Annotated in this window: 47 protein-coding genes and 1 pseudogene; 19 read left to right on the forward strand and 29 right to left on the reverse strand. The window is 72.3% G+C overall.

The window, feature by feature from the left end:
• A pseudogene (locus ACLQ2U_RS26145) lies at window positions 1–235 on the reverse strand (RNA-guided endonuclease TnpB family protein); the annotation flags it as partial.
• On the opposite strand from ACLQ2U_RS26145, the gene ACLQ2U_RS26150 reads away from it, so the two are divergent.
• Window positions 189–353 (forward strand): transposase, encoded by a 165-nt coding sequence (locus ACLQ2U_RS26150; protein WP_425753661.1) that lies wholly within the window; start codon window positions 189–191, stop codon window positions 351–353. The pseudogene ACLQ2U_RS26145 and the gene ACLQ2U_RS26150 sit on opposite strands and share 47 nt — an antisense overlap.
• A gap of 211 nt (window positions 354–564) precedes the next feature.
• Here the strand turns inward: ACLQ2U_RS26150 and ACLQ2U_RS26155 are convergent, their stop codons facing one another.
• The 3 genes from ACLQ2U_RS26155 to ACLQ2U_RS26165 form a co-directional block, all read right to left on the reverse strand.
• Complete coding sequence (locus ACLQ2U_RS26155) at window positions 565–1,431, reverse strand: SPFH domain-containing protein (RefSeq protein ID WP_425753569.1); 867 nt, start codon at window positions 1,429–1,431, stop codon at window positions 565–567.
• 103 nt (window positions 1,432–1,534) lie between these two features.
• Window positions 1,535–1,987, reverse strand: a complete 453-nt coding sequence (locus ACLQ2U_RS26160; RefSeq protein ID WP_425753662.1) for an adenylate kinase family protein — start codon at window positions 1,985–1,987, stop codon at window positions 1,535–1,537.
• Between the two features lie 49 nt (window positions 1,988–2,036).
• Window positions 2,037–2,552: a MarR family winged helix-turn-helix transcriptional regulator gene (locus ACLQ2U_RS26165; RefSeq protein WP_425753571.1), complete on the reverse strand. Its 516-nt coding sequence runs from the start codon at window positions 2,550–2,552 to the stop codon at window positions 2,037–2,039.
• A gap of 48 nt (window positions 2,553–2,600) precedes the next feature.
• On the opposite strand from ACLQ2U_RS26165, the gene pip reads away from it, so the two are divergent.
• The 5 genes from pip to ACLQ2U_RS26190 all read left to right on the forward strand — a co-directional run bounded on the left by pip (window position 2,601) and on the right by ACLQ2U_RS26190 (window position 6,374).
• Window positions 2,601–3,575 carry a prolyl aminopeptidase gene (gene pip / locus ACLQ2U_RS26170; RefSeq protein WP_425753573.1) on the forward strand — a complete coding sequence of 325 codons (975 nt, stop codon included), beginning with the start codon at window positions 2,601–2,603 and terminating at the stop codon, window positions 3,573–3,575.
• A 270-nt stretch (window positions 3,576–3,845) separates the two neighbouring features.
• On the forward strand, window positions 3,846–4,490 hold the full coding sequence (locus ACLQ2U_RS26175; RefSeq protein ID WP_425753575.1) for a flavin reductase family protein: 645 nt from the start codon (window positions 3,846–3,848) through the stop codon (window positions 4,488–4,490).
• Window positions 4,491–4,759: 269 nt separating this feature from the next.
• The gene (locus ACLQ2U_RS26180; RefSeq protein WP_425753577.1) at window positions 4,760–4,933 is read left to right on the forward strand and encodes a hypothetical protein; all 174 of its coding nucleotides are present in this window, start codon (window positions 4,760–4,762) and stop codon (window positions 4,931–4,933) included.
• Window positions 4,934–5,079: 146 nt separating this feature from the next.
• The gene (locus ACLQ2U_RS26185) at window positions 5,080–6,213 is read left to right on the forward strand and encodes a peptidoglycan recognition protein family protein (protein WP_425753578.1); all 1,134 of its coding nucleotides are present in this window, start codon (window positions 5,080–5,082) and stop codon (window positions 6,211–6,213) included.
• A gap of 38 nt (window positions 6,214–6,251) precedes the next feature.
• Window positions 6,252–6,374, forward strand: a complete 123-nt coding sequence (locus tag ACLQ2U_RS26190; RefSeq protein ID WP_425753580.1) for a hypothetical protein — start codon at window positions 6,252–6,254, stop codon at window positions 6,372–6,374.
• 53 nt (window positions 6,375–6,427) lie between these two features.
• Here ACLQ2U_RS26190 and ACLQ2U_RS26195 read toward each other — a convergent pair whose 3' ends face one another.
• Window positions 6,428–6,790 carry a hypothetical protein gene (locus ACLQ2U_RS26195; RefSeq protein WP_425753581.1) on the reverse strand — a complete coding sequence of 121 codons (363 nt, stop codon included), beginning with the start codon at window positions 6,788–6,790 and terminating at the stop codon, window positions 6,428–6,430.
• 170 nt (window positions 6,791–6,960) lie between these two features.
• Here ACLQ2U_RS26195 and ACLQ2U_RS26200 point away from each other — a divergent pair, with 170 nt between their 5' ends.
• From ACLQ2U_RS26200 to ACLQ2U_RS26210, 3 genes are all read left to right on the forward strand, one after another.
• Window positions 6,961–7,086 (forward strand): hypothetical protein, encoded by a 126-nt coding sequence (locus tag ACLQ2U_RS26200; protein ID WP_425753582.1) that lies wholly within the window; start codon window positions 6,961–6,963, stop codon window positions 7,084–7,086.
• 63 nt (window positions 7,087–7,149) lie between these two features.
• Entirely contained in the window at window positions 7,150–7,563 is a 414-nt protein-coding gene (locus tag ACLQ2U_RS26205; protein WP_425753583.1) for a VOC family protein, read from the forward strand.
• A gap of 39 nt (window positions 7,564–7,602) precedes the next feature.
• Window positions 7,603–9,177, forward strand: coding sequence for a glutamate synthase-related protein (locus ACLQ2U_RS26210; protein ID WP_425753584.1), 1,575 nt, complete (start codon window positions 7,603–7,605; stop codon window positions 9,175–9,177).
• A 25-nt stretch (window positions 9,178–9,202) separates the two neighbouring features.
• Here ACLQ2U_RS26210 and ACLQ2U_RS26215 read toward each other — a convergent pair whose 3' ends face one another.
• On the reverse strand, window positions 9,203–10,510 hold the full coding sequence (locus ACLQ2U_RS26215; protein ID WP_425753585.1) for an FUSC family protein: 1,308 nt from the start codon (window positions 10,508–10,510) through the stop codon (window positions 9,203–9,205).
• 113 nt (window positions 10,511–10,623) lie between these two features.
• Here ACLQ2U_RS26215 and ACLQ2U_RS26220 point away from each other — a divergent pair, with 113 nt between their 5' ends.
• From ACLQ2U_RS26220 to ACLQ2U_RS26240, 5 genes are all read left to right on the forward strand, one after another.
• The gene (locus ACLQ2U_RS26220; protein ID WP_425753586.1) at window positions 10,624–11,061 is read left to right on the forward strand and encodes an SRPBCC family protein; all 438 of its coding nucleotides are present in this window, start codon (window positions 10,624–10,626) and stop codon (window positions 11,059–11,061) included.
• Window positions 11,062–11,133: 72 nt separating this feature from the next.
• The gene (dinB, locus tag ACLQ2U_RS26225) at window positions 11,134–12,321 is read left to right on the forward strand and encodes a DNA polymerase IV (RefSeq protein WP_425753587.1); all 1,188 of its coding nucleotides are present in this window, start codon (window positions 11,134–11,136) and stop codon (window positions 12,319–12,321) included.
• A 58-nt stretch (window positions 12,322–12,379) separates the two neighbouring features.
• The gene (locus ACLQ2U_RS26230; protein ID WP_425753588.1) at window positions 12,380–12,742 is read left to right on the forward strand and encodes a hypothetical protein; all 363 of its coding nucleotides are present in this window, start codon (window positions 12,380–12,382) and stop codon (window positions 12,740–12,742) included.
• A gap of 11 nt (window positions 12,743–12,753) precedes the next feature.
• Window positions 12,754–13,218, forward strand: a complete 465-nt coding sequence (locus ACLQ2U_RS26235; RefSeq protein WP_425753589.1) for a DUF2809 domain-containing protein — start codon at window positions 12,754–12,756, stop codon at window positions 13,216–13,218.
• Between the two features lie 96 nt (window positions 13,219–13,314).
• A complete protein-coding gene (locus tag ACLQ2U_RS26240; RefSeq protein WP_425753590.1) occupies window positions 13,315–14,103 on the forward strand; it encodes an enoyl-CoA hydratase/isomerase family protein in 789 nt (262 codons plus the stop codon).
• A gap of 14 nt (window positions 14,104–14,117) precedes the next feature.
• Here the strand turns inward: ACLQ2U_RS26240 and ACLQ2U_RS26245 are convergent, their stop codons facing one another.
• Complete coding sequence (locus tag ACLQ2U_RS26245; RefSeq protein ID WP_425753591.1) at window positions 14,118–14,453, reverse strand: TcmI family type II polyketide cyclase; 336 nt, start codon at window positions 14,451–14,453, stop codon at window positions 14,118–14,120.
• Between the two features lie 173 nt (window positions 14,454–14,626).
• On the opposite strand from ACLQ2U_RS26245, the gene ACLQ2U_RS26250 reads away from it, so the two are divergent.
• Window positions 14,627–16,591, forward strand: coding sequence for a YncE family protein (locus tag ACLQ2U_RS26250; RefSeq protein ID WP_425753592.1), 1,965 nt, complete (start codon window positions 14,627–14,629; stop codon window positions 16,589–16,591).
• Between the two features lie 124 nt (window positions 16,592–16,715).
• Here ACLQ2U_RS26250 and ACLQ2U_RS26255 read toward each other — a convergent pair whose 3' ends face one another.
• Genes ACLQ2U_RS26255 through ACLQ2U_RS26270 form a run of 4 tightly spaced genes read right to left on the reverse strand, consistent with a single transcriptional unit; the run spans window position 16,716 to window position 20,342 of the window.
• Window positions 16,716–17,450 (reverse strand): amidohydrolase family protein, encoded by a 735-nt coding sequence (locus ACLQ2U_RS26255; protein ID WP_425753593.1) that lies wholly within the window; start codon window positions 17,448–17,450, stop codon window positions 16,716–16,718.
• A complete protein-coding gene (locus ACLQ2U_RS26260) occupies window positions 17,447–18,211 on the reverse strand; it encodes an amidohydrolase family protein (protein WP_425753594.1) in 765 nt (254 codons plus the stop codon). The genes ACLQ2U_RS26255 and ACLQ2U_RS26260 overlap by 4 nt, the downstream gene beginning before the upstream one ends.
• Window positions 18,208–19,188 (reverse strand): dihydrodipicolinate synthase family protein, encoded by a 981-nt coding sequence (locus ACLQ2U_RS26265; protein ID WP_425753595.1) that lies wholly within the window; start codon window positions 19,186–19,188, stop codon window positions 18,208–18,210. The genes ACLQ2U_RS26260 and ACLQ2U_RS26265 overlap by 4 nt, the downstream gene beginning before the upstream one ends.
• Window positions 19,185–20,342 (reverse strand): DegT/DnrJ/EryC1/StrS family aminotransferase, encoded by a 1,158-nt coding sequence (locus ACLQ2U_RS26270; RefSeq protein WP_425753596.1) that lies wholly within the window; start codon window positions 20,340–20,342, stop codon window positions 19,185–19,187. Before ACLQ2U_RS26270 ends, ACLQ2U_RS26265 begins: the two co-directional genes overlap by 4 nt.
• 95 nt (window positions 20,343–20,437) lie before the next feature.
• On the opposite strand from ACLQ2U_RS26270, the gene ACLQ2U_RS26275 reads away from it, so the two are divergent.
• Window positions 20,438–21,658, forward strand: a complete 1,221-nt coding sequence (locus ACLQ2U_RS26275) for a hypothetical protein (protein ID WP_425753597.1) — start codon at window positions 20,438–20,440, stop codon at window positions 21,656–21,658.
• 131 nt (window positions 21,659–21,789) lie between these two features.
• Here ACLQ2U_RS26275 and ACLQ2U_RS26280 read toward each other — a convergent pair whose 3' ends face one another.
• The 7 genes from ACLQ2U_RS26280 to ACLQ2U_RS26310 all read right to left on the reverse strand — a co-directional run bounded on the left by ACLQ2U_RS26280 (window position 21,790) and on the right by ACLQ2U_RS26310 (window position 29,063).
• Window positions 21,790–22,845, reverse strand: coding sequence for a dihydrodipicolinate synthase family protein (locus ACLQ2U_RS26280; protein WP_425753598.1), 1,056 nt, complete (start codon window positions 22,843–22,845; stop codon window positions 21,790–21,792).
• Window positions 22,846–22,853: 8 nt separating this feature from the next.
• On the reverse strand, window positions 22,854–23,861 hold the full coding sequence (locus ACLQ2U_RS26285) for an NAD-dependent epimerase/dehydratase family protein (RefSeq protein WP_425753599.1): 1,008 nt from the start codon (window positions 23,859–23,861) through the stop codon (window positions 22,854–22,856).
• A gap of 123 nt (window positions 23,862–23,984) precedes the next feature.
• Window positions 23,985–24,866: a Gfo/Idh/MocA family protein gene (locus tag ACLQ2U_RS26290; protein ID WP_425753600.1), complete on the reverse strand. Its 882-nt coding sequence runs from the start codon at window positions 24,864–24,866 to the stop codon at window positions 23,985–23,987.
• Between the two features lie 55 nt (window positions 24,867–24,921).
• Window positions 24,922–25,926: a hydroxyacid dehydrogenase gene (locus tag ACLQ2U_RS26295; protein WP_425753601.1), complete on the reverse strand. Its 1,005-nt coding sequence runs from the start codon at window positions 25,924–25,926 to the stop codon at window positions 24,922–24,924.
• A 40-nt stretch (window positions 25,927–25,966) separates the two neighbouring features.
• On the reverse strand, window positions 25,967–26,863 hold the full coding sequence (locus ACLQ2U_RS26300) for a carbohydrate ABC transporter permease (RefSeq protein WP_425753602.1): 897 nt from the start codon (window positions 26,861–26,863) through the stop codon (window positions 25,967–25,969).
• Window positions 26,860–27,759: a carbohydrate ABC transporter permease gene (locus ACLQ2U_RS26305; protein ID WP_425753603.1), complete on the reverse strand. Its 900-nt coding sequence runs from the start codon at window positions 27,757–27,759 to the stop codon at window positions 26,860–26,862. Before ACLQ2U_RS26305 ends, ACLQ2U_RS26300 begins: the two co-directional genes overlap by 4 nt.
• A 62-nt stretch (window positions 27,760–27,821) precedes the next feature.
• Window positions 27,822–29,063 carry an ABC transporter substrate-binding protein gene (locus tag ACLQ2U_RS26310; RefSeq protein WP_425753604.1) on the reverse strand — a complete coding sequence of 414 codons (1,242 nt, stop codon included), beginning with the start codon at window positions 29,061–29,063 and terminating at the stop codon, window positions 27,822–27,824.
• Window positions 29,064–29,212: 149 nt separating this feature from the next.
• Here ACLQ2U_RS26310 and ACLQ2U_RS26315 point away from each other — a divergent pair, with 149 nt between their 5' ends.
• A complete protein-coding gene (locus ACLQ2U_RS26315; protein WP_425753605.1) occupies window positions 29,213–30,502 on the forward strand; it encodes a Gfo/Idh/MocA family protein in 1,290 nt (429 codons plus the stop codon).
• Between the two features lie 60 nt (window positions 30,503–30,562).
• Here the strand turns inward: ACLQ2U_RS26315 and ACLQ2U_RS26320 are convergent, their stop codons facing one another.
• Window positions 30,563–32,833 carry a hypothetical protein gene (locus ACLQ2U_RS26320; protein WP_425753606.1) on the reverse strand — a complete coding sequence of 757 codons (2,271 nt, stop codon included), beginning with the start codon at window positions 32,831–32,833 and terminating at the stop codon, window positions 30,563–30,565.
• A 309-nt stretch (window positions 32,834–33,142) separates the two neighbouring features.
• On the opposite strand from ACLQ2U_RS26320, the gene ACLQ2U_RS26325 reads away from it, so the two are divergent.
• Window positions 33,143–35,062 (forward strand): hypothetical protein, encoded by a 1,920-nt coding sequence (locus ACLQ2U_RS26325; protein ID WP_425753607.1) that lies wholly within the window; start codon window positions 33,143–33,145, stop codon window positions 35,060–35,062.
• Between the two features lie 11 nt (window positions 35,063–35,073).
• Window positions 35,074–36,993, forward strand: coding sequence for a hypothetical protein (locus tag ACLQ2U_RS26330; protein ID WP_425753608.1), 1,920 nt, complete (start codon window positions 35,074–35,076; stop codon window positions 36,991–36,993).
• An 87-nt stretch (window positions 36,994–37,080) separates the two neighbouring features.
• Here the strand turns inward: ACLQ2U_RS26330 and ACLQ2U_RS26335 are convergent, their stop codons facing one another.
• The 10 genes from ACLQ2U_RS26335 to ACLQ2U_RS26380 all read right to left on the reverse strand — a co-directional run bounded on the left by ACLQ2U_RS26335 (window position 37,081) and on the right by ACLQ2U_RS26380 (window position 47,854).
• Entirely contained in the window at window positions 37,081–39,162 is a 2,082-nt protein-coding gene (locus tag ACLQ2U_RS26335; RefSeq protein ID WP_425753609.1) for a hypothetical protein, read from the reverse strand.
• 69 nt (window positions 39,163–39,231) lie between these two features.
• A complete protein-coding gene (locus ACLQ2U_RS26340; protein ID WP_425753610.1) occupies window positions 39,232–40,068 on the reverse strand; it encodes a class II fructose-bisphosphate aldolase in 837 nt (278 codons plus the stop codon).
• Window positions 40,069–40,070: 2 nt separating this feature from the next.
• The gene (locus tag ACLQ2U_RS26345) at window positions 40,071–40,985 is read right to left on the reverse strand and encodes a 1-phosphofructokinase family hexose kinase (protein WP_425753611.1); all 915 of its coding nucleotides are present in this window, start codon (window positions 40,983–40,985) and stop codon (window positions 40,071–40,073) included.
• 542 nt (window positions 40,986–41,527) lie between these two features.
• Entirely contained in the window at window positions 41,528–42,106 is a 579-nt protein-coding gene (locus tag ACLQ2U_RS26350) for a gluconokinase (protein WP_425753612.1), read from the reverse strand.
• Window positions 42,096–43,325: a D-mannonate dehydratase ManD gene (gene manD / locus ACLQ2U_RS26355; protein ID WP_425753613.1), complete on the reverse strand. Its 1,230-nt coding sequence runs from the start codon at window positions 43,323–43,325 to the stop codon at window positions 42,096–42,098. The genes ACLQ2U_RS26350 and manD overlap by 11 nt, the downstream gene beginning before the upstream one ends.
• 26 nt (window positions 43,326–43,351) lie before the next feature.
• Window positions 43,352–44,305 carry a sugar kinase gene (locus ACLQ2U_RS26360; RefSeq protein WP_425753614.1) on the reverse strand — a complete coding sequence of 318 codons (954 nt, stop codon included), beginning with the start codon at window positions 44,303–44,305 and terminating at the stop codon, window positions 43,352–43,354.
• On the reverse strand, window positions 44,302–44,937 hold the full coding sequence (locus ACLQ2U_RS26365; RefSeq protein WP_425753615.1) for a bifunctional 4-hydroxy-2-oxoglutarate aldolase/2-dehydro-3-deoxy-phosphogluconate aldolase: 636 nt from the start codon (window positions 44,935–44,937) through the stop codon (window positions 44,302–44,304). Before ACLQ2U_RS26365 ends, ACLQ2U_RS26360 begins: the two co-directional genes overlap by 4 nt.
• A gap of 2 nt (window positions 44,938–44,939) precedes the next feature.
• On the reverse strand, window positions 44,940–46,088 hold the full coding sequence (dgoD, locus tag ACLQ2U_RS26370; protein WP_425753616.1) for a galactonate dehydratase: 1,149 nt from the start codon (window positions 46,086–46,088) through the stop codon (window positions 44,940–44,942).
• Between the two features lie 6 nt (window positions 46,089–46,094).
• Window positions 46,095–46,910, reverse strand: coding sequence for a carbohydrate ABC transporter permease (locus ACLQ2U_RS26375; RefSeq protein ID WP_425753617.1), 816 nt, complete (start codon window positions 46,908–46,910; stop codon window positions 46,095–46,097).
• Window positions 46,907–47,854: a carbohydrate ABC transporter permease gene (locus ACLQ2U_RS26380; RefSeq protein WP_425753618.1), complete on the reverse strand. Its 948-nt coding sequence runs from the start codon at window positions 47,852–47,854 to the stop codon at window positions 46,907–46,909. Before ACLQ2U_RS26380 ends, ACLQ2U_RS26375 begins: the two co-directional genes overlap by 4 nt.
• Window positions 47,855–47,986 lie beyond the last annotated feature (132 nt).

A 47,986-nucleotide genomic window follows, 5' to 3' on the forward strand; every position in this document is an offset into this window, starting at 1 on the left:
GCAGCGGTTCGTCGGCGGTGGCCACCACGAACGAGGCGAAGTACCGTCCCGCCGCATCCCGGATGACCGTGACCGAGCTGGGCGCCGCCGGCAGGCGCCTGGACCAGCGCACCGCCACGTCCCCGACCTTCGGCAGGCGGAGCCGGCCGTTGTCGAGCACCCTGAACCGGGCGTTCACGGTGAACCGGATGGCCTGCCGGTTGTCCCTGCGGCACCGGAACCGGGGCGGAGCCACCTTGCGGCCCTTGCGCTCGCCGCTGATGTGGTCAGCCTCCTACTTCGCCGGGTCCGTCGGCGGCGCACCATTGACCGTCCTGCGCCAGTACATCGAGCAGCAGAATCAGCCGGGTTAGAGCACCCTCGGGCCCAGCCGGCCCTCCCGCGCGGGCCTTCACCCCCGCCCCGAACGGCGAAGCCCCGGCCCGCATCCCGGTAGCGGACCTCGGTCGCCTCCTGGGTCGGCGCCGGCGAGAGGATGTTGACGGTGGCCGTCCCGGTGGTGCTGCCGACGCCGCCGCGTCCGGTCGTCCGCCGTACCCGATGATTCTCGGTCGGCGACCGGCGCTACCGGTGCCCCTCCCGGGGGTGGCCGTCCCCGCTCGGCACCACGGGCGAGCCGGTCATCGACTCCAGGTCGGGCCGGGCGGACCCGGCCTCCCGGGCGGGCCGGGTGAAATCGCTGAAGAAGCGCAGCAGCTCCACCGGGATCGGCATGACCAGGGTGCTGTTCTTCTCTGCCGCGACTTCCACCACCGTCTGCAGCAACCGCAGCTGGTACGCCCCCGGCGTGTTCGCCATCGCCTGGGAGGCGTCGGCGAGCCGGCGGGACGCCTGGAACTCGCCGTCGGCGGCGATCACCCGGGCTCGGCGTTCCCGCTCCGCCTCGGCCTGGCGGGACATCGAGCGCTTCATCCCCTCGGGCAGCGACACGTCCTTCACCTCGACCCGTTCGATGAGCAGCCCCCACGGCTTCTCCGTCGGGGCGTCGATGACCGACTTCAGTTCCGCGTTGATCCGGTCCCGGTCGCCGAGCAGCGTGTCCAGGTCGGCCTTGCCGATCACCGAGCGCAGCGCGGTCTGCGCGACCTGGAGCACCGCGGAGGGGTAGTCCCGCACGTTGACCAGCACCTTCACCGGGTCGACCACCCGGTAGTAGACGACCGCGTCGACGGTGAGCGTGACGTTGTCGCGGGTGATCGCGCCCTGCGCGGGTACCCCGATCACGGTGGTCTGCATGCTGACCCGGACCATCCGGTCGGCGATCGGCACGATCAGGTGCAGACCGGGCTGGCGGACGCGCTCCAGCACCCGCCCGAAGCGGAACACGATCCCCCGCTGGTACTGCTGCACCATCCGTACGCTCAGCGACAGCAGCACCGCCACGACCGCGACGATGATGACCAGGCCGACGAATCCGGCGGCGGCTCCCATGACCCCTCGATCCCGGAGGCGCCCGCCTCCGGCGCGGCGCATACCCGCTCCGCCGGCCGGCACTCCTGCGACGTCGATCAGGTAGGCCATCCACTTGTCGGCATCATAGAAACTTTCTTCGTCGCCGGCGGCAGGGTCGCGTCGACCGACACCAGCGTGCCCAGTGCCCGGTAGTGGCCGAGGACGAACCCCACCGCCGGCCGGTAGGACGCCAGGCCCGCGATGACCCGCTCGGGGTCGTCGTCGTACCGCTGGAACAGCTCCCACCGCAGCGGTCGCAGACGGCGGGGCGCGCCGGTGGGGTGAACTCGGTGCGCCAGATCCTGCCACAGCCGCGGCAGGTACGGCGGCCGGAGAGGCGGCGCACGACCTCGGCGTCGGGCAGCACCAGGTCGATCACCCGGTCGACGGGTGTGCCGAGCTCGGCGGGCAGGGAGTCGAACGACGCCGCCGGGCCCATCCGCCCCTGGAAGCCGGCGAGGACGAAGCCGGCTGCGACGTCCGGCCGGGTGAGGCGGCCACGGATCATCGCCTGGAACACCGGTTCCGGCAGGATGTCGCCGGCTCCACCGGCGTGGCCGGCCTCGTCGGCTGACCGGCGCCGGTCAGTCCGGCGCCCGGTCCCGGTCGGGGTGGTGGGCGGTGAGCTGCGGGGCCACGTCGGCGATGCGTTGGCGCATCGGGCGCCGGCGCAGGGCGTCGAGCGCCTCGTCGACGAGCCGGCTCAGCGGGTACGACAGCTCCGCCTCGAACCGGGCGGCGGCCGCCGTCGTGGCGGACCATTCGGCGTCCAGGACGGGCAGCAGCGACTCGGCTCTTTCGGTGAGGTGGACGATGCGCTGCCGGGCGTCGGCGCCCGGAGCGAGGGTGACGAGCTGGTCGCGGGTCAGCTGCGCGACGGTCTGGCTGGCGGCGGAGTGGGTCACCCCGGTGGCCGCGGCGAGGTCGCGGATCGAGGCGGGGCCGGTGCGCGCCAGGACCCGGATGACCGGCGTGTACCGGGGCCGGAAACCTGGCAGGCCCAGGTCGGCGTAGAGGGCGGCGACGTCGCCGTCGAGCAGCTCCAGCAGGTGGCGGAGGCGGGTGCCGAGGAGCTCGGGGCCGGGGGCGCGGTCGGACATGTGGAGTAATGTAACAGCGCTGTTGCATCCGTCTGGGGAGGTCCGCACGTGGACGAGCTGTATCCGCCGATCGAGCCGTACGACCACGGGATGCTCGACGTGGGCGACGGCAACGCCGTGTACTGGGAGGTCTGCGGCAACCCGGACGGCAAGCCGGCGCTCGTCGTGCACGGCGGGCCGGGTTCGGGGTGCGGCACCCGGGCCCGCCAACTCTTCGACCCCGAGCGCTACCGGGTGGTCCTGTTCGACCAGCGCAACTGCGGGCGCAGCACGCCGCACGCCAGCGACCCGGGCACCGACCTGCGGCACAACACCACCCCGCACCTGATCGCCGACATGGAACGGCTGCGCGCGCACCTCGGCGTCGACCGCTGGCTGCTCTACGGCGGATCGTGGGGCTCCACCCTGATCCTGGCGTACGCCGAACGGCACCCCGAACGGGTCTCCGAGATCGTCATCGCCGCGGTCACCAGCACCCGCCGGTCGGAGATCGACTGGCTCTACCGGGGGGTGGGCCGGTTCTTCCCCGAGCAGTGGGACCGCTTCCTCGCCGGCGCCCCGGGCACGCCCCGCGACGGCGACGTCGTCGGCGCGTACGCCCGGCTGGTGGAGGACCCCGACCCGGCGGTGCGGGAGCGGGCCACCACCGACTGGTGCGCCTGGGAGGACGCGGTGGTCTCCGGGGAGGGCGCCGGCAACCCGTACGGCGACCGCCCGTCGGACGCCCGTACGGCCATGGTCCGGATCTGCGCGCGCTACTTCGCCAACGGCGCCTGGCTGGAGGAAGGGCAACTGCTGCGCGACGCGGACCGGCTGGCCGGCATCCCCGCCGTGCTGATCCACGGCCGGCTCGACCTGGGCAGCCCGCTCGCCACCGCCTGGGAGCTGCACCAGGTGTGGAAGGACGCGGAGCTGATCGTCATCGAGGACGCCGGACACTTCGGCACGACCGCGACGCGCCAGCACGTGCTGCGCGCCCTGGACCGGTTCGCCGGCGGCCGACCGCGACGTCCGGAGCGGTAACTGCGGGGGCCCGGTCACGGCGGTCCGCAGCGCTCTGTTCGGCAACCGGCGGCAGACCGCTGGCGGGCTGTGAGCGTCGGACCACCTCGGGCACGTCGCGGTGCTCGGGCTGGGCTGACCCGCAGGGGTGCCGGCGCGGTCGGGTGGCGTCCGGGGAGGAGCGCGACGTCCGATCGCCGCCAGCGACGGTCGCCGCCGTCGCGGAGAGTCGAGAGCGGCCCGCGCACCAGGCGCGGCGGTGGCAGCTCGACCCTCGCGAAAGGCGGGACCATGCACGTCGTCCCCGGACTCAAGGTGCTCTACTTCGGGACCCCGGTGGTGCTGATCAGCTCACGCAACGCCGACGGCACCGCCAACCTCGCCCCCATGTCGTCGGCCTGGTGGCTGGGCCGGTCGGCGATGCTCGGCCTGGGCGACAGCGGCCAGACGACGGCGAACCTGCGGCGCGAGGGCGAGTGCGTGCTCAACCTGCCCTCCTCGGCGATGGTCGACGCGGTGGATCGGATCGCGCTGACCACCGGCCGGTCACCGGTGCCCGCCCACAAGGCGGAGCAGGGCTACCGGTACGAGCCGGACAAGTTCGCGCTCGCCGGGCTGACCGCCCAGCCGTCGGACCTGGTCGCGCCGCCCCGGGTGGCGCAGTGCCCGATCCAGCTGGAGTGCCGGGTGGCGGCCGCGCACCCGTTCGGCCAGCCGGACGCGCACGCCACCGCGTTCGAGGTGGAGGTGCTGCGCGCGCACGTCGAGGAGGAGCTGGTGATCCCGGGTACGTCGTACGTGGACCCGCTGAGCTGGGATCCGCTGATCATGAAGTTCTGCGAGTTCTTCGGCGGTGGACGCAACGTGCACCCGTCCCGGCTGGCCGAGGGCTGGCGGATGCCGCACCCGGGGCTGAGTGTGGCGCCGGCCTCCTAACCTGGTCGTCGCGACGCGATCCGGGCCCGGCGAGCGGCCCCGGAGCCTGATGCCGGTCGGCCATCACCGCCGGCCGTCCGGCCCGGTCTTCGGCTTCGCCGGAATCGTGCTGCTGATGAGCTGCCTGCCGGTGGCGCCGGGGTGCCGATCCGGCTCGCCTCGCACGAGCTCGCCCGGCGCACCGGCGTGCTTCCCATGCTGGCCCTGGTCCTCGTTCTGGTCTGGGCGGGTGCACGTACCGGCGGTGGCGGGAGTGGACGCGGCGCCGGGTGCTGCACGCCCACGTCGCCGGGGTGGTGCCGCCGTGGACGGTCATCGGCGACGAGCTGTACACGGTGGTCACCGGCCGGCTCCCGCTGAGCCCGGAACGGGTGGCGCGGCGGGTCGAGGAGCTGCTGCGGATCGTCGACCTGCTGGGACTGGACGGCCGCTCCTCCCGGTGACGGCGCGACCCCGGTCGACCGAAAGGATCGACGCCGACCTCTAGCGCTCGGGCCACTCATGGCAATATCCTCCACCTCACGCGCGCCTTCTGGAGCTCATTTTCATCACCCCCTGATCCGCCGCCGGACCCCGCCGAGGAGATGCCATGCACGTCGACCACCCTGAACTCGACCGTCGTACCCTGCTGCGGGCCGGTCTGGGCGCGGCCACCGTCGCGGTCGTCGGGTCCGAACTGGCCTTCCCGGCCGCCGCGCAGGCCGACCCCGGCGCGGACCTGGACTGGATCATCAGCTGCGACGAGTGGGGCGCCCGCCCGCCGAAGGACCCGCTGTCGATCAGCGCCATCCCGACCAACAAGATCATCGTGCACCATATGGCGTTCCCGAACGTCACCGACTACTCCGAGGCACAGGCGATCAAGCTCGCCCGGGACTGCCAGAACCTGCACATCGACGGCAACGGCTGGTCCGACACCGGCCAGCACTTCACCATCAGCCGCGGCGGCTACGTCCTGGAGGGACGGCACGGCAGCCTGGAGCGGCTCCAGGCCGGCGACCGGCAGATGATCTCCGCGCACTGCCCGGGCGAGAACGGCCGGTCGATCGGCATCGAGAACGAGGGCACCTACGTCACCGAGACGCCGCCGGAGGAGCTGCTCGACTCGCTGGTCAGGCTCTGCGTCACCATCTGCCGGCAGTACGGCCTGCACGCCCACGACATCTTCGGCCACTGGGACTTCCGCACCACCCTGTGCCCCGGCGCGGAATTTTACCGCCTCTTCCCGGCCGTCCGCCGGCGAGTGTTCCGCGAACTCGGCACCGACCTGGCCGACGTGCCGGCCCGTCGCTGGCCGGACCTGTGGCGCTTCGTCGGCTCCCCCGCCGTCCGCGTCGCCCAGTACCTGCTCGCCTACCGGGGCTACGCCGTCACGCCGAACAGCGCCTTCGACCCCGCCACCGTGGCGGCGGTGCAGGACTGGCAGCTGCGCAACGGCATCCCGGTCGACATCGACGCCACCATCACCGGCCCGACCTGGGAGACCCTCGCGCCGGAGCTGGACAAGGACGCCAGCGGCCTTCCGGTGCGGGCGGTGCAGTTCATCCTGAACTGGAAGGGCTACGCCGACGTCCTCGAGACCGGCGAGTACGACCACGCCACGATGAAGGCCGTCCAGGACATCCAGCGGCTGCACGGGCTGCCGGTCAACGGCAAGGTGTCCACCAGCACCTGGTGCGCGCTGGTCGGCGGCGTGGTCCGCCAGTCGTTCCGCCGGCACTGACCTCCCGGCTACCGGTGGGGGGTGGCGAAACCGCCGCGATGGAGGATCTGCTGGTCAGCGTCGCGGACAAGGTCTCGAAGGGCAGGCGGGTGGTGGACCTGGAGCAGCTCGCCGCCGACGCCGACCGCCGGCTCGCCTTCCAGGCCAGCCCCCCGGTGTAGGAGGCGGCCGAGCTGCCCGGGGTGGGAAGGAGTCGGGCGAGCGGATTGCGAGGTCACCCGTCCCGGCGGTAGGTGAGGGCGAAGTCCAGGTCCCACTCGTGGCCGTCCGTTGACCGCTCCCACCGCCCGTCGACGGTCGCGCCGTCGGCGCTGAGCGTGCCGACGAAGCGCTGGTGGAAGCCGGGGGCCGCCCGCCACATCCGCCACTGACCGTCGGCGAACGTCATCCGGTACACGCGGTGCACGCCCCGCGCGTCGGCGTAGAGCATGGTGAAGTCGTCGGCGCTGTCGTCGAGCCCGATCAGGGCGGTGACCGGGAACGGCGCGTTGTCCCGCCGACCCTGCGGCGTTTCGGGCGGCAGTTCGGCGTCGGAGAACTGGCGCAGGAACAGCCCGTCCTCCGTACCCCCATCCATCGGCGATGGTCCACGCTACCGTGGGCTCACCGGCGCGCTCATCGCCGCCTCGTCCGCTCCCCGCCGACGGCCGAGGCGCTGCGCACCTTCTGGGCCGACCGGTACGACCGCTGTGCCGTCGTCGTCCGCCGGGGGAGGTCCCCGCCGGCACCCACGCGCGGGCGCTGCTGGTGGCGGCGACCGCGCCGGTCTACCACGAACTCCTGCTGCTGCGGAGTGCGCCGAGGGCGGTGGCGGAGCGGGCGGCCCGGGCGGCGGCCGCCGCAGCCCGCGCCGGAGCCTTCACCGGCGTGTGAAGCCCCGGCGGGCGCCCGATCGGTGCGACGATGACCCCCGGTCACCAACTCAGGGAGGACACAATGGCATCGCAGCTCAACCCGTACCTCAACTTCGCTGGCAACGCGCGCGAGGCGATGGAGTTCTACCACCAGGTGTTCGGCGGCGACCTGTCCCTGACCACGTTCCGCGAGTTCGGCACCGAGGACCCCGCGATCGCCGACCAGATCATGCACGGCATGCTCCGCACCACCAGCGGCTACGTGCTGATGGCCTCGGACATGCCGCCGGGCATGGAGCTGCGGCGGGGCAACGGCAACACGATCAGCCTCAGCGGCAACGACGCCGACGAACTGCGCGGCTACTGGGAGAAGCTCTCCGAGGGCGGCATCGTGTCGATGCCGCTGGAGAAGCAGATGTGGGGCGACGAGTTCGGCCAGTGCGAGGACCGGTTCGGCGTCCCGTGGATGGTCGACATCACCCCGGCGCAGATGTAGACCGTTTGACGGACGGCCGCGCCGGAAAGTGTGGCGGGCATGAAATGGGCCAGTCGAGCAATACCCGTCGTCGCCGCCGCCCTCGCGGGCCTGGCCGCCCGCGACGTCCTCCAGCGCGACCACGCGCTGCTGCGCAACTTCCCGGTGATCGGGCGGGCCCGCTACCTGCTGGAGGCGATCGGGCCGGAGCTGCGGCAGTACATCGTGGCCGGCAACGACGAGGAGCGGCCGTTCACCCGCGACCAGCGGCGCTGGATCTACGCCTCGGCGAAGCAGGAGAACAACTACTTCGGCTTCGGCACGGACAACGACATCGAGTACACCCCCGGCTACCCGATCATCAAGCACCGCACGTTCGCGCGGACGGTGCCGCCGTCGTCGCCGACGGCCGGGCACGACGTACGGCTGCCGGCGGCGAAGGTGCTCGGCGGGGCCCGGAGGCGCGCGCGGGCGTTCCGGCCGGAGTCGATCGTCAACATCTCCGGGATGAGCTTCGGCTCGCTGTCGGGCAACGCGATCACCGCGCTGAACAAGGGCGCGGCGCTGGCCGGCTGCCTGCAGAACACCGGCGAGGGCGGGCTGTCGCCGTACCACCGCAACGGCGGCGACCTGGTGTTGCAGATCGGCACCGCGTACTTCGGGTGCCGGGACGACCGCGGCCGGTTCGACCTCCGCAGGCTCAAGGACCTGGTGGCCGGCGCGCCGGTGCGCGCGCTGGAGGTGAAACTCAGCCAGGGCGCGAAGCCCAGCCTCGGCGGGCTGCTGCCCGGGGCGAAGGTGTCGGCGGAGATCGCCGCGACCCGCGGCGTCCCGCAGGGGAAGGACTGTGTCAGCCCGTCCCGGCACGCCGAGTTCTCCGACTGCGACAGCCTGCTGGACTGGGTGGAGCTGCTCGCCGCCGAGACCGGCCTGCCGGTGGGCATCAAGTCCGCCGTCGGCGACCTGGGTTTCTGGGACGAGCTGACCACGCTGATGCGCGACACCGGCCGGGGCGTGGACTTCGTGACCGTCGACGGCGGCGAGGGCGGCACCGGCGCCGCCCCGCTGATCTTCACCGACTCGGTGTCGCTGCCGTTCCAACAGGGCTTCGCCCGGGTCTACCGGACCTTCGCCGAGAAGGACCTGCACGAGAACACGGTCTTCGTCGGGGCCGGCAAGCTGGGCCTGCCGGACAACGCGATCGTGGCGCTCGCGCTCGGCTGCGACATGGTCAACGTGGGCCGGGAGGCGATGCTGGCGATCGGCTGCATCCATGCGCAGAAGTGCCACACCGACACCTGCCCCACCGGGGTGGCCACCCAGAACCCGTGGCTCGCCCGCGGCCTCGACCCGACGCTGAAGTCGGTGCGGGCCGCCAACTACATCCGGACGCTGCGGCGGGACCTGGTGAAGGTCGCCGAGGCGTGCGGCGTCGAACACCCCGGGCTGATCGACACCGACGCGGTGGAGATCCTGGACGGCCGCACCGCCTCCACTCCCCTGCGCGACGTCTACGGCTACCAGCCCGACTGGGGCCTGCCGTCGGCTGCCGACCGGGCCGGGATCGTCCGGCTGATGGCCGGTGAGGCGCCGCACGGCGGCAGCGCTCCGCCGTCGCCCACCGCGCAGGGCTGAGCCGGCCGGCGCCCCTCGCCTGAGGTCATCGCGACGGCGGCGAAGACGTCCGGACGGGCCGGTGGCTGCGGGCCCGCCGGTAGTGCCGGCGGGCCCGGGCCACGCTGGCGGGCCGGGCCCTGCGCGGCAGGTGGCCCCGGACGGGTGGGCGCACGCTGGCCTCGCCGGCTCCGGCGGCGCGCCGCACCATCCGGTTGGCGTCGTCCGGTTCGCACCCGGTCGCGCGGAGCAGTTCGCTGTCCGCCGTCCGCAGGTCAGTGATGACCGCGTCGCCGAAGGACCGCACGCCCTCGGCCCACGCCCGGCCCGCCAGCTCGGCGCTCTCCAGTACCCACTGCCGGGTCCGCTGCGGGTCGTCGACGGCCTGGCCCTCGCGGCGCAGCTCGGCGACGGCGTCGGCCAGCCGGGCGATGGCCTGCGGAAGCTGCGCCGGGATCGGCTCGCCGTACTGGAGCGCGGTCACCGACCGGCGGGCCACGGACCGGGCGTACAGGATGACCCGCTCGAGGTGTTCGGCGCCGCGGGCGTACCGGTGGTACTGCGCCCGCCGGTGCCAGCGCGCCGGGGCGATGGTGACCACCTCCTCGGCGCCGCTGAGCGCCTCGTGCAGCCGCCCGACGTCGGCGTCCAGCCCGCGCAGCCGGTCCAGGGCCCGCAGCGCCGCGTCGGCGTCGCGGGCGGACAGGGCCCGCGCCACCTCGTGCAGCTGCTCGGTCAGAGTGGCGAAGATCGGCGCCGCCGCCCGGTCCAGCACCCGGAACGGGTTGATCGGCAGCAGCAGGGCCACCACCAGGATGCCGACCGCGCCGCCGACCAGCGCGTCGAAGATCCGGGGCAGTTCCAGGCCCGGTTGCATGGGCGCGAGGGTGGAGATCAGGACGGCGGTACCGCCCGCCTGACCGACCAGGGCCCCTCCCCGGCCGGCGACCGCCAGCGCCGTCGCGATCGCCAGGGCGACGACCGCCCCAGTCTGCCAGGGACCGGAGCCGAGCACGAAGCGCAGGACGTCCCCGATGATGATGCCGAGTCCCACCCCGACGAGCAGTTCGAGGGTGCGGCGGGCCCGCTGGCCGATGGCGGTGGCGATCGTACCGACGGCGGCGGCCGGGGCGAAGACGTGCGCACCGGGGCCGAGCACGCCTTGGGCGAGCAGGGCGGCGAGCGCGGCGGCCAGTCCGGCCTGCACGGCGACCACCGCGGTGACCTCCCACTGGCGCAGCCGGACCCGGCCGGCGCGCCAGCCCTCACGCCGTACCCGCTCCACCGCCCGGCCACCGCGGTCGGCGACCTCGTCCAGCGGCGACCGGACGGTGTCGGTGCGCTGCTCGGCCATGGCGACAGTTACCCGGCCGGGGCCGGGTGAATCGTCCTCACCCCGGGGTACCGCCGCCGGAGCCGCGAGCAGAATGATGGCGTGCGGATTCGAGGAGCGACGGGAGTGCCACCGTGGCCGTGGACGTGGTGACCGAGGTCGTGATCGACCGGCCGGTCGCCGAGGTGGCCGGGTACGCGGGCGACCCCGGCAACGCCCCGGCCTGGTACCTGAACATCGAGTCGGTCGAGTGGCTGACGCCCCCGCCGCTGCGGGTCGGCTCCCGGGCGGCCTTCGTCGCGCACTTCCTCGGCCGGCGGCTGGCGTACACGTACGAGATCGTCGAGCTGGTCCCCGGTGAGCGGCTGGTGATGCGGACGGCGCAGGGGCCGTTCCCGATGGAGACCACCTACCGCTGGCAACCGGAGGGCGAGGGGCATACCCGGATGACCCTGCGCAACCGGGGCGAACCCAGCGGGTTCGCGGCGGTGGCCGCGCCGGTGCTGGCGGCGGCGATGCGCCGGGCGAATCGGAAGGACCTGGCCATGCTCAAGCAGCTGCTGGAGGCCTGACCGCGAGGCGAGACCGGACGGCGTCAGGGCAGGTCAGTGCGGCGTCGGCGCCGGCCATGCGAACATATGTTCGTGTCTAACGACGCCAGCATCCTGCACGCCGACCTGGACGCGTTCTACGCGTCGGTCGAGCAGCGGGACGATCCCCGACTGCGCGGCCGGCCGGTGATCGTGGGTGGCGGGGTGGTGCTCGCGTGCAGCTACGAGGCGAAGGCCTACGGCGTGCGCAGCGCGATGGGCGGACGACAGGCCCGACGGCTCTGCCCGGACGCGCTGGTCGTGCCGCCGAGGATGGCGGCCTACACGGCGGCCAGCCGGGCGGTGTTCGACATCTTCCGGCGGACCACGCCGATGGTCGAGGGCCTCTCCATCGACGAGGCGTTCCTCGACGTGGCCGGCCTGCGCCGGCTGGTCGGGCCGCCGCTGGACATCGCCGCGGCGCTGCGCTGCGAGGTCCGCGACGCGGTCGGCCTGCCGATCACCGTCGGGGTGGCCCGGACGAAGTTCCTGGCGAAGGTGGCCAGCGGGGTGGCCAAGCCCGACGGGCTGCTGCTCGTGCCGCCGGACGGCGAGCTGGCGTTCCTGCACCCCCTGCCGGTGGAGCGGCTCTGGGGCGTCGGGCCGGTCACCGCGGCGAAGCTGCGGGACCGGGGCATCCGTACCGTCGGGCAGGTCGCCCGGCTCGGCGAGGCGACCCTGGTTTCCCTGCTCGGGGCCGGCGCCGGCCGGCACCTGCACGGGCTGGCGCACAACCGCGACCCCCGGCCGGTGCAGGTCGGTCGGCGCCGCTCGTCGATGGGCGCGCAGCACGCGCTCGGCCGCGAGCCCCGCTCGGCTGCCGACCTCGACGCGACCCTGTCCGGCCTCGTCGACCGGGTGGCCCGCCGGATGCGGGCGGCCGACCGCTCCGGTCGCACGGTGGTGCTGCGGCTGCGCTTCGCCGACTACACCCGGGCCACCCGCTCGCACACCCTGCGCAAGGCCACGGCGCAGACCGGCGCCCTGCTGGACGCGGCCCGGGCGCTGCTGCGCGCGGCGCTGCCGGAGGTCGACCAGCGTGGCATCACCCTGATCGGCGTGTCGGTCGGCAACCTCGACGACGCGCCCGTCCAGCCGGAACTGCCGTTCACCCCCGACCCCGGCGCCGAGCTCGACGCGGCCGTCGACGCGGTCCGGGACCGGTTCGGGTCGGCGGCGCTGACCCGGGCCACGCTGCTCGGCCGCGATCCCGGGCTGGAGATGCCGCGCCTGCCCGACTGACGGGCTTTCCCGCGCCCCCACGGTCGGGCATGCTGGATCGATGGGAGAGGTGCTACCGATGCCCAGCTTCGGTGACCTGTTCACCGACACCAGGGGCGACGACCGGACGATGCGGGTCAGCTACCACCCGGAGCGCGGGGCGGTGGTGCTGTCCCTGTGGAACGGCACCACCTGCCGGGGCTCCTTCCGGATGGCGGTCGACGACGTGCCCACGCTGCGGACCCTGTTGGCCGAGATCGAGACGTCGGCCGCGCCGACCGCCGCGCTGCCGACCGTCCTGACCGCTGGCGGGCCGGGTGCAGCGGCCGCCGTCGCGGGCCCGGCCGTGCCGCCGGCGCCGGCCGTCGACGAGACCGGTGACATCTCGGGTACGGCCCACCGCGGCGCGTTCCCGATCCTCCCGGCACCCCGGGTCGCCTAGCCATCGCCGGAATGTCGATCACCCCGAGGACGGTGCGCCTGCTCATGCCGGTGGCGGCGGCGCTCTTCCTGGCCCTCGCGCTGCTCATCCGCGTCGTCGACGACGGGGCGCTGCGGCAGTACTCGGGCACAGCGCTGTACGCGTCGATGGTGTGGGCCGGGGTGCTGTTCCTGTGGCCCCGGATGGCGCCGGTGCCGACCGGCGCGATCGCCATCGTGTTCTGCTGGCTGGTGGAGTGCGGGCAGCTGACCGGGGTCCCGGCGGAGCTGTCGGCGCGGAGCCTGGTGGCACGGCTGGCGCTGGGCGTGCAGTTCGACCCGGTGGATCTGGCCTGGTACCCGATCGGCGTGGTTCCCCTGGTGGTGCTGCACCGGCTGTTGCGCGCCCGGATCCGCGCCGTCCCCGAACCGCGAAGCACCGCCGTCGGGCGACCGAAGGCCCTCTCCGGTGACGACACGCCCTCGGCTCATTCCTGATCGGACACCTCAACGGGGAGAACGGCACCGGCAACGTCCGTTCCCGGATGAGTGGGACGTGCGGCAGCCGCTCGTCGCCCCGGCTACGCTGCGCCGGTGACCCAACCGCCTGCCCTGACGCGCCTGGAGGTCGACCCCTCGGGGCTGGCCGTGCTGACCGTCGACGCCGGACAGCTCAACCTCTACACCCTCGGCCTGCACGAGCAGATCGACGCGGCGCTCGACCGGCTGCCGGACGACACCCGCGCCCTGCTGATCCGGTTCGACGGCAGGGTGGTCAGCGCAGGCGTGGACGTCACCCTGTTCGACGCACAGCAGTCACCCGAGCAGGCGAAGGTGCTCTTCGACCGGATGCTGGCCCTGCCGGAGCGGATCGCCGCCCTGGAGTTCCCCACTGTCTTCGCCGCCCACGCGCTCTGCCTGACCTGGGCGTTCGAGGTGGCCGTGGCCTGCGACATCATCCTGGCCGCGCAGCGGGCCAGCTTCGGTCTGGTGGAGAAGGTGGTCGGGCTGACCCCCACCATGGGCGGCACCCAACGGCTGGCCGCGCGGGCCGGGGTGGGCCGGGCCAAGGAGTTCGTGATGACCGGCGAACGCTATCCGGCCTCGGTGCTGGAACGGTGGAACGTGGTGAACCGGGTCCTGCCCGACGACGGTTTCGACGAGGCGGCGCGGGCCTTCACCGCGCAGCTCGCCGCCGGCCCGACCCGCGCCCACGCCGCCACGAAGAACGTGCTCGACCACTTCGCGGCCGGCGGCGTGCCCGAGGCCGACCGGCACGTCACGACGATCGCCGCCGAGCTCTACCGCACCGAAGACCTCCGGAACGCCGTGCGCTCGTTCCTCGACGACGGCCCGGGCAGGGCCACGTTCACCGGACGCTGACCGGCGGCGACGCCCTACGCCGGCAGCGGCCCGGCGTCGGACTCGGCGAAGATGCGCGCCACGTTGGGCTCGGCGCCCGGCTTGATCCGTCCGATGATCACCGTCAGCGTCGTGACGGCGGGTTCCTTTCCGTCCGGGACCCAGCGGTAGAACTCCCTGGCCACGGAGTCCGACGGGTTCTTCCAGTACCTCGGGTATGGCGTCACGTACGGGGCGATGGCCTCGGCGATCTTCTGGAATGCGGGCAGCCCGCGGGTCTGGCCCGACGCCTTGGGGTCCTGCTCGCGCTCGATGACGTGGATGTAGAGGTCGTGTGTGGCAGAGGAGGACGTTGCGGCGTCACCTGGCATGGGAGTGCCGAGGCGGCGAAGGTGACCGGAAGTTCCAGCAGGCCGCGGAACGACGACGCCGCCGCCACGCACTTTCCAGATCAGACGAAGCAGCTGGTGTTCCTTGACGGTCCCGAAGCACCGCGATTAAGGTCCAGACCGTAATCTGGCCCAATGGACGGACGGAGACAACGATGCCCCTGAATCGTCGATCATTCCTGGTGGGCGGTTGCCTCACCGGCGCGGCATTGGCAGTCGGCGCGGGCAGCGCCCCGGCGTACGCCGGGAGCGGCAGGGACGACACCCTCACCCCCACCAGTTTCGGCCCGGCATCGCTGACCGCCGCGGTACGCGGGGCCGCCGTGATCGGGGACAGCGTCTTCATCACGTCACGCTTCAACACGCCCGAGTCGAAGATGCGGCTGGGCGAGTTCGACGTCAACACCGGCGAGATGCGATCCATCGACGACCTGACCATCCCGAGCAACGGTGGCCAGAAGCTCGCCGCCGACGGCCGGTACGTCTACATCGGCCCGGCCGGCAGCGCCCACATCTACCGGTTCGACCCACAGACCGGGGAACTGATCGCCTGGGCGCGGGCCGGCGGCAGCACCACCTGGTACTACGACATGGTCGTACACGGCGAGCACCTCTACATCGGCACGTACCCGGACTGCACGGTCAAGCGGATCCGGCTCTCCGACGCCACGATCCAGACGTACGGCCGGATCTCCACCTCGCAGTACGCGGCGGCCGTCACGGTCGACGACGAGTACGTCTACGGCGGTTCGGCGGCCCCCGGCACCCTGCTGAGGTGGCCGAAGGAGGGCGGCGCCGCGACCAACCTCACGGCATACCTCAGCTCCTCACCCGTCGGCATCCTGGACATGACGGTCTCCGGCGGTGTCCTCTACGTCGCCAGCGGCAAGCAGCTGATCTCCTTCAACCGGGACGGGTCCGGGCGGGTCTCCCGGGACATCCCCGCCGAGGACCGCTACATCGACCAGGTGACGGTGGGCGGCGACGGCAAGGTCTACGCGCTGACCCGGCTCACCACCAACCTCTACGAGGTCACCGCCGACGGCCTCAGCAAGGTCGGCCAGCCGCTGGCCGACGTGGAGAACCAGCTGCTCGCCCCGCTGCCCGGCGGGGACCTGCTCGGGGTCAGCGGCCTGGGGCACGTCTGGAAGGCGACGCCGGGCGGCGCCGCCACCGTCTGGCAGACGGCGTCCCGGGGCTTCGGCTACCCGGAGACCATCCAGTCGATGATGCGGCACACCCGGAACACGGTCTGGGTGGGCGGCCACTACGCGATGACGGTGCACCGACCGGAGGCCGGCACGAGCACCCGGTTCGACATCAACGGCGAGGTCAAGGCGATGGCCGAGGGAAAGGCAGGCACGGTCTACGCCGGCCTCTACCCGAGCGCGCAGATCGTGTCGGTCGACCCGGACAGCTTCGAGATCACCGGGCTCGGGCTGCTCGGCAACGAACAGCTGCGCACCAAGCGGATCCATGTCGACCAGCCGCGCAACCAGCTGTTGGTGGCGTCCAGCCCGCAGACCACCAAGCACACCGGCGCGCTGACCTTCATCGACCTGGCCACGAACAGCTTCGACACGCACCGGGAGTTCCTGCCCGAGCAGAGCGTGATGGACGTGGTGGTGCAGGGCACCACGGCGTACCTCGTCGGTGACACCTACGGCGAGGGCACCGGCGGCCCGATCCGCAAGAGCGCGCAGGTGGCAGCGGTCGACATCGTCACCCGCAAGCTGCTGTGGCGCGAGGACATCAAGCCCGACTGGCTGTCGTACGAGAGCGTGTACGTGGTGGGAAACCTGCTCTACGCGATGGGCCGGCGTCCGCGTGGCGCCTGGTTCGCCTACGACCTGATCAGCCGGACCATCGTGATGGAGGGCGACCTCGGCGGGTACGGCCAGTTCAACGGCGTCGACGGCCGGGTCTTCTCCTGGGTGCACTGGACCAACGACATCTCCGAGCTGCCCACCGTCCCGGGCGGCGAGGTCAGCACGCTGTACGACAACGTGCCGCGCGGCTGGTACAACAACCCGTCCTTCAACTTCACCCCCGACGGCAGGGCCACCTGGGGCATGCTCGGCAACGACCTGGCCCGGTTCCCGCTGCCCAAGGCCGACTGACCGCAGCAGGCCACGACGCGAGGGCCACCTCCCGGTTCGGGAGGCGGCCCTCGGCGTGTCCGTGTCCGGCGTCCGGACCGGCGCGGCGGACCGGGTGGTGCCGGCCCGCCGTCGCGCCGGCGGGTCAGCCGGGCAGGGCCAGCCGGAACAGCTCGGCGGCGTTGCGCCACGCCACCCGCTCGGCCACCACGGGGGAAAGATCGGCGGCGAGCACTGCCCCGTACGCCGTGGCCGGGTCGATCAGTGTGGCGTCGGTGCCGAAGAGCAGCCGCCGGGTGTCCACCGCCGCCGCCACCGCCGCGAAACGACCCGCCTCGGTGTGCGAGAAGCACGGCTCCAGCCAGAGCCGGTCCACCGCGTTCGCCGCCTCGATCGCGTGCCGCCAGCCGTCGGCCCCCATGTGCCCGGCGATGGCGCGCAGCCCGGGAATGTCCACGCACGCCTGGGCGAGGTCGAGCGGGGTCGACCCCCAGGTGTGCACGAGCGCGGGCAGGTCGTGCGCGGCGACCAGTTCCAACGCCGCCCGGGTCTGGGCGGACGTGACTGGCGAGCCGGTGTAGTCGGTGTGGATCTTGGCACCGACAAACCGGCCGGTCGGCAGCAGCTCGCGCAGGTCCCGCTCGGCGTCGGCGAGCTGGCGCGGGTTGACCGTCAGGTAGCCGAGCAGCCGGTCGCTGGTCTCCAGTACCCGGGCCATCGCCCGGTTGCCGGCGGTGACGTCGTAGATCACCGCCTCGGTGGCCGAGGCGACCGCGAGGTCGATGCCGTAGCGGTCCATCACCGCGAGGTTGGTGGCGACCGCGCCAACGTCCATGCTGAAGAACCACGGACCCCAGTGGGCGTGCACGTCGATGATCATGTGGTCAGTCCCAGGATCCGATGGGCGTTCCCGCCCGCCACCGCGGCCACCTCGGCCGGGCCCAGGCCGCCACGGGCCAACCGCAGCCTCGGCACGACCGGCTCGTAGAAGGGGGTGCGGGAGCCGTACAGCAGGCGGTCGACACCGACGTGCTCCGCGACGGTTTCCAGGGCGTCGGGTGAGTTGAGCAACCGGGTGGAGGTGTGGAAGCCCGGTTCGTCGCGGGCCACCACCACGAAGTCGCCCAGGTGGTAGAAGTGCGTGTCGAGGAAGACGACGGTCGCGCCGCGCAGCGGGCGCCAGAACCGGCGTACGTCGCCGCCGGTCAGCACGACCAGCCCGGCCTCGGCCGCCCGGCGGGCGACGTGCCGCACGGACGGGAAGTCGGGCTCGACGCGCTGCTCGTCCGGGAAGAGCCGGACGGCCCGGAATCCCCGCTCGGCGAGCCGGATGATCTCCCGCTCGGCGCCCAGCGGGTCGCGCAGGTCGAGCCCGCCCACCGGCAGCACCCGCAGACCGGTGAGAGCGGCAGCCTCGTCGTTGCCGCTCGACACGTCGAACAGCGCCGCCCGCAGGCTGGCCACGGCCGCCCGCTCGACGCCGTTCGCGGCCAGCGTGGCGGCGACCGCGTCCGGCTCGCCGGAAGGTCCCGGCCGATCGGGGTACCGGCCGACGAGGACGTCGATGTCGAGGGAGACCCGGGGCAGGTCGTCGGCGACGAACGGGTTGCCCGGCTCGGCGGCCGGCACGGCGGCGCTCACCGTGACCCCACCGGCGGGGCGGAGCTGGGGTGACGGGCGCCGAGCACCCGCTCGCGGTCGCCGTCGGGCAGCTCGGGTCCGTGCCGGTCGACGGCGTGGTCCGCCGGGATCCGCGCCTCGTCCGCCGCGATCCAGAGCATCCGGCGCACGTACCCCTCCATCGGCTCGGTGAAGGTGACCTCGGCGAGCCGGTCCAACCGGGCGGAGGCGGCGACGAACGCGCCGTACTCCTGGTCGGCCCAGGAGCGCAGCACGGCGGCGGTGACCGGCACGGCGGCGGCCGCGAGGCCGACCAGGGCCGCCTGCGCGCCCCACATCAGGGACGGGCCGAACATCCGGTCCTCGCCGGTGACCGCCAGCCGGTCTGCCCGGTGCGCCGCCGCCAGCGCCGCCTGGCAGGCGATGGCGTCGTGCAGCCGGGCCACCTTGACCCCGGCCACCCCCGGGTGCGCCAGCAGGCCGGTCAGGTCCCGCAACGGGTACGGCCGGGTGTAGAGGTCGAAGGCGAGCATCGGCAGGCCGGCGGCGCGCCAGAGCGCGTCGTGGTGGGCGACCGGCTCGTCGGCGACCGGGAAGACGAGGATCCCGGCGGCGCCCAGGTCGGCGGCCCGGGTGGCCTGCGCTGCGACGTCCCGGGTGCGCTCCCCCGGCCGGCCCCCCACGCCGACGATCACCGGTACGCCGGTGTCCACCGCCTGCCGGACGACCATGTCCCGGGTCGGCCCGTCGAGGTACGGTCCGCGGCCGGTGTGGGCGAGCACGGCCAGCCCGTCCGCGCCGTCGGCGACCAGCCCGCGCAGGTACCGGGCGAGCACGCCGGGGTCGACGGCGCCCGCGGCGTCGACGGGGGTAGCCGCGGCGGCGATGAGCCGCCAGCGCAGCCGGTCGCGCAGGGCGGCGGCGGCCGGGGCGATCATCGGGCCGTCAACCGCGGCCGGGGCGGTCACCGGGCAAGCCACGGCGGTCGGGGCGGTCACCCGGTCACCGCCGTCCGGACCGCACGGGCGATCTCGTCGACGTGGTCGTCGGTGTACCGCTCGTTCCAGTCGATCACCAGCAGCGTCCGCGCAAGCATCCGCTCGGTGACGGGGAACGCGCCGGGCCCGTAGACCGGCAGCCGGTCCGCGGGCGGCACGGTGAGCGGGAAGCGGGACGAGCCGTACACCGGGGCCTCGGTCAGCGCCGGCGCGCAGTGCAGCGGCAGGTCGAGGTAGCCGGCGCGGGCCGGCACGCCGGCGGCGGCCAGCTTCCCGGCCACCTCGTGGTTGGTCAGCGGCGGGTCGAGCACGATCGGGAACAGCCACCAGGCGTGCGCGTCCACGTCGGAGGGCAGGTGCACCCCGGGCAGGTCGGCCAGCGCTACGGCCAGCCGCCGGGCCGTGCGTCGCCGGTCGGCCAGCACTCGCGGAAGCTTGCCGAGCTGGGCCCGGGCGACCGCGCCGGCCAACTCCGTCATCCGGTAGTTGAGGCCCAGGCTGACGTGCCGGCGGGCGCCGTCGCGCGGCCAGCCCTTGTCGGCGAAGAGCCGCATCCGACGGGCGAGCACGGCGTCGTCCGTGATGGCCAGGCCACCGTCTCCACAGGTGATGTGCTTCCACTGCTGGAGGCTGAAACAGCCGACGGCGCCTGCCGTGCCGACCAACCGGCCGTCCGGGTAGCGGGCGAGCCAGGCCTGGGCGCAGTCCTCGATGAGCGGCACACCGGCCGCATCGGCGACCTCCCGCAGGTCGACGGCCGCGCCGAACAGGTGCACCGCGAGGATCGCGCGGGTCCGTGGCCCGATCGCGGCAGCCACCGCCTCCGGGTCGAGGTTGCCGGTCAACGGATCGACGTCGGCGAAGACCGGGACGGCGTTCTGCGCGAGAATCGGCGCGACCGTGCCGAAGTCGCTGATCGGGGAGGTGATGATCTCGTCACCCGGATCGGGCGCCACCGCGGCGACGGCCAAATGCAGGGCTGCGGTGCCCGAGCTGGCGGCGACGGCGTGCGACACTCCGTGGCGGTCGGCCATCTCCCGCTCGAGGGCACGGACCTCCGTGCCCCAGACCGAGCTGAGCATGCCCGACCGGAGGACCCGGGCGACAGCCTCCAGTTCCTCCGTACCGAGTGTCCGGCCACTGGCGTCCGCCATGCTTGGATATGACACGCACCCTCCCGGGCTTCAGTAATACCGGGCCCGACCGTAATCTTGTGTCGCAGACGATGCAACCCCCACAGGAGGTAGCGGTGAGCATCGAGATCGGGGTCGTCGGGCCGCACGACCTCGTCGACGACGTGGCCGCCACCTGCGAGGAGCAGCCGGGCGTCACCGCCCGACGACTCCACTACGACCATGAGTCGCAGGCGCCGTCGCTGGTGGAGGCGCACTCCGGCCACGTCGAGGCGTGGCTGTTCACCGGGGTCGTGCCGTACACCCTGGCCCGGGAGGCGAACGCGCTGAGCCGGCCGGCCACCTTCGTCGACTACACCGGCGCGACCCTGCTCCAGGCCGCGGTGCGGCTGCTGCGCGACGGACACGACGTCACCCGCATCTCGATCGACACCGTCACCGGCGCCGACGTCGGGACGACCTTCGGCGAGGCCGGCCTGCCGGTGGAGCACGTCCGCTCCCTGCCATACCGCAGCGGCCTCAGCTCCGACGACGTGGTCGCTTTCCACCGCCGGCAACGCAGGGCCGGCGCGCAGGTCGCCGTCACCTGCATCAGTTCGGTGTACGAGGTGCTGCGCCACGAGATGCCGGCGTTCCGGCTCGCGCCGTCGAACCACTCGGTCCGCACCGCGCTGCGGCAGCTCCTGCTGCACGCCAGCAGTCAGGCCCAGGAGGACGCGCAGATCGCGCTCGGCCTGGCGAACCTGCCCGACGGCGACGAGGGACTGCTCAAAGAGGTGGCGATGCTCGGCGGCACCCTCGCCCGGTTCGCCCAGGACACCCACCTGATCGTCACCACGCGCGGCCCGCTGCACGACGCCACCAGCGGCTTCACCGCGCTGCCGATGCTCCGCCGCCTCGCGGACCGGCACGACACCGTGCAGATCGGCTTCGGTCTGGGCCGTAGCGCGGCGGAGGCGGAGAACCTGGCCCGCCGCGCCCTGAACCGGGCCCGTCGGGTCGGCGCCGCCGCCGCGGTGCTGTCCCTGCGCGGCGACACCGACATCCTGCTCGAGTCGACCACGCCGGCGCCACAGCCGGCGGAGGTCAACCTGGCGGTCATCGCGCAGCGGGTCGGCCTGTCGGTGCCCACCCTGCTGCGGTTGCGCGAGGTACGCACCACGGCCGGGACCGAGCCGCTGACCAGTCGGGAGGTGGCCGAACAGCTCAACGTCCAGCAGCGCACCGCCCGCCGGATGCTGCACCGCCTGGAGCTCGCCGGCCTCGCCGAACGCACCGGCAACCTGGCCTCCGGCACCAGCGGACGCCCCCTGACCCTCTACCGCCTCACCCTCTAGCCCAGTACACGCCCGCCCGCCCGCCGCACAGGCCGTCCGAGGTCCGGACCGCGCCCACCCCCTGGGTTGATCAACGCCGGGGGTGGGTGCCGGTCCGCGCCCCCGTGGCGCGGACCGGGTCCCGGGCCTGGTCAGGAGAGCCAGGTGTCCAGGTGTTCGGCGACGAAGTCGTCGTCGCGCAGGTGTGGGTAGGCGTTGTGCACCCGGTCGAGCGCGGCGAGCTGGCCGGGCGAGAGTTCCTCCGCGGGGTCGAGGCACCAACGGCCGGCCAGCAGGCCCTGCCGGCGCAGCACCTCGTGGATGCCGGGGATGCAACCGTGGTAGCCGTTCGCGGCGTCGAAAATCGCGGCGTTGGCGTCGGTGAGGTGACCGTCGAGGGTGAGCAGCCGGCGCAGCGCCCCGTCGTCGCCGCCCCTGGCCCGCCGGGCCTCCTCGAGGAGGGTCACCGCGGTGCCGGCCCAGACCGCCCACTGGCCGAGCAGCCCGCCGACGAACTCCACCTCGACCGGCCGACCGTCCATCATGACCCGGTGCGGCGCGACGAGGTCGGCGAGGATGTGGTCGTCGTTGCCGGTGTAGAGGGCGACGTCACCGTCGCGGCCGGCGGCGACGACGCCGTGCAGGACGTCGAGGGTGCGGTACCGGTCGAACGGCGCCACCTTGATCCCGACCACCGAATCGAGCGCGGCCAGCCGGGCCCAGAAGTCACGCGACAGCTCGCGCCCGCCGACCGCCGGTTGCAGGTAGAAGCCGATCACCGGCAGCACCTCGCCCACCGCGCGGGCCCGCTCGATGAGGGCGTCCTCGTCCAGCTCAGCGTGGGGCGACAGCAGCACCAGGTGGTAGCCCAGCGAGGCCGCCAGTTCGGCCTCGGCGACCGCCTGCGCGGTGTCCCCGCAGGCGCCGGCCACCAGGATGGCGTCCGAGCCGGCGGCGGTCTCGGCGGCCAACTCCAGCACCGGGGCGAGCAGTCCGACCGCGGGGTCGTGGATGGCGAACTGGGTGGTGTGCACGCCGACGGCGATGCCGCCCGCGCCCGAGGCGAGGTAGTAGCGGGTCAGTGCCCGCTGGCGACGCTCGTCGAGTCTGCGGTTCGCGTCGAGGGCGAGGGGATGGGCGGGGATGGCGCAGCCGTGCTGGAACCGGGCCAGGGCCGAGGTCTGCCGGGTGCTCGAAGCGGTCAACACGGTCTCTCCTAGAAGTTGCCGTCGCGGCGCTGGAATCCGGTCGGCTTGCCGAGCAGGGGCAGGCCGCCCGCGACCCAGTCCGCCGTCTGGTCGATCAGCTCGGCGACCGGCACGTCCGGATACCCGAAGAGCCGGTGACAGAGCTGGGCGTTGGACAGCAGGGCGGTCGGCGCCTCGGTGCCGGTGAAGACCGGCTCGCGGCCCAGTCGGGCGGCGAGCGCGGTGGCGAGCTGACGGACCGAGACCATCTCGGGTCCGGTCAGGTTCAACACGAACGGCGGTGTCTGCGTGTGGTGCAGGGCGCGCAGGGTTACCTCGTTGGCGTACCCCTGCCAGACGATGTTGGCGTGGCCCATGGTCAGGTCGACGGGCTCGCCCGCGTGCACCGCGCGGGCGAGGTCGACCAGGACGCCGTAGCGCATCTCGACGGCGTAGTTGAGCCGGATCAGGGCGAGCGGGGTGTCATGCCGCAGCGCGAAGTGAGTGAGGATGCGTTCCCGACCGAGGCAGGACATCGCGTACTCGCCCACCGGAGCCAGCGGTGTCTGCTCGACACAGCCGCCGGCGGTGACCGGGACGAGCGGGTAGACGTTGCCGGTGCTGAGCGCCACCAGGCGGGATCCGGAGAACCGTTGCGCCACCCGGCCGGGCAGGTAGGTGTTGGTGGCCCAGGTCGCGTGCTCGTGCCCGGAGGTGCCGAACTTGGCGCCGACCAGGAAGACGACGTTCACCGCGTCCGGCAGGGCGGCCAGCGCGGCGTCGTCGGTGACGTCCGCCTCGACCACCACGGCGCCCTCGTCGCGCAGTGCGTCGGCCAGTCCCGCCTCCGAGAAGCGGGACACCGCGATGACCCGGGCTCTGGTGCCCGCCGCCGCGACCCCGCGCAGCGCGAGCCGGACCAGGCTCGGGCCCAGCTTCCCGCCCGCACCGAGGATCAGGATGTCACCGTCGAGCTTGCGCAGGTCGTCCACCAGGACGTCCCGCGGCCGCGACAGCCGCTCCTCCAGCTCCGCCACCGAACGCATGAGATCAAGCCCCCTTCCGGATTAACGGTCCCGACCGTAACTTCCGGCCGAGGAACGCGTCAAGGCGTCGGGATGCGGGGATAGAAGGTTTCGGGCGCCGCGGCCCGACGAGGCTCAGACCAGGGCCCGCGCCGACGTGAGGACGCCCAGCACAGCCCGGGTCTGCGACCATGGGACGGGGCTCGGCGCCCCCCGGACCATGCTCAGGAACGCGTCGATGGTGGCCCGGTAGCCGAGCTCGTCGGCGCCGCCGCGCAGCGTCACCCGCAGCTCCCCGGCGCGGGTGTGCACGGTCACCTCGTACGTCTCGCCCTCGCTGACCCCGAGCACCTCCACCGTCCCGGGGAGACCGTCGTCCCACTGCACGGTCAGCAGCCCGGTGTCCTCGGAGCACAGCGGGTGGTAGCGGCGGGTGGCGGCGGCGGCCCCGACCAGCCGGATCCCGGATCCGAGCAGCGCGACGAGCAGCTCCACTCCGTGCAGGCCCATCATGACCAGCGTGCCTCCGCCGATCGTCGGATCGTCCTGCCACGGGTTGTAGCCGGTGGCCCAGAGACCGACGTCGTGCCGGACCGTGGCGCGGACCGCCAGCACCTCCTCGCGGGGCACGTCGAACGCCACGAAGTCCGGCGCGAAGCGGAGCACCGAGGATGAGAGGACCAGCTCCGGAGCCCGCACCACGACCCGGTCCAGCCGGTCGAGCTGATCCGCGGTGGCCGCGGCCGGCTTGTTGACGAAGCAGGGCAGCTTGCGGTCGAGCACCTGCGCCAGCGCCTCGGGCACGTCCGAGGTCGGCACGGTGAGCACCACGCCGTCCGGCCGGCTCGCCAGCAGGGCGGCCAGGTCCGGCACCACGACGGCCCCCGGCTGCTCGGCGCGGAACCGGGCCAGTCGATCCGGGTCGGGCTCCCACACCACCAGCTCCGCCTCCCCGCTCAGGGTCCTGGCGTCGGTGTAGGGGTGGCTGGTGGCCAGTCCGGCGAGGGCGATGCGCATGACCGGACAGGCTACTCATCCAGGCCACCACCCTGCCAGTGCAGGTCAACGGCGGTCAGCCGGTGCTGTCGAGCAGCTCCGGTCGCACCTCGTGCCGCAGTGCCTCGCCGCGCAGGAACCGGTCGACCTCGGCGACCACGATCGCCCCGGCCCGGCGCCGCGACTCGACCGTCCCCGCTGCCTCGTGCGGGGTCAGCAACGCGTTTGGCAGCCCCCGGAAGGGGTGCCCGACCGGGAGCGGCTCCTCGTCGAAGACGTCCAGGGCGGCATCGATCCGCCCGGACCGCAGCGCGGCGAGCAGGGCGGCCCCGTCCACCAGCGTCGACCGGGCGGTGTTGACCAGCAGCGTCCCGGCGGGCATCCGGGCCAGCTCCCGCGCGCCGATCATCCCGACGGTCGCCGGCAGCACCGGCGCGTGCAGGGACACCACCAGGGATCCGGCGAGCAGCTCGTCCAGCCCGACCCGTTCGACGCCGAGCGCGGCGGCCTCCTCGGCGGACAGGTACGGGTCGACCACGAGCACCCGCGCGCCGAGCGCCCGTACCAGTGCGAGGTACGCCCGACCGGTGCGGGACGCGCCGACCACCCCGACCACCGCGCCCCGCAGCTCGCGACGGGGCGGGCCCGCCTTCGCGGTGGCCCAGTCGACCCCAGTGCGCAACGCGTGGTCGAACCGGTGCACCCCGTGCAGCAGGGCGAGGGTGAGGGCCAGGGCCTGCTCCCCCACCGCGTACGCCATGGCGTCGCCGGCCTGGGTGACGCGTACCCCCCGGGCGAAGCTGTCCGCCGTGACGAACGGCTTCACCGATGCGCCGGTGTGGGCAAGCAGCCGAAGCCGGGGTGCGGCCGCGAGCACCGCGGTCGACAGCGGCGCGCAGCCCCAGCTCGTCACGACGACCTCCGCGTCGGCGACCAGCCTCGCCAGGACGGCCTCGTCGCCGAGGTCGGCGCCGGCCGGCGGCAGGCGCAGCCGGCCGAGCGACCCCAGGGCCTCCCACGCGGCGGCGTCGAAGAACAGCTCGCGCAGCGCCGGCGGCGCCGCCACCGCGATCACGCCCACGGCGCCCGTGCTCCCTCCGGTTCCGCCACGCTCCGCGCGCTCACCCCTTGATGCCCGACGTGGCGACGCCCTCGGTGAAGTACCGCTGCCCGATGAGGTACGCCATGAAGATCGGCACGAACGCGACCACCGACCCGGCGAGCAGCATGTTCAACGCCACGTTCTCCTGCTGCAGCGAGGCGATGCCGGTGGTGAGGGTACGCATGTCCAGGCTCTGCCCGACGATCAACGGCCAGAGGAAGTCGTTCCAGTGCCACAGGAACACGAAGACACCGAGTGTTGCGAGGATCGGCTTGATCAGCGGCAGCACGATCGAGACGTACACCCGCCATTCCGAGCAGCCGTCCAACCTGGCCGCCTCGAACAGCGAGTCGGGCAGCGAAGCGATGAACTGCCGCATGAGGAAGACCGCCTGGGCGTTGGCCAGGGTCGGCAGGATCATGCCCCAGTAGGTGTCCACGCCGTTGAGCTCGGAGATGATGATGAACGTCGGGATCATCGTGACGTGGTACGGCACCATCAGCATGGCGAGGAACGACCAGAACATCGTCTCCTTGCCGGGGAAGCGCTTCTTGGCGAAGGCGTAGCCGGCCATCGAGGCGAAGAGCAGCACGCCGACCACCGACACCACCGAGTAGATGAGCGTGTTCCCCATCCAGCGCAGCACGCTCTTGGCGCCGATCACCGTGTCGTACGCCTCGGTGGAGACCGGCCAGGGCAGCAGGCTGTCCGGGAACGTCACCGGTCCGGTCGGCTTGAACGACAGCACGACCATCGCGTAGAAGGGGAAGAGGGTGACGGCCGCGCCGATCAGCAGCAGCACGGTCCGCCCGACGAGCCAACCCCGGCTGGCTCGACCGGGCCGGTAGGGCCGCCGGGCGTTCTGCGGGATTGGTGGGGCGGGGACCGTGGTCGGCGGCGCGATGATGTCGGTCATTCTTCCCTCCCCAGGGTCAGGCGCTGGATGAGCGCCACGACGATGGTCATCACGAACAGGGCGACCCCGACCGCGCTGGCGTAACCCAGGTCGAAGTACTTGAAGCCCTGGTCGTAGAGCAGGTAGACGAGGCTGTAGCTGGACCGCACCGGACCACCGCCGGTCATCACGTAGATCATGTCGAAGACCTGGAACGAGATCGTGGTCTCGATGATGGCCACGAAGAACAGCGCCGGGCGGAGCTGGGGCAGCGTCACGTACCGGAACCGCTGCCAGGCCGACGCGCCGTCGGTGAGCGCCGCCTCCTCCAGCTCCGCCGGGATGTCCTGGAGTCGGGCGAGCAGGATGAGCATGCCGTAGCCGAAGCGGGACCAGACCGAGACCAGGACCAGCGCCGGGAGGACCAGCGCGCCGTCGGCGAGCCAGGACTGCGCGGGCAGGCCCAGCGCGCCCATGGCCCGCGACCATGGGCCGCCCTCGGCGAACACCCAGGAGAAGACCACGCCGGCCAGGACCAGGCTGGTCACCACCGGCAGGAAGAAGATGGAGCGGAAGACCTTGGAGCCGCGGAAGGCCCGCCGGGTCAGCAGCGCGATGCCGAGCGAGGCCAGGATGGACAGCGGTACGGACAGCGCGGTGAAGATGACCGTCACCCGCAGCGCGGACCAGAACGTCGGGTCGTCGACGAGGCGGCGGAAGTTCTCCAGCCCGACGAAGCCGGTCTCGCCGCCGATGGTGTAGTCGGTGAACCCGAGGACCACCCCGGCGATCGCCGGGCCGAACCGGAATATGGCGAAGAGCAGCAGGAACGGCAGGACGAACAGCAACGCCGTCCCGGCCTCGCGCCCTGACGGCCGGCGCAGGCGGCGGCGACGGCTCGCCGGGAGTGCAACCATCTGACAACCTTTCTCGGCAGCTCGCGGTGGGCAGGGTACGCCCACCGCGAGCCGCGCCAGCATCAGCCGAGCAGCGGGGCGGCGGCCTTCGCCGCGTCGTCGAGCGCCTGGTCCACCGACTTCTTGCCGAGGAGGGCGGCCTGGATCTCCGGGGCGAGGACACCCTGGACGTCCCGGGCCTTCTCGTGCAGCGGGCCGACGGTGGAGGTGACGACGTGCTTCTCCTGCTCACCGAGGACGGGGTCGCCGGCGTAGAGCGCGCCGGTGGACTTCTTCGGGGAGAAGAAGCTGGAGGCCACGTCGTACTTCTTGGTGTTCTCGGCGTTGGTCGCGAAGGCGATCCACTTGCCGGCGGCGTCCTTGCTCTTGGCGTTCTTGAGCATGGAGAGCGAGCCGACGGTGCCGTAGCCGATCTGCTTGGTCCCGGTGAAGTGCGGGACGACCTGGATGTTCTCCTTGCCCCAGAACTTCTCGACCTCCGTCAGCGGCACGTGCCAGACGCAGGCCACCTTGTTCTGCGCGATGCGGGTCTGCTCGATCGGCGGGGCAGTGGTGAGCAGGGTCTTGTCGACGTAACCGCCGTCGACGAGCTGCTTGGCGAAGGTCAGCGCCTGCTTCCCGGCGTCGCTGTTGAAGGCGACCGACTTGCCGTCCGGGCTGAACACGTCGCCGCCGGCCTGCCATAGCAGCGGGTAGAAGGTCTGGTTCAAGGTTTGCTTGGCGTCACCGGCGTACGCGGTCATGTCGTAGCCCTTGGCCTTGAACTTCGGGGCCATGGTGAGCAGGTCGTTCCAGCTGGTCGGGTAGGTCGTCTCGCCGACGGCGGCGAAGACCTTCTTGTTGCAGATCGGCGTGGCGGCGCTGGTGAGCACGGGGGCGCCCATCATCTTGCCGTCGATGGTCACCGACTTCACCACGTTCTCGTGGTAGTCGCTCTTGGCCGCGTCGTCGAGGTACTTGTCGACGGGCTCGATGTTGCGGGCGTACTTGGGCAGCTGGTCCGGGATCAGGTAGACGACGTCCGGACCCTTGTTACCGGCGATCGCGGTCGCCAGGGCCTGGTCGCGGTTGGCCCAGGGGAAGATCTCGGTTTTGATCTCGATGTCGGGGTTGGCCGCCGCGAACGCCTTGGCGGTCTCGTCCCAGTAGGCCCGGTGCTTGGCCTCGTCGAAGATCACCGGGTAGATCCACATCGTCACGGTCTTCTTGTCCGAGTCGCCGGAGCCGGACCCTCCACAGCCGGCGGCCGCGAGCGCGGCGACGAGCGCCACCGCAACGGCCGACAGGCTCTTCCGAACACGCATCTCGCATCCTCCCAGGGGAGCTAGGTTCGCAGTAGGTTAACTTACGGTCCGGGCCGATACTAGAGCTGACGAGTTTCAAGATCGCATCGTTACTGTTCCCTACGACCAGTCGCCCGATCGATCCACACCCCTAATAGCGAAGGGCTCCGATGAGCGTCTCTCTGGCCATCGTCGGCGCGGGCAGCCGCGGCAGCGCCTACGCGGGATACGCCGAACGCTGCCCGGACCGCGCCCACGTCGTCGCCGTCGCCGAACCGCGGTCCGGGCACCGGGACGCGCTAGCCGACCGGCACGGCGTGCCGGCCGACGGCCGGTTCCCGTCCTGGCAGGCCCTCGCCGACCAACCCCGGCTGGCCGACGCGGTGGTGGTCGCCACCCCCGACCGGGAGCACACCGGACCGGTCGCCCGGCTCGCCGACCTCGGCTACCACATCCTGCTCGAGAAGCCGATGGCGCCGATCGAGGTGGAGTGCGACGAGGTGGTCCAGGTGGCCCGGCGTACCGGGATCCTGCTGACGGTCTGCCACGTGCTGCGGTACACGCCCTACACGGCCGCCGTCAAGCGTCTGGTGGCCGCCGGCACCGTCGGACGGATCATCGGCGTCGAGCATCTCGAACCGGTCGGCTGGTGGCATTTCGCGCACTCGTACGTACGGGGCAACTGGCGCCGTGCCGACGAGTCGTCCGCCAGCCTGCTCGCCAAGTGCTGCCACGACCTGGACTGGCTGCGGTACGTCGTGGACGACGTGCCGGTGCGGGTGAGCAGCGTCGGCTCGCTGCACCACTTCCGCCCCGGGAACCGGCCGGAGGGTGCCGCCGACCGGTGCCTCGACTGCCGGGTGGAGGCGCGCTGCCCCTACTCCGCGACCCGCTTCTACGCGGAGTGCCTCGCCGACCCGCAACGGCGCGTCTGGCCGCTGTCGGTGGTGACCCGCGACCTCACCGAGGACGGCGTACGGCTCGCGCTGCGGGAGGGCCCCTACGGCCGGTGCGTGTATGCCAGCGACAACGACGTGGTCGACCACCAGGTGGTGACGGTGTCGTTCGCCGGCGGAGCGAACGCGACCCTGACGATGAGCGCCTTCACCCCGGCCGGGCACCGGCGCACCCGCATCATGGGCACACGGGGCTACCTGGAGGGTGACGGCGAACGGATCACGGTCACCGACTTCGTCACCGGCCGGACGACCACCGTGGACGCCACGGCCGGTGGCGCCGACGCCGGGTCCGGCCACGGCGGCGGCGACCACGGGTTGATGGCCGCGTTCGTCGAGGCGGTCGCGACTGGTGACCGGTCGCTGGTGCGCTCCGGGCCGCAGGAGTCGCTGGACAGCCACCGGATGGCGTTCGCGGCCGAACGCAGCCGGCTGGCTGGCGGGATCCCCGTCGAGCTCGACCCGGCGCGGTTCACGACCGAAGTGCCACGCCCCGCCCGTTGACCGGCACGACACCGGCCCGGACGACCACCGCCGTCCGGGCCCGCGACCGTCCCCCGATGTCTACCGGCCCACGCCGGTGCCCGCGGCCGTCGCCACGATCGCATCCTGCTCGGCGTCGGTGAGCGTGCCCGCGTCGACCAGGCCCTCGGTGACCGAGGCGACGTGCGCGACGAAGGCCCCGTGGTTGGCCCAGTCCGCCTCGTCGCGGATCAGGTCGTTCACCGTGCACCCGTCGTCGGCATACCGGTTGGCCACCCCCGAGTCGACGCCGTCGACGACCACCCGGGGCCGAAGGTCGGAGCGTGGACAGGCGTCCGCCTCCGGCACGTAGCGCAGCAGGTGGGATCCGTACTGGACTGCCCGGTTGGCTGCCTTGACCCCGTTGCGGAACCACAGGTTGCCCTGCTGGTCCTGGGTGAGCCGGTACGTCTGCGCGTCCCGGATGACCCGTACCGACCTCGACAGCGCGTCGATCTTCAGCAGGTACCCGTCGAGCGAGGCGTAGACATGCTCGTCGGCGGCGTTGACCACGAGTTCGTCCTGCACCCCGGAGTAGCCGCCCGGTACGTCGAGCCGATGCACCACGGTGCCGGTGGCCGGGTCCAGGATGAAGAGCTCACCGTCGGCGAGTCCCCAGATCATGCCGTCCGGGCCGGCGACGATCGAGGTGATCGCGTCGGCACCGGGCACGGGGGTGTACTCCGCGATCTTCTCGCCGGTGGCGAGGTCGGCGGTGAACACCTTCGCCTCGACCGCCCTCGGCTCGGTGCCTCCGCCGCCACTGACCGTCGTACCGGCCCAGAGCCGATCACCGACCACGGCCAGGGTGATGACGCCCTGGTCGGCGACGATGTCCCGATGCGTCGTGCGGGCGCCGGTCGCGGTGTCGTAGACGGTGAGCGCTCCGCCCCACAGTCCGTAGTCCGGCGTGCTGCCGACGTAGACCTTCGTGCCGGCCGAGGCGAACGCGATCGGGCGGTTCTGCCCGTCCGGCTGTAACCGGAACAGCTCCCGCGGATTCGTGCCGAGCCGGTACGGCCGCGACGGCTCGTACTCCAGCACCCCGCCGTACGGGTACACGCCCTGGTACATCTTCCCGCCGAGCCACCCGAAGCCGTCGGCCTGCCCGAGCCGGCCGAGATTGGTAGGCGTACCGGTGGCGGGGTCGAGCACGGTCAGGTTGCCGTTGATGTAGAGGTTGGTGTAGATCCGACCGTCCGGGCCGGCGCTGATGTTGTTGATGTCGAGGGCCTGCGGGGGGAACGGCAGCACGTACCGCTCGTTCGCGCCGGTGCCCGGGTCGTACCAGAGTGCCTGGCCCGCATAGTTGCCGATCGTCGCGTACAGCCGGTCGCCGAGGAAACCGAACCCGATCCCCGCACCGCCGGCGACCACCGGTTGGCCGGCGGCGTCGCGCACCGGGCCGTACGTGTCCGTCGGCACGTCGTAGCGCCAGAGGTCGTTGCCGGAGGTGAAGTAGACCGACCGCCCGTCGGGAGCGAGCGCCGAGGTGCCGCGGGACCCGATGGAGAATCCGTCGGCGAGCACCGCGCCGGTGTCGGGGTCGAGCACGAGCGCCTGCAGCTTGCTGCGTTTGACGAAGAGTTTCCCGCCGACCAGATTGATGTCGTAGGGGTGGCTGGGGTCCCCGCGCAGTGCCTCCGGCCAGATGTCCCGCTTCTCCCCCGTGGTCAGGTCGAGACGGATGAGATGGCCGCGGCTGCCGATCGCCGCCCACAGCACGTCGCGTGACTCGTCCACCGCGACGTCGATGACGTACTGCTCGCCGGGGAACATGCGACCGTGATCGCGGAAGCCCCCGTCAGGCGAGTAGGAGAAGACGTGCGCCCCGGGGTAGGTGCCGCCGTAGACCCGGCCGTCGGCACCGGGCCGGAGTCCGTAGAGCACGGTCTGTCCCGGCACCGGCGCACCGAGGTCGACGGTGGCCCGGGTGTCAGCGTCGTACGAATAGAGGTGCGCGTTGGGGTAGCTGCCCGCGTAGACCGTTCCGTCGGGCGTCTGGGTGATTCCCCAGGCGCCGGAGGAGTCCGGCAGGTAGGCGGTGTCGAGCAGTTCGCGGGTCACCGGGTCGGTGACGCTCAAAACCCCCGGCGAGCCCATCTGGACCCCGTAGGCGACCGGGCGGTCCCCCGCGCCGGTGCCGTAGTAGGTCTCGAAGACGGTCAGGGCGGTCTGCTGGACGCCGAAGTCGGTGGTGGAGCCGGGCCCCACATCCGCGGCGGGTTCGGCGGCCGCCACCGGGCCGGCGCCAGCCAGAAGAGCGGTGGCGACGGCGGCGGCGAGGCCACCTCGGACGGTACGGCTGGTCATCGGACCTCCGGTCGGGATGACAGGTGACGGATCACCCGGGTTCGGGTCTACACGCCGACGGCTGTGCGCGGCGGGCCCGGATGCAGGGATGCCGGCGACTCTATTACGGTCGCGCCCGGAATTCCATAGCCGACCATGAATCACACACCGCACCACTGGCGGGATCGAGGCACACCATCCTCCACCCCCGACACTCTTTGCCGCAAAACCCGCGGACCCCCTCGACGTGGCGAGTCGGATGTGATGGGCTGGTGTCCAATTACAGCCTGGGCCGAAATTGCCCCCCGCTCTCCCCCACCGGAGGCACTGTTGCGACGCAGAACCCTGACGGCGGTCCTCGCCCTGGCCGCCCTGACCTTCGCCCTACCGGTCGGCGCCGCGCAGGCCGACGAGCCGGCACCCGGCACCGTCACCGACCTCGGACCGGCGTCCGAGGTCACCTCGGTCAACGGCTCCGAGTTGATCAACGGCAGGATCTACACCGCCACCGGAGGCGTGTCGCCGGTCGTGGTCGGCGGGTACGACCTGACCACCCAGAAGATCGAGCAGCGCTACGAGCTGCCGACCGGGGGCGGCGCCTGGGCGACCGCCGCAGTCGGCACCGACCTGTACGTCGGCACGTACACCCCGGGCGACCTGTACCGCATCGACACGACCGGCACCGCCGTCACCAAGGTCGGCAGCGCCTCCCCCGACTCGTTCATCTGGGCCCTGGCCAGCGCCCCGGACGGCAAGGTCTATGGCGGCACCTACCCGGGTGGACGCGTCTTCGAGTACGACCCCGCGACCGGAGTCAAGCGGGACTTCGGCGCCGCGGTCCCCGGCGAGCAGTACGTGCGCAGCATCGCCGTCGACGAGACCACCATCTACGCCGGCGTCGGATCGCACGCCCACTTGATCGCCATCGACCGGGCCACCGGCGCGAAGCGGGAGATCCTCCCACCCGAGTTCGCCGACCGCACCTTCGTCGCCACGCTCACGCTGAAGGACGGCATCCTCGCCGCGGGACTGTCGGCCACCGGCACGATGCTGGTGATCGACACCGCCGACCCGACGAAGTACGAGGTCGTGGAGACCGGCGACAGCTACGTCACCGCGATCGCCGTCGACCCCGCCCGCAACGACGTCTACCTCGGCACCCGACCGTCCGGCACGTTACGCAAATACGACCGGGACACCCGGCAGCTCAGCACGCTCGCGGTGCCCTACGACGGGGCCTCGTTCGGGCGCATCTTCGTCGACGGCGACAAGCTGCACGGCGTGGTCACCAACACGGTGGTGACCTACGACCTGAACACGGGCGAGCTCACCGGGGTGGACCTCGGCCAGGCCGGGCTACCGCCCGCGCCGGAGCTGCCCATGGCCATCACCACCGACGGCCCCCGGGTGTACGTCTCCGGCAAGGCCGGTGTGCAGGTGCACGACCTTGCCGCCCGCACCTCGGTCCGCCGGTTCCTCCCGGGCGAGGCGAAGGCGATGACGCCGATCCGCGGTGACATCTGGATGTCGGTCTACACCCTGGCGTACCTGTTCCGGATGGCGCCCGACGGTGACCCGCAGCGGGTGACGACGATCGGCAACGAGCAGACCCGGCCGCTGGACGCGACGTACTCGGCGCCTGACAAGACGCTGGTGGTCGGCACGGAACCGGAGTACGGCCGCTACGGCGGAGCGTTGTCGCTGTACAACGTCGCCACCGGCGCGCTCGACGTGTACCGCGACATCATCCCCGACCACTCGGTACGCTCGGTCGCGACCCTCCCCGGTGCGGTGTACCTGGGCAGCAGCATCACCAACGGCTACGGCACCACGCCGCGGGCTACCGAGGCGCGGCTCGCCGGCTTCGACCTCGCCACCCGTACCAAGACCTGGGAGATCGTGCCGGTGCCGGGCGCCAAGCACATCGTCGACCTGGTCACCGTCGGACACCGCCTCATCGGAGTCACCGAGACCGGAGCCGTGTTCACCGTCGACAGCCGGACCCACGAGGTGACCGCGACCACGACGGTCGCCGGCGGACAGATCAAGATGATCCTGGTCGACGACGTCATCTACGGCACCAACGGCAAGGACCTCTGGCGGCTCGACCCGGAGTCACTGCAGGTCACCCCGTTCGTGACCGGGCTGAACGCCCAGTGGTACGGCGCCTCCGCGCTGCTCACCGCCGCCCCCGACGGGTCGGCGCTCTACGCGCTGCGCGGCCGGAACCTGGTCCGGATCGAGCTGTGAGGAGCATCGGTATGCGTGTGTCACGACGCGCCCTGCTGGCAGCCACCGGCGCCGGTCTCGCCCTGCCCCTGGTGGGCCGGGCGGGCCCGGCGGCCGCCGCCGGTACGGGCGAGATCATCGGCCTGGGGCCCGCAGTACTCGGCGCGCCGATCGTCGGCGCGGCGGTCCGCGGCGACCGGGGCTACGTGGTCACCCGCGGCCTGGTTCCCCCGATCCTCGGGGAGATCGACCTGGTCAGCGGTCGAGTGATCCGCAACGTGGAACTTCCCAGCGGCCAGGGCGGCTGGGGCGCGACGGTCACTGACGACACGGTGTACACCGGCATGTACCCGGTGGCCGACGTGCACCGAGTCGACCGGGCGACCGGAACGGTGACCAGCTTCCCCCGGCTCGGGAACGAGCAGTTCGCGTTCGACCTCGCCATCGCACCGAACGGCCGGATCTACGCCGGCACGTACCCCGGTGGGCGGGTGTTCGAGCTCGACCCGGACACCAACCAGGTCCGCAATCTGGGCGCCGCGGTGACCGGTCTCCGGTACGTCCGGTCCATCGCGGTCGATCCGGTCGGGATCGTGTACGCGGGAACCGGCACGGCCGCCCGGCTCGTCGCCATCGACCCGGCGACCAACAGCCGGACCGAACTGCTGCCGGCCGAACTGTTCGGCGAGTCGTTCGTCTACGAGGTCGCGGTCTCCCCCGAACTGATCGTCGCGGGTACCGAGCCCGGTGGCCGGCTGGCCGTGCTCGACCGGGCCGACCCGAGCCGGTACACGGTGGTGGCCTCCGGCGAACGGACGGTCGACGCCATCGTGATCGACGGCCGGACCGTGTACTTCACCGCCCGCCCGAGCGGCGCGTTGTACTCGTACGACGTGGACGCCGGGCGGCTGACCCGGCTCGGCATACCGGTACCCGGCGAGGAGACCCGCGGACTGTTCCTCCGGGACGGGTCGGTGCTCGGCGCGTCCGGCGGCGGCATGTGGTGGCGGTGGGCCGACGGGGGCGCCACCGTGGTCGACCTCCAGCAGGCCGGGCTGCGGCTCGGGCCGGAACCACCGCAGTCGGTGTCGGCCACCGGGGACGGCCGGGTCCTGGTCGGCGGCAATTTCGGTCTGGCGGTGCACGACCTACGCGACGGCGCGGTCAATCGAGTGCCGATGGGCGGTGAGGCGAAGTCGATGACGTCGGTGGGCGACCGGACGTTCATGGCCGTCTACCCGGGCGCGTTCGTCGACACGTACGACCACCACACCGGGGCCATCCGCCGTATCGGCGAGATCGGCGGATACTCCAACCGACCCCGGGACATGCACTGGGACGACGCCACGGAACTGCTCCTGATCGGCACCCGCAACCAGTACGGCCACACCGGCGGCGCGCTGGCCGTGGTGGATCCGGCCTCCGGCCGCATCGACGGCTATGAAGGACTGGTACCCGACCAGGCGGTCGGCGCGGTCACCGCCCACCATGGGGTGGCGTACCTGGGTACGGAGATCTCGGCGGACGGTGTCGCCCCGAGGGCCACCGAGGCCTTGGTGCTGGCGTTCGACCTGGCCACCCGGGAAGCCCTGTGGACCTGGAAGCCGATTCCCGGCGCCACGGCGTACGCCAGCCTGCACTGGCACCGGGGGCTGCTGTACGGCGTCACCAACACCGGCGTGCTGTTCGTCGGCGACCCGGCCAGCCGCACGGTACGGGCGACCGGCCAGGCCGCTCCCGGCCGGGTGGGCAAGTTCGCGCACACCGTCGGCCGGCCGACTCTGGCCACGACCGACGCAGTGCTGTGGGTCGACGCGGACGCCTCGACCAGAGCGGTGGTGACAGGGCTGGCCGCCGAGTGGTACAACGAGGCCCAGGTGGCGGTGGACGGCCGCACCGGGGATCTGTTCACGCTGCGCCGCAGGGAACTCGTCCGGATCGACCAGGACTGACCGACGACGTAGACACGACGATGGGCCGGCGTACCCGCCGGCCCATCGTCGTCTGCTGGGAACTGGTGTCCGCTCAGCCGCTCACGGTCAACCGGTCACGGTCACCCGGTACAGCTCCGGGCCGTCGCCGAGGAACAGCCGTCCGTCCGGGTGCACCGCGAGGAACTCGGCCGGCCGGTCCAGCAACTGCGTCGAGGCGCCGGTCGAGGCGTCCAGCCGGAACAGCAGGTGGCCGCCGACCAGCGCGTACAGCGTGTTGCGGGCGGCGTCGTAGCCGAGCCGCGCCCGGCTGCCGGACACGCCCGGCGTGAGCTGGATGCGCTGGACCACCGTGCGGGAGGCCACGTCGACGGCGAAGAGCTGCCCGCCGGCGAGCCCCCACAGCAGCCCGGACCGGTCGACGACCAGCGCTGGGATGGCCTTCGCTCCGGGCACTGGGGTGATGTCGAACGCCTTGCTGTCGGTGGCGATGTCCCAGCCGAACAGTCGGGCCTCGGTCTGGGTCGGCGGCGGCACGGTGTACCCGCCGTCGATCGAGGTGCCGCCGAGGATCAGACCGCCCGCGTACGCCAGGCTCACGATCGACGAGTCCGTCACCACCGGCCGGTGCACGGTCGCCGCCCCGGTCGCCTTGTCCACGATGGCCAGCGCGCCGCCGAGGGTCGTGTTCGGCATCGTGCCATAGGCGACCTTCTCCCCGGCATCGGTCAGCGCCCGCGCCCGCACCTGGTCGTAGGACTTCAGGTCGAGCAGCTTGACCGGGTTGTCCGAACTGCCGGGCAGGCCGGGCGAGTACTCCGGGCTGCTCCACTGCCGGCCCGGGTCGTACCGGTACAGGCGCGAATCCGGGTACGCCCCGAGGTAGACCTGACCATCTGTCTCGAGCACGCTCTCCACCTGGGCGAAGCGTTGGAAGTCCGCCTTGCCGGTGTCCGCGTCGATCCGGGCGAGGCCGCCGTTGAGGTAGCCGCCGGCGTAGACGGTGCCGGACGGGCCGACGTTCAGCGCCGCCAGGGGGATGGGCTCGCCCGGCACGTCGGTGCGCACCACCTCCGACCGGCCGGTCAGCGGGTTGTACCGGAACATCTCGCCGCGCCAGAGCAGTCCGACCAGCGTGCGCCCCGGCCACCGCGGGTCGGCGAGAGTGACCCACCCGATCCCCCGGTTGTTGACCACCCGGCCGGGGAACACCACCCCGGTGTCGGTGAATGCGCCCGTCTCGGGCCGGTATCCGGTGAGCCGGCCGGCGCGCGTGAAGTAGACCAGGCCGCCCGGACCGGGCTCGGAGACGTCCAGTCCGGCCACATTGTCGACCAGGTCGGTCCACTGCCGGCGGCTGATGTCGTACACCCCGAGGCGGCCGTTGATGGCCGAGCCGAACCGGGCGTACACCCGGCCGTCGTACGCGTTGAGGTCGTACACCGTCTGGCCGGTGCCGCTGCCGATCCCGTCCGGCAGCGGTAGCTCACGACGCTCGCCGCTCACCTTGTCGATCTCGAACAGGTGCGCGTCCGGCTGGGTGCCGGCGTAGATCTTGTCGCCGGTGACCGCGAGGCTGCGGACGTACTGCGTTCCGGGGAGCACCTGGCCGTAGTCTCGAGTCGCGCCGGTGGCGGGGTCGTAGGAGAACACCCGCGCGCCGGGGAAGGTGCCGCCGTGGACGGTGCCGGCCTCGTCCACGGCGAGCCGCCAGATGTACGTCTCCGACGGCAGCGGCCGCCCGAGGTTCTCGACCGGGCTGTCCGGGCCAGGCCTGCGCCGGTACAGGTCGCCGGTGCTGTACGCGCCGACGTACACCGTTCCGTCCGGTGCCGCGGCCACCGCGTACGAGCCGGGCGCGCCGGTCAGCTCCTGGACGGAGACCGTCCGACCGGTGGCCGGATCGATCGCCGCCAGCCGGGCCGGCTCACCGGAGACCGCCGACCAGAGCAGCGGCTTTCCCTTCGGTCCGGGCGCGACCGTGCCGCCGATCAGCAGGACGTCGCGCAGCGGAATACCCAGGCTGTCGACGGTGACCGTGGGTGCGGCCTGCGTCGAGGCGTCCGCCGGCCCGAACACCCGTGGCGTGCGCGGACCTTCGGCCGCGGCCGGCAGTTCGCCGAGCACTGTGCTGCCCAGCGCGGTCAGTGCCGTGAGTTGGATGACATTCCGCCGTTTGAAGTACGTCATGTGGTGAACCCTCCGAGGCTGAGGCGTGCCGGGAACCCCTTCCCCGGTACGCCGGTATGGACGTTCGGGTCAGGCCGGATTCAGCGCCGTGAGCAGATGCGCCACGATGTCCGCGACCGCGTCGCGGGCCGGCCGCAGGTACGTTCGCGGATCCACCGGAGGGTCGGGCCGAGCCAGGGCGTCCCGGACAGCCCCGGTGTACGCGAGATTCAGCGCCGTGCCGATGTTGATTTTGACCATGCCGTGCGCGACGGCGGCGCGCAGCTGGTCGTCCGGCACTCCCGAGGACCCGTGCAGGACCAACGGCACCGGCACGCTGTCGCGCAGCTGCGCGACGAGGCTGAGATCGAGGGCGGCCTCCCTGACTGTCATCGCGTGCGAACTGCCCACCGCCACCGCGAGCGCGTCGACGCCGGTCGCGGCCACGTAGGACTGCGCCTGGCACGGGTCGGTCCGCGCCCCGCGAGCGTGCGCGCCGTCCTTGCCGCCGATCTCACCCAGCTCGGCCTCCAGCCACAGTCCCTGCCTGTGCGCCCAGCGGGCAACCGCGCACGTGGCGGCGACGTTCTCCTCGTACGGGCGGGTCGAGGCGTCGAACATGACGGAACTGAAGCCGGCGTCGGCCGCCTGGTACAGCAGGGACTCGTCCGCGACGTGGTCCAGGTGCAGGGACACTGGTACCCGCGCCTGCGTGGCGATCTCGCCGAGGGCCGCGGCGAGGGGACGTACCCTCCCCAGGTGGAATCGGACGGCGTTCTCGCTGACCTGGAGGACCACCGGCCGGTCCACCCGCTCGGCGCCCGCGACGATCGCCTCGGCGTGTTCGAGTGTGATGACGTTGAACGCGCCGACTCCGCTGTCGGCAGCGGCGGCGGCCGCGACGATCTCGCCGGTGCTGGCTCGCATCCCTAGACCTCCTCGACGTGCACCAGGTCGCGAAACCGTCGGTAGGCGTCCCGGTCGACCTCACCGGCCACCGGGCGCAGCACCGCCGCGGCCGACAGCGCCACCGCGTCGGCAAGCCGCTCCGGCCAGCCGTTCCCGGCGACGAGCCCGCGCACGAGTGCGGCGACGCACGCGTCCCCGGCGCCGGTCGGGTTGCCGGTCAGCGGCTCCGGCGGGCGGGCCACCCACCGACGGTCCGGCGTCGACGCGAGCAGGCCGTCCGCACCGGCCGACACGACGACGGCCCCGGCACCCGCGGCCAGCAGAGACCGGACACCTGCCCAGATGTCCTCGTGATCCGTGGCCGCCGAGAGTTCTGCCCGGTTCGGCTTGACGACGGCGGGTCCGGCGGTGACGCCCAGGCGCAGCGCGGAGCCGTCGGCGTCGAGCACTGCCAATACGCCGGCATCGCGGGCGGCGGAGATCAACCGCGCGTAGCCGTCCTCCGGCACCCCGGCAGGTGCGCTGCCCGAGAGCACCACGGCGGCCGCGTCGGGGAGCATGCCACGGTATCGGCGCAGGAAGGTTTCCCACTCGTCCGCATGCACCCGGGGTCCGGGCTCCCAGAAGCCGGTCGCGTCGCCGGCCGCCCTGTCGACCACCGCCAGCGTCCGCCGCGACTCGCCGGCCACCGCCACGAGCTGCTCGGTGATCCCCGCGGCCACGACGTCCCGCCGGATCCGGTCACCGGTACCGCCGCCGGCGAGCCCGGTCAGCACCACGTCCTCGCCGAGGGAGTGCAGGACCCGGGCCACGTTCGTCCCCTTGCCCCCGGCGTGCTCGGCTGTCGAGGTGACCCGGTTGCCCGCATGCCAACGGACCTCGTCGACCACATAGGTGACATCGAGCGCGGCATTCAGCGTGACGCAGAGAATCATCGGGGGTCAGTCGTTGAGATCGAGCTCAGGCCCGGCCCCATCCGGTAGATCTCGCCGTCATCCGCGACAGCGGCGCTCAGAGCAGGCAACGCGGCCCACCCGAGAGCGGCCGGGCCACCCCCGAGCACCGCCCGGCGGGTCACCGACGGGGCGACGCCAGGTTGCCGGGGCGAGGAATCGTTCATGTCGTGGCCTCTTTCGCTCGGAGGCGGGACCGGCCGGCGCCGATCGGTTGCGGTCACGAACTGTGGACCTCCCGGCACACGTGCACGCCGTCGGTCGAACGGCAGGCGTGGCATGTCCCTGAATTACGGGCCTGGCCGTAAACTAGCAGACAGGTCGCGGTGACTCAATGCTCAGATCAGTCCCACCGGATGGCGTCTTGCCCACAGTCACTCCCCCTCGCCGACGGATGTCCGGCATGGCGCCCGTCGCCGCCGACACTGATCCACACCGTCATGATCCGCTTCGTGGGGACGCGGGCGACGTAGAGCACCTCGTCGCCGTCGAGGATGGACATCGAGCAGGACTCGCGGCCACGTTCACACGGCCTGCCTGCCGTCGAGGGCGCTGCCGGTCGCGAGACCGAGACGGTTGACCGCCGCGGTGACGAGTTCGTCCGGTGGCAGCGAGACGTCGAGCACCAGGCCGGACTCGTCCGGCCCGAGCCGCTCCAGGATCGCCGTCTGGGAGTCCAGCAGGCTCGCCGGCATGTAGTGCCCAGCGCGCCGGGTCATCCGGTCCCGGATCACGTCAACCGACCCGTGCAGGTGGACGAAGTCCACACCCGGGGGGCCCTGCCGAAGCAGGTCGCGGTAGGACCGCTTCAGCGCCGAGCAGGCCAGAACGGTCGACAGGCCCTCGGCGTAGCGGGCGGCCATCCAGTCGGCGAGGTTGCGCAGCCAGGGCAAGCGGGCGGCGTCGTCCAGCGGTACGCCGGAGCGCATCCGCGCCACGTTGGACTCGGAGTGGAACTCGTCGGCCTCGGCGAACCTCAGCCCGGTCAGCTCACTGATCCCCCTGGCCACGGTCGTCTTGCCGGCACCGGACACGCCCATCACCACGACGTGCCGGGTCGGCCGCCGGCCGTCGTGTGCGGAGGGGCGCCGGTCACCAGTCATGGATGGTGCCGTCCTTGAGCCGGTTGAACGGCAGGTACGCCGGCACGTACGGGAACCGCGCAGCGGCCTTCTCGTCGAGTTCCACGCCGATGCCGGGCTGCTCGCCGGGGTGCAGGTAACCGTCGGCGAAGGTGAACGACTGCCGGAACACCTCGTTGGTGAGCGGCCCGTGCTGCATGTACTCCTGGATGCCGAAGTTGTGGATGGCCAGGTCCAGGTGCAGCGCGGCGGCCATGCCGACCGGTGAGATGTCGGTCGGGCCGTGGATGCCGGACTTGATCTGGTACTGGGCGGCGAAGTCGAGCAGCTTGCGCATGGCGCTGATCCCGCCGGTGTGGGTGACGGCGGACCGGACGTAGTCGATCAGCTGTTCCTGGATGAGGGTCTGGTAGTCCCATACGGTATTGAAGACCTCGCCGATGGCCAGCGGGGTGGTGGTGTGCTGGCGGACCAGCCGCAGCGCCTGCTGGTTCTCCGCTGGTGTGCAGTCCTCCAGCCAGAACAGGTCGTACGGTTCGAGGGACTTGCCCAGTTTGGCGGCTTGGATCGGGGTCATCCGGTGGTGACCGTCGTGCAGCAGCGGCAGCTCGGGGCCGAACTCGTTGCGGACCGCCTCGAACACGCCGGGCAGATGGCGCATGTAGGAGCGGGTGTCCCAGTCCTCCTCGGCCGGCAGCGGGGTGCGTTGGGCGGGTTCGTAGTCGTACCGCTTGCCATCTGCGCTGGGCTGCGCGGCGACTCCGTACACGGCGTTGATGCCGGGCACGGAGGTCTGGACGCGGATCGACCGGTAGCCGAGTTCGAGGTGCGCGCGGATCGAATCGAACAGCTCGGGGGTGTCCCGGCCGGAGGCGTGCCCGTAGGCCATGATGCCGGTGCGGGACGCGCCGCCGAGCAGCTGGTAGAGGGGCATGCCGGCGGCCTTGGCCTTGATGTCCCAGAGGGCGACGTCCACGGCGGCGATGGCGGCCATGGTGACCGGTCCGCGCCGCCAGTACGCTGAGCGGTACAGGAACTGCCAGGTGTCCTCGATGCCGTGCGGGTCCCGCCCGATCAGCAGGGGGACGACGTGGTCGGCCAGGTAGGAGGCGACCGACAGCTCCCGCCCGTTGAGGGTGCCGTCTCCCAGGCCGGTGAGGCCCTCGTCCGTGGTGATCTTCAGGGTGACGAAGTTCCGGTCGGGGCTGGAGACGATGACGTCCGCCGCGATGATCTTCACGCAGGTGCCTTTCTTGCAGGTCGTGCTCAGCGAAGGGTGCTGCCGGGCTGCAGGTCGTCCAGGAGGGATAGTTCGTCACGGCGCGGCAGGGCCTCCCAGTCGCCGTGACCGGCGACGGCGAAGGCGCCGAGGGTGACCGCGCGGCGCAGCCGCCCGGCCAGCTCAAGTCGGTCGAGGTGACCGGAGAGGTAGCCGGCGGTGAAGGCGTCGCCCGCGCCGACGGTGTCCACCGCCGTGACAGGCAGCGCCGCCGCCTGCCGGACGCCGTCGCGGGTGTACGCCCGGGCGCCGTCGGCGCCGAGCTTGACCAGCACGGTCTCCACCCCGCGCGCCAGCAGGGACGCCACGACCATCTCCTCGTCCGCGCCCGGTTCGCCGACGAGGTCCAACTCGTCGCTGGAGGCGACGACGACCGAGGTGTGCCCGGCGAGCGGGGTGAGCACCGCCCGGGCGGCGTCCCGGGTCCAGAGCCGGGCCCGGTGGTTGACGTCGAGGCAGACCAGCGCCCCGGACCGGGACGCGGTTTCGGCCGCCCACCGGGTGGCCTCGCGGGCGCTGTCGGAGAGCGCCGGGGTGATGCCGGTCAGGTGCAGCACGCGGGTGCCGGCGGCCAGGGCCGGGCGCAGGTCCTCGACGGACAGCGCGGACCCGGCCGAGCCGGCGCGGTGGTAGCGCACCCGGGTCAGGTCGGCGGTACGCCGTTCCAGGAACATCAGTCCGGCGGGCCGCTCGGGATCCCGGGTCACGTGGTCGACGCCCACGCCCTCGGCGCGCAGCTGCCGCAGCAGGTACCCGCCGAGCTCGTCGTCGCTGATCCGGCCGGCCCAGGCCGTCCGGTGGCCGAGCCGGGCCAGCCCGATCGCCACGTTGGACTCGGCGCCGGCCAGGTGCATGGTCAGGGCGCCGCCGGCGGCCAGCGGCCCGGCCGCCCGCAGGGACACCAGCGCCTCGCCGAAGGTGAGCAGGTCGACGGCGGTCATGACGGCGTGACCCGGGTCGCCGCCAGGTAATCGCGGGCGCGGGCGCGCAGGGCCTCGAGGTCGCCGCCGGAGGCGGCGTCGCCGACCAGCGGCCCGCCCACGCCGACGGCGATCGCACCGGCGGCGAGGTAGCCGGGCAGCTCCGCCAGGCCCACCCCGCCGACCGCGACGAACGGGATGTCCGGGAACGGGTCGCGCAGCGCCTTCAGGTACGCCGGCCCGCCCAGCGATGCCGGGAAGAGCTTCACGGCGGCCGCCCCCGCCCGGACGGCCGCGTACGCCTCCGTGGGGGTGAGCGCCCCGGCGGCGACCGGAAGTCCGCGGCGGACCGCCTCGGGGATGGAGTCGACGACGGCCGGGGTGACGACGAACTGCGCGCCGGCGGCGGCCACGTCGGCGACTTCGCCGGCGGTCAACACCGTCCCGGCGCCGACCAGGGATCCGGCGGGCGCGGCCGACCGGATCGCCTCGATGGCGTCGAGAGCGCCGGGCGTGGTCAGGGCCACCTCCACGATCCCGACGCCCTCGTCCAGCAGTGCGGCGCCGGTGGCGATCGCGGCGGCGGTGTCGGTACCGCGGATGACCGCCAGTACGCGGGTGGCGGCGAGTTCGGTGGTGAGGTCGAGGGTCATGGTCACCATTCCGCGTAGGAGCCGTCGGAGTGCCGCCACATGGGGCTGCGCCAGGCGTGGCCGCGCTTGTCGGCCGCGCGTACCGCCTGCTCGTCGATCTCGATGCCCAGCCCCGGGGCGGTGAGCCGCTCCACGTGCCCGTCGACGAAGGTCAGCGGCGTCTTGTCCAGGCAGTAGTCGAGCACCTCGGCGCCGAGGTTGTAGTGGATGCCGATGCTCTGTTCCTGGATCAGGTAGTTCGGCGTGGCGAAGCCGACCTGGAGGCAGGCCGCGAGGGCGATCGGCCCGAGCGGGCAGTGCGGGGCGAGCTGCACGTCGTAGACCTCGGCGAGCGCGGCGATCTTGCGTACCTCGGTGATGCCGCCGGCGTGCGAGAGGTCCGGCTGCGCGACCGCGATCCCGGCCTGGAACACGGGCAGGAACTCCTGCCGGCTGTAGAGCCGCTCCCCCGTCGACACCGGCGTGGTGGTGGACCGGACGAAGTCGCCGATCAGGTGGGAGTTCTCCGGGACGACCGGCTCCTCCAGGAAGAACGGCCGGTACGGCTCCAGCAGCGGCGCCACCCGGCGGGCGTTGGCCAGGGTGAACCGGCCGTGGAAGTCGACGGCGACGTCGCGGTCGTCGCCGAGCACCTCGCGGGCGGCGGCCACCCGGGCCACCACGCCGTCGAGCTCGGCGACCGAGGCGATCGGGCTCATCCGGCCGGAGGCGTTCATCTTGACCGCGGTCAACCCCGCCTCGACCTGGGCGGCGATATGGTCGCGGACCTCGCTCGGCTCGTCGCCGCCGACCCAGCCGTACACCCGGATCCGGTCGCGGACCGGACCGCCGAGCAGCTGGTGCACCGGGGCGCCGAAGTGCTTGCCGGCGATGTCCCACAGCGCCTGGTCGAGCCCGGACACGGCGCTGGCCAGGATCGGGCCGCCTCGGTAGAAGGAGCCCTTGGTCATGACCTGCCAGTGGTCCTCGATCCGCAGGGCGTCCCGGCCGATGAGCAGTTCGCTGAGCTGTTCCACGGCGGTGCGGACGGTCTCGGAGCGCCCCTCGCAGGTGGCCTCGCCCCAGCCGACGATCCCGGAGGAGGTCTCGACGCGGACGAAGAGCCACCGGGGTGCGACGAGGAAGGTCTCGATGCGCGCGATTGTCGTCATGACTGCTCAGCCCTTCGTCGCGCCGGCGGTGAGTCCGGAGACCACGTACTTCTGCACGAACAGGGCGATCAGCATGATCGGCAGGGTGACGACGGTGGCCGCCGCCATCAGGCCGCCCCAGTCGATGCTCGCGTAGCCGACAAAGTCGAAGATCGCGACGGGCAGCGTCTTTGTGTCCGCGCCGGAGAGCACCAGGGCGAACATGAAGTTGTTCCAGGAGAAGATGAACGACAGGATGCCGGCGGTGGCGATGCCCGGCACGGACAGTGGCAGGGTGATCCGGCGGAACGCGCCGATGTGGGTCAGCCCGTCGACCAGCGCCGCCTCCTCGAGTTCCTCCGGCAGGCTGTCGAAGTAGCCCATCATGATGTAGACCACCAGCGGCAGCGACACGAACATGTGGCTGAGGATGAGCACGCCGAACCCGCCGACCATCTGCAGGTTGGAGAAGAGGTAGTACCAGGGCACCAGCAGCGAGACGCCGGGGATGACCCGCGCCATGAGCACCACGAGCGCGGACTTCTTCATGTTGAAGCGGCTCATCGAGTAGGCCGCCGGCACGCCGAGGATCAGCGAGAGCACGGTGGCCGCGAAGGCCACCCAGAGGCTGTTGCCGATGAACTGGACGTAGTTGGCCTGCTTCAGGACGTTGGCGTAGTTGTCCACGGTGGGCGAGAAGACGAGCGCCTTGCCCGTGTCGTAGATGTCGACGTTGGTCTTGAAGGACGCGGCGATCATCCACAGCAGCGGTGCGAGCAGCGCAATCACCACGACGGCGAGCGCCACGACGCGGAAGATCCGGTAGGCGGGGCGGTCCTTCATCGCTGCGCCTCCTTCCTACGGGACGTCAGGGTCCACATCGATCCGATGATGATCAGGAAGAAGATGATGAGGACAGTCGATGAGATGCCGTACTCGTTGTAGTCGAAGCTCAGGCCGTAGGCGTACACGTTGAGCGTCTCGACCTCGTGGAACGAGCCGCCGCCGCGGCCCTTGGTGGCGTAGAGGATGTCGAAGGTCTTCAGCGCGTCGATGCCGCGCAGCAGGATCGCGACGATCACGGTGGGCATCATCAGCGGCAGGGTGACGTGCCGGAACCGCTGCCAGGTGCTGGCGCCGTCGATGCGCGCCGCCTCCTGGGGCTCGTCGGAGAGTGACGTCAGGCCGGCGAGCAGGATCAGCACGACCATCGGGGTCCACTGCCAGATGTCGATGAAGATCGTCGTGGGCAGCGCCGAGTGCTGGCCGGCGAGCCACGGCTGCGGGCCGATGCCGATCCAGCCGAGCACCTGGTTGGCCAGACCGATGTTCGGGTCGAAGATGAGCCGCCACATCATGCCGACCGCGACCGGGGTGGCGACGAGCGGCATCAGGATGGCGACCCGGACCCACTTCTCACCCCGGAACGGCCGCCACAGCAGCAGCGCGACCGCCATGCCGAGGACGACCTCGAACAGCAGCGCGACGACGGTGAACGCGGCGGTACGCCCGACGGCGGGCCAGAACCGGTCGGTGTCCGAGAGCACCTCGACGTAGTTCTGGAAGCCCACGAACTCGGACTCGGCCCGCACCGATCCCTCGGCGTCGGTCAGGCTCAGATAGCCGGTCCAGGCCAGCGGGAAGACGATCAGCGCGGCGACGAACACCATGGCAGGCGCCGCAAAGAGCCACTTGCGATGGTCGTTGGCCCAGCGGGCCCAGCCGGGCGTGTCCGGGGTGGCGGAGGCGCCGCGGGGCGGTCTGGTGGGGGTGGTGACTGCTGCCATGAGATCTCCCGGGGTGGGCGGGCCGGCCGGGGTGGGGGAGCCGGACCGCCCCCCACCCCCCGCGCGGGGTACATGGGCGCCGCGTCCAGGCACATCAGGAAACCCGCGGTGGGGGGGTCGGCCGCGGCCGCC

It is taken from the genome of Micromonospora sp. DT47 (assembly GCF_049844475.1).
Classification (GTDB): Bacteria; Actinomycetota; Actinomycetes; order Mycobacteriales; family Micromonosporaceae; genus Micromonospora.

Coding starts and splice junctions, on each gene's coding strand:
- ACLQ2U_RS26300 (WP_425753602.1), bottom strand. CDS start 26,863: ATGACCGACATCATCGCGCCGCCGACCACGGTCCCCGCCCCACCAATC.
- ACLQ2U_RS26150 (WP_425753661.1), top strand. CDS start 189: ATGGCCTGCCGGTTGTCCCTGCGGCACCGGAACCGGGGCGGAGCCACC.
- ACLQ2U_RS26340 (WP_425753610.1), bottom strand. CDS start 40,068: ATGCGAGCCAGCACCGGCGAGATCGTCGCGGCCGCCGCCGCTGCCGAC.
- ACLQ2U_RS26185 (WP_425753578.1), top strand. CDS start 5,080: ATGCACGTCGACCACCCTGAACTCGACCGTCGTACCCTGCTGCGGGCC.
- ACLQ2U_RS26350 (WP_425753612.1), bottom strand. CDS start 42,106: ATGACTGGTGACCGGCGCCCCTCCGCACACGACGGCCGGCGGCCGACC.
- ACLQ2U_RS26380 (WP_425753618.1), bottom strand. CDS start 47,854: ATGGCAGCAGTCACCACCCCCACCAGACCGCCCCGCGGCGCCTCCGCC.
- ACLQ2U_RS26310 (WP_425753604.1), bottom strand. CDS start 29,063: ATGCGTGTTCGGAAGAGCCTGTCGGCCGTTGCGGTGGCGCTCGTCGCC.
- ACLQ2U_RS26155 (WP_425753569.1), bottom strand. CDS start 1,431: ATGGGAGCCGCCGCCGGATTCGTCGGCCTGGTCATCATCGTCGCGGTC.
- ACLQ2U_RS26210 (WP_425753584.1), top strand. CDS start 7,603: ATGAAATGGGCCAGTCGAGCAATACCCGTCGTCGCCGCCGCCCTCGCG.
- ACLQ2U_RS26175 (WP_425753575.1), top strand. CDS start 3,846: ATGCACGTCGTCCCCGGACTCAAGGTGCTCTACTTCGGGACCCCGGTG.
- ACLQ2U_RS26215 (WP_425753585.1), bottom strand. CDS start 10,510: ATGGCCGAGCAGCGCACCGACACCGTCCGGTCGCCGCTGGACGAGGTC.
- ACLQ2U_RS26165 (WP_425753571.1), bottom strand. CDS start 2,552: ATGTCCGACCGCGCCCCCGGCCCCGAGCTCCTCGGCACCCGCCTCCGC.
- ACLQ2U_RS26235 (WP_425753589.1), top strand. CDS start 12,754: ATGTCGATCACCCCGAGGACGGTGCGCCTGCTCATGCCGGTGGCGGCG.
- ACLQ2U_RS26335 (WP_425753609.1), bottom strand. CDS start 39,162: ATGACGTACTTCAAACGGCGGAATGTCATCCAACTCACGGCACTGACC.
- ACLQ2U_RS26250 (WP_425753592.1), top strand. CDS start 14,627: ATGCCCCTGAATCGTCGATCATTCCTGGTGGGCGGTTGCCTCACCGGC.
- ACLQ2U_RS26365 (WP_425753615.1), bottom strand. CDS start 44,937: ATGACCCTCGACCTCACCACCGAACTCGCCGCCACCCGCGTACTGGCG.
- ACLQ2U_RS26290 (WP_425753600.1), bottom strand. CDS start 24,866: ATGCGCATCGCCCTCGCCGGACTGGCCACCAGCCACCCCTACACCGAC.
- ACLQ2U_RS26320 (WP_425753606.1), bottom strand. CDS start 32,833: ATGACCAGCCGTACCGTCCGAGGTGGCCTCGCCGCCGCCGTCGCCACC.
- dgoD (WP_425753616.1), bottom strand. CDS start 46,088: ATGACGACAATCGCGCGCATCGAGACCTTCCTCGTCGCACCCCGGTGG.
- ACLQ2U_RS26190 (WP_425753580.1), top strand. CDS start 6,252: ATGGAGGATCTGCTGGTCAGCGTCGCGGACAAGGTCTCGAAGGGCAGG.
- ACLQ2U_RS26195 (WP_425753581.1), bottom strand. CDS start 6,790: ATGGATGGGGGTACGGAGGACGGGCTGTTCCTGCGCCAGTTCTCCGAC.
- ACLQ2U_RS26375 (WP_425753617.1), bottom strand. CDS start 46,910: ATGAAGGACCGCCCCGCCTACCGGATCTTCCGCGTCGTGGCGCTCGCC.
- ACLQ2U_RS26270 (WP_425753596.1), bottom strand. CDS start 20,342: ATGGCGGACGCCAGTGGCCGGACACTCGGTACGGAGGAACTGGAGGCT.
- ACLQ2U_RS26255 (WP_425753593.1), bottom strand. CDS start 17,450: ATGATCATCGACGTGCACGCCCACTGGGGTCCGTGGTTCTTCAGCATG.
- ACLQ2U_RS26360 (WP_425753614.1), bottom strand. CDS start 44,305: ATGACCGCCGTCGACCTGCTCACCTTCGGCGAGGCGCTGGTGTCCCTG.
- ACLQ2U_RS26315 (WP_425753605.1), top strand. CDS start 29,213: ATGAGCGTCTCTCTGGCCATCGTCGGCGCGGGCAGCCGCGGCAGCGCC.
- ACLQ2U_RS26245 (WP_425753591.1), bottom strand. CDS start 14,453: ATGCCAGGTGACGCCGCAACGTCCTCCTCTGCCACACACGACCTCTAC.
- ACLQ2U_RS26305 (WP_425753603.1), bottom strand. CDS start 27,759: ATGGTTGCACTCCCGGCGAGCCGTCGCCGCCGCCTGCGCCGGCCGTCA.
- ACLQ2U_RS26205 (WP_425753583.1), top strand. CDS start 7,150: ATGGCATCGCAGCTCAACCCGTACCTCAACTTCGCTGGCAACGCGCGC.
- ACLQ2U_RS26345 (WP_425753611.1), bottom strand. CDS start 40,985: ATGATTCTCTGCGTCACGCTGAATGCCGCGCTCGATGTCACCTATGTG.
- ACLQ2U_RS26330 (WP_425753608.1), top strand. CDS start 35,074: ATGCGTGTGTCACGACGCGCCCTGCTGGCAGCCACCGGCGCCGGTCTC.
- ACLQ2U_RS26230 (WP_425753588.1), top strand. CDS start 12,380: ATGCCCAGCTTCGGTGACCTGTTCACCGACACCAGGGGCGACGACCGG.